Here is a 56,093-nt window from a genome sequence, read left to right on the forward strand (position 1 = left end):
CCTCGCTCGACCCGCTCGCCCGGCACGACTTCATGGCGGTGCTGCTGACCGCCGTGGCCGAGGACGGGCTGTCGGTGATGTTCTCCTCGCACGCCGTCCACGAGCTCCAGCAGAGCTGCGACTACCTGGTGGTGCTCGGCGGCGGCCGGGTCCAGGTGGCGGGGGAGGTGGACGACCTGCTGGGCGGCCACCGGATGCTCACCGGCCCGACCGCCGAGGCGGACGGGGTCGCCGGGCGGCTGCCGGTGGTCCGCGACCGCCGGGCCGGCGCCCAGTCCCACCTGCTGGTCCGCACCGGCGGCGTGGACGCCCCGCTCTCCGACGGCTGGCGCCAACAGCGCGTCGGCCTGGAGGAGTTGGTGCTCGCCTACCTGCGCGAGCCGACCGCCTCCGCCCTCCCCGGCCCGCGCGGGGCCGTTTCACCGAACGAGAAGGTACTGCTGCCGTGAGCTCCCTGACCCTCGCGCCGCCCCGCTCCGCCGTCCTGCGCGCGGCCGGGCTGCGCCACCGGCCCGCGCTGCGGACCCTGCTGGGTGTCCTCGCCGGGCTGGCCGTCGTGCTGGCCGTCACCGGCTACTTCCTCCACACGGGGCTCGACCGCTCCGGTGCGGGCGGCTGCGACATGGCGCTGCGGTCCTGCAACGAGCGCTGGAAGGAGTTCCTGCGTGAGTACGGCGCCGAGTTGACGGTCGGCGGGAACGTGGCCTACTTCCTGGGTGGCGCCCTCGGCGCGTTCGTGGGTGCTCCGCTGCTGGCCAGGGAGTTCGAGCACGGCACGGTGCGCTTCGCGTGGACCCAGGGAGCCGGTCGCACCCGCTGGACGGTCGGCGGGCTGGTCGTCGTCGGCGGTGTGCTGGCCGTCGCGACGGCCCTGGTGGCGGCGGTGCTGCACTGGTGGATCGCGCCGCTGACGGCGGAGGCGGGCCGGTTCGCGCCGCTGGCGTTCGCCAGCGCCCCGCTCGCGATGGTCGGCCGGGTGCTGCTGGTCTTCGCGTTGTCAGCGCTCGCGGGCGCGGTGCTGCGGCGGACGGTGGCGGCGGTGGGGATCGGGGTCGGCGCCTCGGTCGTGACCGTGCTGGTCGCCGAGTCCCTGCGGTTCGACTACCGCGCCCCGCTCCAGGACACCGTCCACACGCTCGCGCAGACCTCGCTCGACCACCGCTGGGAAGGCGGCCTCTGGGTCACCGACCCGGCGGGGAACCGCCTCGGCCTCGGCCGGCTCTACGACCTGGGCGGCGACTACTTCGGCGCCCAGAAGCTGCTGAGCGAGGGCGGCTACGCGCTGCACGAGACCTACCAGCCGGACGGCCGCTACTGGCTGTTCCAGTCCGTCGAGTTCGGCTGGATGACCCTGCTCGGCGCGGTGCTCTGCGCGGTGGCGGTCTGGTGGGTGCGGCGCCGCGCGGTCTGACCTGCGGGTCCGTGGATCGCTTGAAGAGTTTCCGTCAAAACCCTTGCGGGAGCGCGGCCGGACGGCTTTCCTACTTCTCGTTAGGAAAGTTTCCTAACCCCACGAGGAATCGGAGCGTCCCATGCGCCCTCAGCCCCGTCGTGCCCTCCGCATAGCCCTCGCCGCCGCCCTGGTGGCCGCGCCCCTCACCGTCGCGGCCACCTCGGCGGCCCAGGCCGCCCCGGCCGCGAGCGCGACCGTCCAGCTCAAGGGGGTCGGGCTGGACGACCCGCACAAGAAGGACATCGCGATGCAACTGGTGTCCAGCGCGGAGAACTCGTCGCTGGACTGGAAGGCCCAGTACAAGTACATCGAGGACATCAAGGACGGGCGGGGCTACACCGCCGGCATCATCGGCTTCTGCTCCGGCACGGGCGACATGCTGGACCTGGTCCAGCACTACACCGACCTCAAGCCCGGCAACGTCCTGGCGAAGTACCTGCCCGCGCTGAAGAAGGTCAACGGCACCGACTCGCACGCCGGCCTCGGCTCCGCGTTCGAGCGCGACTGGGCCGCCGCCGCCAAGGACACCGTCTTCCAGCAGGCCCAGAACGACGAGCGCGACCGGGTGTACTTCAACCCCGCCGTCAAGCAGGCCAAGGCCGACGGCCTGCGCGGGCTCGGCCAGTTCGCCTACTACGACGCCATCGTCATGCACGGCCCGGGCAACAGCTCGGACAGCTTCGGCGGCATCCGCGCCGCCGCCATGAAGAAGGCCAAGACCCCCGCCCAGGGCGGCGACGAGGCCACCTACCTCAAGGCCTTCCTGGACGCCCGCAAGGTCGTCATGAAGAAGGAGGAGGCCCACTCCGACACCAGCCGGGTCGACACCGAGCAGCTGGTCTTCCTCAACGCCAAGAACTTCGACCTCAACCCGCCGCTGAAGTGGAAGGTCTACGGCGACAGCTACGCCATCAACAGCTGACGCGACGCCCAACAACCGACGCAGCGTCAAAAAGCGGGCCCGGCAGCCGGATCACGGCCGCCGGGCCCCGCTTCGCGGCACCCAGAGGAGTCAGGCGCTCGCGGTGTAGTCGTAGAAGCCGCGGCCGGACTTGCGGCCGAGCAGGCCCGCGTCGACCATCCGGGAGAGCAGCGGGGGAGCGGCGTACAGCGGCTCCTTGTACTCGTCGTACATCGACTCGGCGATCGAGACGATGGTGTCCAGGCCGATCAGGTCGCACAGCCGCAGCGGGCCCATCGGGTGGGCGCAGCCGGCCTCCATGCCCTTGTCGATGTCGGAGGCGGTGGCCACGCCCGACTCGAACATCCGCACCGCGGACAGCAGGTACGGCACCAGCAGCGCGTTGACCACGAAGCCGGCCCGGTCGCGGGCGCGGATCGGCTCCTTGCCGAGCACCTGGGAGGCGAAGGCCTCGACCCGCTCGGTGGTGGTCGCCGAGGTGGTCAGGGTCGGGATGACCTCGACCAGCTTCTGCACCGGCGCCGGGTTGAAGAAGTGCAGGCCGATGACCTGCTCCGGGCGGGAGGTGGCCGCGGCCAGCTTCACGATCGGGATCGACGAGGTGTTGGAGGCGAGGATCGCGTCGCGGCGCTCGATGACCTGGTCCAGGGTCTGGAAGATCTTGACCTTGATGTCCTCGCGCTCGGCGACAGCCTCGACCACCAGGTCGCGGTCGGCGAAGTCGGACAGGTCGACGGTGAAGGACAGCCGGGACATCGCCTCGTCCCGCAGCTCGGGGGTCAGCTTGCCGCGCTTGACCGCCGTGTCCAGGGAGTTGGTCAGCCGGGTGCGGCCGAACTCCAGTGCCTCACCGCTGGCCTCCGACACCAGGACATCCAGCCCGGCCCGGGCGAAGACCTCGGCGATGCCCGACCCCATCAGGCCACAGCCGACTACTCCGACGCGCGCGATGTCACTCACTCAGTTGCCCTTCGGTGGTGCTGGGGGTCGCCCAGCGACAGGTGGCCCAGCGAGCTGCTGGTCAGCGGGTCGGTGTACCGGAATGGGTGCACCGGTCACCGCCCCGACGACGTTACTACTCCGTACCGGCCAGTAGGTCACCCCCTCCCCGGAGGAGTGCCACCGCGGGCGATTCCCCCGAACGGGTGAGGCGGCGGTTCCGGCCCGTGCGCCCGGGGCCACCGCCGCCCGGCGGCCGACAGAATGCCGCAGGTGGGGGCCGGGGACGGACCAGCGCACAGGCCGGGGGCGGGAAGGGAGCACACACGGTGTCGACGGGATCGCTCGCAGGACAGGTCGCCCTGGTCACCGGCGCCGGCCGGGGCATCGGCCGGGAGATCGCCATCGGCCTGGCCGCCGAGGGAATGGCCGTCGGCCTGGTCGGCCGCACCCACGAGACGCTGGCCGACACCCTCAAGGAGTGCGTCAAACACGGCTCCCGCGGCGTCGCCGTCACCGCCGACGTCACCCGCCCCGGATCGGTGCGCGAGGCCGTCCGGCTCGTCGAACGCGACCTCGGCCCGATCGACCTGCTGGTCAACAACGCCGGCCAGGTCGACCGCGCCGAGGTGCCGATCTGGGAGACCGACGCCAACCAGTGGTGGCAGGTGATCGAGACCAACCTGCGCGGCCCCTACAACCTGCTGCGCTGCGTACTGCCCGGCATGGTCGCCCGACGGCACGGCCGGGTGGTCAACCTCAACTCCGGCTTCGCCCTGCGCCCGGACGGCAACTACACCGCGTACGCCACGTCCAAGGGCGCGCTGCTCCAGCTCTCCGACAACATGGCGGACTCGCTCGCCCGGCACGACGTCGTCGTCCTCGACATCAGTCCGGGCGCGGTCGCCACCGACATGACCGCCGGGATGCCGATGTTCCGGTCCACGACGAGCTGGGGCTCCATCCCGTACATGGTCGCCGTCACCGTGGACGCCGCCCGCGGCCGCTTCGACGCGCTGCATGGGCGGTTCATCCACGCCGGGCGGGACGACCTGGCGGAGCTGGTCGACCGGGCCGAGGCGATCCGCGCCTCGGACGCCCGCACGCTGCGGCTGCGCCCGTACAAGGACGACGACCCGATGGTCTGACCGGGCCCGCGGGGTGCGGGCCTCGCTGGGTGCGGTGCGATCCGGCGCGGTGCGATCCGGTGCGGTGGGGGGCTCAGGCGCAGAGCTGGCTGGCGGTGACCGGCTTGAGCCCGGCCTTGGCGAGGCCGTCCAGGATGGCCGGCAGCGCGTCCACCGTGCACTGGTGGCCCATGTGCAGCGCCACCACCGAGCCGCCGCGCACCGAGTTCAGCACCCGGCGCTGAAGTTCGGCGGCCGAGGGGTCGTTGTAGTCGCGCGGGTCGACGTCGAAGGACAGCACGTGCTCGTAGCCGACGGCCTTGGCCTGCTCGCGCACCATCGGGGTGGCGTACTGCGCGGCGGAGGGCCGGAACCAGCGGCCGATCGAGCCGGTGAGCTTCTGCAGCCGGTCGGCGCACTGGGCGATCTCGGCGCGCGCCTGGTCGGGCGTCATGGCGGAGATGTTGAGGTGGTTCTGGGTGTGGTTGCCCAGCTCGTGGCCGCCGTCCAGGATCCGCCGGGCCATCTGCGGCTGCTGGTCGAGCCAGCTGCCGACGACCATCACGGTCAGCTTGGCGCCGCGCTGCTCGGCGATCTCCAGCAGCGCGGTGGCGAGCTTCGGGTCCCCGCTGCCGTGGACGGTGAGCGCCACGTTCTTGCCGGTGCGCGGCCCGTACACGACCTCGACCGGGGTGCCGGGCGCGAGCGGCGGCAGCGGAGGCGGGGTCGGCGGGGCGGAGGCCTGGGCGGCGGCCGGGGTCGACTCGGTGGCGGGCTGGGGCTCCGCCGCGGCGGTCGGCGCGGGGGAGGCCGGGCCCTCGCTGCCGTTCCAGGCCGGGTCGGTGTTGTGCTGCGGGTCGACGGTGCCGGGGTGCGCGGCCAGCGCCCCGGGGTCGGCCCGGCGGGGTGCGCCGGTGCCGCAGGCGGTGACGAGGCCACCGGCGGCGGTGAGGGCGGCCAGCTGGGCGGCGGTGCGCAGTACGGTGCGGCGGTCGGCAGTCATCGGCAGCCAGCATAGAGAGGGCGGCACCGGCGGGCGATCCGGTATGACCGGGTCCGGACCGTCCTTGACGTGCACACACTCTGTCTACGGGTGTTGCGTAAACCTGAACTCCCGCTGTTTCCACGGTGTGTCGTTGGATACGATCACCGCGCACCGCCTGTTGACGGGCGGTCGCACAATTCCGGCATGGCGCATTGGGGGCGGAACAGGATGCACAAGGACACCGCGGCGACCGGCGGGGCGGCCGACACCGACTGGCACTGGGCCAGAGCGGACCACTGGCAGCCGCCGAGCGAGCTGGACACCGGCATCCCGCACACGGCCCGGATGTACGACTACTACCTGGGCGGCAAGGACAACTTCGAGGCCGACCGCAAGGCCGCCCAGGCCGCGATAGCCGCCTATCCGGCGCTGCCGCTGCTGGCCCGCACCAACCGGCAGTTCCTCGGCCGTGCCGTGGCGTTCGCGGCCGGCCGGGGCATCCGCCAGTTCGTCGACATCGGTACCGGCATCCCGGCCGTCGGCTCCACCAACGAGGTCGCCCAGCGGGTCGCCCCGGACGCCCGCGTGGTGTACGTGGACAACGACCCGATCGTCGCCACCCACGCCCGCGCCCTGCTGGCGAGCCACCCCGCCGGGCACACCTCGGTGATCGAGGCCGACCTGCGCGACCCGGCCGCGATCCTCGCCCACCCCGGGCTGGCCGCCTCCGTCGACCTCTCCCAGCCCGTCGCGCTGATGCTGGTCGCCGTCCTGCACTTCATCCGCGACGAGGACGGCGCGCAGCAGATCGTCCGCACCCTGCGCGACGCGCTCGCCCCCGGCAGCGCGCTGATCCTCTCGCACGGCAGCCCGGACTTCGCCTCCCGGGAGAGTGCCGCCGAGGGCACCCGGATCTACCGGAGCGCCAGCGCCCCGCTCGTCCTGCGCCCCCGGGCCGGGGTCGAACCCTTCTTCGGCGACTTCGAGTTCGTCGGCCCCGGGCTCGTGCAGCTCCCGCTCTGGCGCCCCACCGCCGGCCACGTCCCCACCATCGAACTGCCCGAGGGCTGGCAGGACGTGTCCGCGTACGCGGGCGTCGCGTTCAAGAAGTAGTCCGCGCTCGCGATCGGACGTGACCCAGCCCCGTCCCGGCGCTCCCTCCTGCGCCGGGACCGGGCCACCGCAGCCTACGCACCGCCACTGACAACCCCTCACCGCCCCGGATGGCCTGCGCCGTGACCACCGCCCTGCCACCCCTCCCCGCCGCCGTCGCCGACGCCCGCGGCGGCTCGCCGTTAGGCCGAGCACCCCGTACGAACAGGGAGAACCGGGCGAAATTGACGCGACAGGGTGTGCGGGGCGGTGCTAGCTTCCGCGGCATGGAAGCCCTGAGTGAGAACGAGATCCGCGCGTCCTTCGTCAACTGTTCCAAGGGCGAGGCCCGTCGGCTCAACCTGCCCCGGGGCCTGGCCGAACTGCCGTGGGAGAACCTGGACTTCCTGGGCTGGCGGGACCAGGGCGCGCCCGACCGCGCCTACCTGGTGGCCCCGCACGGCGGCGAGCTGGTCGGTGTGACGCTGCGGGTGCCGACGGTCCGGCGCAGCCTGACCAAGACCAACGTCTGCTCGCTGTGCATCACCGCGCACGCCGGCAGCGGCGTCGCGCTGCTCGCCGGCCGGCGGGCCGGCGCGGCCGGGCGCGAGGGCAACACGGTCGGGACGTACATCTGCGCCGACCTCGCCTGCTCGCTCTACGTGCGCGGGCTGAAGAAGTCCGCCCTGGTCACCCGGCCCGAGGAGTCGCTGTCGCTGGAGGACCAGGTCGCCCGGACGATGAGCAACCTCGACGCCTTCCTCGCCAGGGTGCTCACCGACACCGCCGCGTAGCCCGCCGTGTAGCCCGCCTGGTGAAGCGTCGCGCAGCCGGCCGCGTTGAGCGCCGCGTAAGGGCTCTCACTGCCCGCGCAGCTGGTCCAGTTCGCGGCGCTCCCGCTTGGTCGGGCGCCCGGCCCCGCGGTCCCGCTCCCCGGCCGCCGCGACGAACTCGCGCGGCGGCCGCGGCGGGCTGTTGTCGACCAGGCACTCCGCCGCCACCTCGGCGCCGACCCGCTTGCGGATCAGCTTGCGCACCTCGACGACCCGCTCGTGGTTCTCCTCGCGGACCCGGACCTCGTCCCCGGGCTTCAGCGCCTGGGCCGGCTTGGCCCGCTCACCGTTCACCCGGACGTGCCCGGCCCGGCAGGCGGCCGCCGCCAGCGCCCGCGTCTTGACCAGCCGGACCGACCAGATCCAGCTGTCCACCCGCACGCTTCCCTCGTGTTCAGCCATCCTCGGAGCCTACCCAAGCGATCCGGTCCGGTCGGGGGCTACCAGCGGCCGGGGGCTTACGCGGCGGTCGGGGCCTACGCGGCGGTCGGCGCTTCCTGCACCGCCCAGCCGTTGCCGTCCGGGTCGTTGAAGAACACGAAGTTGTTCCAGGCCTCGCCGTGCCCGTTCACCCGGGCTCCCGCCACGAAGTGCTGGACCGGGCTGACCGGTACGCCCCGCGCCGCCAGTTCGGCGTGGGCCTTCTCGATGTCGGCCACCACCAGTTGGAGGCCCTTGACCGAGCCGGGCGGCGAGTCGATCACCCCCTGGCCCACCACGATGGAGCACGGCGAGCCCGGGGGAGTCAGCTGGACCACCCGGACCCCGTCCCGCAGGCGGGTGTCGTGGTCCACCGTGAAGCCGGCCTGCTCCTCGTAGAAGAGCTTCGCGCGGTCCACGTCGGACACCGGGACCACTACGACTTCGAGCTTCCAGTCCATCGCCCTCACCCCTCTCGGTCGGGCTCTTCCAGTATCCGTCCGGCGGCGTTCTTCCAAAACAGTTCCCCGGTGTCCGTCCGATAGCCTGAGAACACGATGAATCCCCAGACCACGCCCGCCGCGACCCCGTTCTCCACCCCGTGGGGCACCTTCGACCTCACCCGCTTCCCTGCGGACCCGCGCGAGCGGCTCCGGGCCTGGGACGCCGCCGACGAGTACCTGCTGCGCCACCTCGCGGGCGAGGCGGACAGCGCGTCCGGCGCCGCGACCGAGCTGGCCGGCCGCCGGATCGCCGTCCTCGGCGACCGCTGGGGCGCGCTGACCACCGCGCTCGCCGAGCACCGGCCGGTCCAGATCTCCGACTCCCACCTCGGCCGGCAGGCCACCCTGGCCAACCTGGCCCGGGCCGGCGCCGCCGTCGACCAGGACCGGCTGCTCACCACCCGGGACACCCCGCCGGAGCGGATCGACGTGCTGCTGGTGCGCGTCCCCAAGAGCCTGGCCCTGCTGGAGGACCAGCTGCACCGGCTCGCCCCCGCGATCCACGCCGGCACCGTGGTGATCGGCGCCGGCATGGTCACCGAGATCCACACCTCCACCCTCCAGCTCTTCGAGCGGATCCTCGGCCCGACCCGCACCTCGCTCGCCGTCCGCAAGGCCCGGCTGATCTTCTGCACCCCCGACCCGGCGCTCGACCCCGGCCCCAACCCGTGGCCGCACCGCTACGCGCTGCCGTCGGACATCGGCCCCGCGTCCGGCCGTACGGTGGTCAACCACGCCGGCACCTTCTGTGCCGAGCGGCTCGACATCGGCACCCGTTTCCTCCTCGCCCACCTGCCGACCCCCGCCCCGGGCGCCCGGGTGGTGGACCTCGGCTGCGGCAACGGCGTGGTCGGGACGGCCGCCGCGCTGGCCGGGCCCGGCGCGGAGCTGGTCTTCGTGGACGAGTCGCACCAGGCGGTGGCCTCCGCCGAGGAGACCTTCCGTACCAACCTGGGCCCGGACGCCCCGGCCGAGTTCCGCGCCGCCGACGCGCTCGCGGCGGACGTGGTCGCCCCCGGCTCGGTGGACCTGGTGCTCAACAACCCGCCGTTCCACTCCCACCAGGCCACCACCGACGCCACCGCGTGGCGGATGTTCACCGGCGCCAAGCGGGCGCTGCGGCCGGGCGGTGAACTCTGGGTGGTCGGCAACCGTCACCTCGGCTACCACGTCAAGCTGCGCCGTCTCTTCGGCAACTGCCAACTCGTGGCGGGCAACCCCAAGTTCGTGGTGCTGCGCGCCGTCAAGCGCTGACCGGCGGCTGACCGGGGACTCACCGGCCCGCGGCCGCCCCGTCGGGCCCCGGCACATACTCCTTGCATGGATTTTCCCCCGCGCGTATATTCATGCCACGACTAAGGAGGAACGCCATGGCATTGCGAGTCGCCGTCGCCGGAGCGAGCGGGTACGCGGGTGGCGAGGTGCTGCGCCTGCTGCTCGGCCACCCGGAGGTGGAGATCGGGGCGCTGACCGGCGGCTCGAACGCGGGCACCAGGCTGGGCGCGCTGCAGCCGCACCTGATCCCGCTCGCCGACCGCGTCCTCGAGCCCACCACCCCCGAGGTGCTGGCCGACCACGACGTGGTGTTCCTGGCGCTGCCGCACGGCCAGTCCGCCGCCGTCGCCGAGGCCCTCGGCCAGAACGTGCTGGTGGTCGACTGCGGCGCCGACTTCCGGCTCAAGGCCGCCGCCGACTGGGAGCAGTTCTACGGCTCCGCGCACGCCGGCACCTGGCCCTACGGCCTGCCCGAACTCCCCGGCCACCGCGCCGCGTTGAAGGGCAGCAACCGGATCGCCGTGCCCGGCTGCTACCCGACGGCCGTCTCGCTCGCGCTGTTCCCCGCGTACGCGGCCGGACTCGCCGAGCCGGAGGCCGTGGTGGTCGCCGCCTCCGGTACCTCCGGCGCGGGCAAGGCCGCCAAGCCGCACCTGCTGGGCAGCGAGGTGATGGGCAGCGTCAGCCCGTACGGCGTCGGCGGCGTCCACCGGCACACCCCCGAGATGATGCAGAACCTCAGCCCGCTCGCCGGCGAGCCGGTCACCGTCTCCTTCACCCCCACCCTCGTCCCGATGCCGCGCGGCATCCTCGCCACCTGCTCGGCGAAGGCCAAGCCGGGTGTGACCGCCCGGAGCCTGCGCGCCGCCTACACCGAGGCGTTCGCGGACGAGGCCTTCGTCCACCTGCTGCCCGAGGGGCAGTGGCCGCAGACCAGCAGCGTCTACGGCGCCAACACCGCCCTGGTCCAGGTCGCCCTGGACGCCGCTGCCGGGCGGATCATCGCGATCAGCGCGATCGACAACCTGGTCAAGGGCACCGCGGGCGGCGCGGTGCAGAGCATGAACATCGCCCTCGGCCTGCCCGAGGAGCTGGGCCTTCCCGTGAACGGAGTCGCACCGTGAGCATCGGCAACAACGTGAGTACCGGCAACAACGCCAGCCCCGGCGCCAACCCGGGCCCCGGCACCAACGTGGGCGTGACGGCCGCCAAGGGCTTCCGCGCCGCCGGGGTGACCGCCGGCATCAAGGCCTCCGGCACCCCGGACCTCGCCCTGGTGGTCAACGACGGCCCCTCGCTCGCCGCGGCCGGCGTCTTCACCGCGAACCGGGTCAAGGCCGCGCCGGTGCTCTGGTCCGAGCAGGTCCTCAAGGGTGGCCAGGTCTCCGCCGTCGTCCTCAACTCCGGTGGTGCCAACGCCTGCACCGGCCCGCTCGGCTTCCAGGACACCCATGCCACCGCGGAGAAGGTCGCGGAGGAGCTGAAGCTCAACGCGGGCGAGGTCGCGGTCGCCTCCACCGGCCTGATCGGTGTCCGGCTGCCGATGGACATCCTGCTGCCCGGGGTCGCCCTGGCGGCCGGGGCGCTCAGCGAGACCGGCGGGGAGGCCGCCGCGATCGCCATCAAGACCACCGACACCGTGCACAAGACCGCCCAGGTCACCAGCCCGGCCGGCTGGACGGTCGGCGGCATGGCCAAGGGCGCGGGCATGCTCGCCCCGAGCCTCGCCACCATGCTGGTGGTGCTCACCACCGACGCCGCCGTCGACAGCGCCGCCCTGGACGCGGCCCTGCGCGGCGCCACCCGCTCCACCTTCGACCGGATCGACTCCGACGGCTGCATGTCGACCAACGACACCGTGCTGCTGCTCGCCTCCGGCGCCACCGGCATCACCCCGGACCAGGCCGAGTTCGCCGAGGCTGTCCGCACGGTCAGCGGCGATCTGGCCCGCCAGCTGATCGGCGACGCCGAGGGCGCGAGCAAGGACATCCGGATCGACGTCACCGGCGCCGCCACCGAGGACGAGGCGGTCGAGGTCGCCCGGACGATCAGCCGCAACAACCTGCTCAAGTGCGCCATCCACGGGGAGGACCCCAACTGGGGCCGGGTGCTGGCCGCGATCGGCACCACCTCCGCCGCCTTCGACCCGAACCGGCTGGACGTCGCCATCAACGGCGTCTGGGTCTGCAAGGACGGCGGCGTGGGCGAGGACCGCGACCTGGTGGACATGAAGGGCCGCGAGGTCGTCATCACCGCGGACCTCAACGCCGGCACCGCGGGTGCCTCGGTGTGGACCAACGACCTCACGGCCGACTACGTCCACGAGAACAGCGCCTACTCCACCTGATCCGCGACATCCGTTCCGACGAGGGAAACCCGTGCAGATCGCACCCAAGGGCGAACAGGCCCGCAACAACACCGCGTTGCCCAAGGCCATGACCCTGATCGAGGCGCTGCCATGGCTGGAGCGCTTCCACGGCAAGACCGTCGTGATCAAGTTCGGCGGCAACGCCATGGTGGACGACGAGCTCAAGGCGGCGTTCGCCCAGGACGTCGTGTTCCTCCGCTACGCCGGGCTGCACCCCGTCGTGGTGCACGGCGGTGGCCCGCAGATCAGCGCCCAGTTGGACAAGCTCGGCCTGGAGTCCAGCTTCACCAACGGTCTGCGGGTCACCACCCCGGAGACCATGGACGTGGTCCGGATGGTGCTGGCCGGCCAGGTGCAGCGCGAGCTGGTCGGCCTGCTCAACGGGCACGGCCCGTTCGCCGTCGGCATGACCGGCGAGGACGCGCACACCATGACGGCGGTGAAGCGCTACGCGGTGGTGGACGGCGAGCAGGTGGACATCGGCCTGGTCGGCGACATCGTCAACATCGAGGCCGGCGCGGTGAAGGCGCTGATCGCCGACGGCCGGATCCCGGTCATCTCCTCGATCGCGCGCGGCACCGACGGCCACGTCTACAACATCAACGCCGACACCGCCGCCGCCGCCCTCGCGGTCGCGCTCGGCGCCGAGATGCTCGTCGTCCTCACCGACGTCGAGGGCCTCTACAAGGACTGGCCGAACTCCGACGACGTGATCAGCCAGCTCAACGCGAGCGAGCTGGAGGAGCTGCTGCCCGACCTGGCCAGCGGCATGCTCCCCAAGATGGAGGGCTGCCTGCGCGCCGTCCGCTCCGGCGTGGGCACCGCCCGCGTCCTGGACGGCCGGGTGCCGCACAGCCTGCTGCTGGAGATCTTCACCGACGAGGGCATCGGCACGATGGTCGTGCCGGACGACGAGCCGACCGTGACCGGGGGACTGGCATGACGCACAACGAGCAGCTCACCGAGCGGTGGCAGCACACCTTCACCGACAACTACGGCACCCCCCGGATCCCGCTGGTGCGCGGCGCGGGCAGCAAGCTCTGGGACGCCGACGGCAAGGAGTACACCGACCTGCTCGGCGGCATCGCCGTCAACGCCCTCGGCACCGCCCACCCGGCCGTCGTCGAGGCGGTCGGCCGGCAGATCGCCACCCTCGGCCACGTCTCCAACCTCTTCATGGCCGAGCCCACCATCGCCCTCGCCGAGCGGCTGCTGCAGCTGGACGGCCGGGCGGGCGGCCGGGTGTTCTTCTGCAACTCCGGCGCCGAGGCCAACGAGGCGGCGTTCAAGATCAGCCGGCGGACCGGCCGCACCCACCTGGTCGCCCTCCAGGGCGCCTTCCACGGCCGGACCATGGGCGCCCTCGCGCTCACCGGCCAGCCCGCCAAGCAGGACCCGTTCCGCCCGCTGCCCGGCGACGTCACCCACGTCCCGTTCGGCGACGTCGAGGCGCTGCGCGCGGCCGTCACCACCGACACCGCCGCGGTCTTCCTGGAGCCGATCCAGGGCGAGAACGGCGCGATCCCGCTGCCGGACGGCTACCTCAGGGCGGCCCGCGAGATCACCCGGGCCACCGGCACCCTGCTCGTGCTGGACGAGATCCAGACCGGCGTCGGCCGCACCGGCCACTGGTACGCCCACCAGGCCTTCGAGGGCGTCGAGCCGGACGTCGTCACCCTGGCCAAGGCGCTCGGCGGCGGCCTGCCGATGGGCGCCACCCTCGCCTTCGGGGAGGCCGCCGAGCTGCTCACCCCGGGCCAGCACGGCACCACCTTCGGCGGCAACCCGGTGGCCGCCGCGGCCGGGCTCGCGGTGCTGGACACCATCGAGTCCGAGGGCCTGCTGGAGCACGTCCGCAAGCTCGGCGAGCGGCTGCGGCACGGTGTCGAGGCGATCGGCGACCCGCTGGTCTCGCACGTGCGGGGGGCCGGTCTGCTGCTCGGCATCGTGCTCACCGCGCCGGTCTCGGCCCGGGTCCAGGCCGTCGCGCAGGAGGCCGGCTACCTGGTCAACGCGGCCGTCGCGGACGCCGTCCGACTCGCCCCGCCGCTGGTGCTGACCGAGCAGGAGGCGGACGCCTTCCTCGCGGCCCTGCCGGGCATCCTCCGGACGGTGCGCGAGAACGCCCCGGCCGATGCGAGTTGACCGTCGTCCGGGAGAATAATCACATGACCGCTTCCCACTCCGGCCCCTCCGCCACCGGCCCGACGCCGCAGGTCCCGCAGACCCGCACCGCGCGCCACCGGCGGATCGTGGACCTGCTCACCCGCCAGCCCGTGCGTTCGCAGAGCCAGCTCGCCAAGCTGCTCGCCGACGACGGACTCGTGGTCACCCAGGCCACCCTCTCCCGGGACCTGGACGAGCTGGGCGCGGTCAAGATCCGCAACCGGGACGGCGCGCTGATCTACGCCGTCCCGGCCGAGGGCGGCGACCGCACGCCGCGCGCGCCGATGGGGGAGTCGGCCAGCGAGGGCCGGATGGCCCGGCTGGCCGGTGAGCTGATGGTCTCCGCGACGGCCTCCGGCAACCTGGTCGTGCTGCGCACCCCGCCGGGCGCCGCCCAGTTCCTCGCCTCGGCGATCGACCAGGCGGAGGTGTTCGAGATCATCGGCACCATCGCCGGCGACGACACCGTCCTGCTGATCAGCCGCGACCCGGCCGGCGGCCAGGCGCTCGCCGACCACCTCATGCAACTCGCCCAGGCGAAGGCGCAGTAGCGCCCGGACTCCGGCAACCCGGGCGTGACCCCGGCACAGCCCGCCGCAACTCCCGGCGCGACCCCGGCCCGACGGATCCCGTCCGGCCGGGTTTCTGCGTTTCAGGGGTTTTGTGTTTCATACGCTGTCGTGCATACTTATGCCATCCGCTGCACATGTCTGAAGGAGCCAACGCGATGACCGCCCAGCAGTCCTCCGACGTCCGCCTCTGGGGCGCGCGCTTCGCCGACGGCCCGTCCGAGGCGCTGGCCAAGCTGTCCGCCTCGGTCCACTTCGACTGGCGCCTCGCGCCGTACGACATCGCCGGCTCCAAGGCCCACGCCCGGGTCCTGTACAAGGCCGGGCTGCTCTCCGACGACGAGCTGGCCGCCATGCTGGACGGCCTCGACCGGCTGCTCGCCGACGTCGAGGCGGGCACCTTCACGGGCACCGTCGCCGACGAGGACGTCCACACCGCCCTGGAGCGCGGCCTGCTGGAGCGCCTCGGCGCCGAGCTCGGCGGCAAGCTGCGGGCCGGGCGCTCGCGCAACGACCAGATCGCCACCCTGTTCCGGATGTACCTGCGGGACCACGCGAAGACCATCGGCGGCCTGCTGCTCGACCTCCAGCAGGCCCTCGTCGGCCTCGCCGAGGCGCACCCGGACACCGCCATGCCGGGCCGCACCCACCTCCAGCACGCCCAGCCCGTGCTCTTCGCCCACCACGTCCTCGCGCACGTGCAGGCCCTCGGCCGGGACGCCGAGCGGCTGCGCCAGTGGGACACCCGCACCGCCGTCTCGCCGTACGGCTCCGGGGCGCTGGCCGGCTCCTCGCTCGGCCTCGACCCGCAGGCCGTCGCCGCCGACCTCGGCTTCGAGGGCGGCTCGGTCGGCAACTCCATCGACGGCACGGCCTCGCGCGACTTCGTCGCCGAGTTCGCCTTCGTGACCGCGATGATCGGGATCAACCTCTCCCGGATCGCGGAGGAGGTGATCATCTGGAACACCAAGGAGTTCGGCTTCATCACGCTGCACGACGCCTTCTCCACCGGCTCCTCGATCATGCCGCAGAAGAAGAACCCGGACATCGCCGAGCTCGCCCGGGGCAAGTCCGGCCGCCTGATCGGCAACCTGACCGGCCTGCTGGCCACCCTCAAGGCACTGCCGCTGGCCTACAACCGGGACCTGCAGGAGGACAAGGAGCCGGTCTTCGACTCCTGCGACACGCTGGAGGTGCTGCTGCCCGCGTTCACCGGGATGATGGCCACCCTCACCGTGCACCGGGAGCGGCTGGAGGAGCTCGCCCCGGCCGGCTTCTCGCTCGCCACCGACATCGCCGAGTGGCTGGTCAAGCAGGGCGTGCCGTTCCGGGTCGCGCACGAGGTGGCCGGCGCCTGTGTCAAGGCCTGCGAGGCCCAGGGCATCGAGCTGTCCGACCTGTCGGACGAGCAGTTCGCCGCGATCTCCGAGCACCTGACGCCGGAGGTGCGCTCGGTGCTCAGCGTGCACGGCGCCATCGCGTCCCGGAACGGGCGCGGCGGCACCGCCCCCTCGGCGGTCGCGGTCCAGCTCGCCGAGGTGAAGGCGGACCTGGCGCGGCAGCAGGAGTGGGTCCAGGGCTGACCGGAGGTCGGCAGGCAGGGGGCGCGGCGGTCCGACCGGCGCGCCCCTCCGGCGTCCGCGCCACGGCCCGGGCGTAACCGGTCCGGCCGCCGGGCGTCATGCACGGTGTGTGCGCCACCCTTCCCGTCGTCCCCTCCGCCGAGGACGTCTACCTCGCCGAACGCCGCCGCCGCGTGGTCCGCGAGACCGTCGCCGCCCTGCCCGGCCGCTGCCCGCAGCTGATCGCCGCCCTCGCCGAGGACCCGCCGCCCACCTACCGCGAACTCTCCGAGCGCCTCGGCATGCCCCGCGGCTCCATCGGCCCCACCCGCTCCCGCTGCCTCGCCTGCCTGCGCACGCTGCTCCACGCGGAGCGGTACCCGTGAGGCGCGGGGGTGACGTCGTGCGCGTCCGTCCGTACTCCCCGGCTCGCGTTCTCCGCCGTGCGCCCCGCTCCACCACCCCCTCCCCGACCGGGGTGACCCTGCTCACGTCTGTCCCCCCGAAGGTTGAGGGAAGCTGACACCCGGGTAGAGCGCTGGCGAACGCAGCTCTTGACGGTGACGCGATCACTCGGATACTGAGCGTGAGCGCGCCACCCTCTGCGCGCCGGGCACGACGACTGGGGAGGCCCCTCCACATGGGCATGAGCGTGATCATCTCGGCCGCGGCGGTCGAGGACGCGGAGCAGATCCTCAAGCTCCAGTACCTCGGCTACCAGTCCGAGGCCGAGCTGTACGGCGACTGGGCGATCGAGCCCCTGACGCAGAGTCTGGAGAGCCTGCGCGCCGAACTGGCCGAGCAGCACTTCCTGGTCGCCCGGCTGGGCGACGAGGTGGTCGGCACCGTCCGCGGCCGCGTCGAGGCCGACGGCGTCGGCCGGATAGGGCGTCTGGTCGTCCATCCGCGGATGCAGCGCCACGGCCTCGGCGGCCGCCTGCTGGACGCGCTGGAGCGCCGGCTCGCCGAGGAGGGCCCGGTTTCCGCCTACCGCCTGTTCACCGGCCACCGCAGCCTCGGCAACCTGCGGCTGTACGCCCGCCAGGGCTACCGGCAGACCCGGGTCGAGCAGGTCAACGCCCGGCTGAGCTTCGTCCACCTGGAGAAGCCCGCCGCCGCGGAGCTGGCCGCGACGGCCTGAGCCCGACGGCCGCACCCCACACCTTGCCCCGCCGCTTGGCGCCGCCACCATCCGGACGATCCGGTGGCGGCGCCGAGTCGTATCACCGCTGGTCACAGCGTTAGATGTCCGCATTGCGGACAGCGCCGTCAAACAATTGGGCGTACCTCGAACCATCTGTTTTACTGGCTCACATGACTGCGACGACGAACTGGACCCCCACCGGCACGCTGCCGGCAGGTGAGCGTGCCATGTGCCGTCGAATGTGTCACTGCTGAGGGCCATCGCCCCCGGCACCCCTCCGCGGGTGCCTTCTCCTCGCGCCCCGAAGCGAGACTCCGGCGCCGCTCCCGCCTGTCCGAGCGCGCCCATCCTCCCGGACCCCTCCCTTCGCCATGCCCGCCCACGTGCGGGCGCCGGTGACTCCTAAGGGCCACGCCGTCGCGCGGCCCGGCCGCCCAGCGGCCACGATCAAGGGGTGGCAGGTCCGGATCCCCCCGGCGAAGCGCCGTAAGAAGCCGTCGACCGCAACCCGGTCGGGCGGTCGACCCACGCCGCCCGCCCCCGACCCCCCGGAAGCTGCTGTGATCACCACCACGGACCTCACGAAGGTCTACCGCTCCCGAGGCCGCGAGGTGACCGCCCTCGCCGGCGTCGACCTGCACGTCCGCCCGGGCGAGGTCTACGGCGTCGTCGGCACCAGCGGTGCCGGCAAGTCCACCCTCATCCGCTGCGTGAACATGCTGGAGCGCCCGACCTCCGGCACCGTCACCGTGGACGGGGTCGAACTCACCGCGCTGTCCGGCGGCGAGAACCGCGCCGGACGGGACCTGCGCGAGGCGCGCCGCCGGATCGGCATGGTCTTCCAGCACTTCAACCTGCTCTCCTCGCGGACGGTGCAGCAGAACGTCGAACTCCCGCTGGAGATCGTCGGCCTGGACCGCACCCAGCGCCGTCGCAAGGCCGCCGAACTGCTCGACCTGGTCGGCCTCGGCGACAAGGCCCGCAGCTACCCCAACCAGCTCTCCGGCGGCCAGAAGCAGCGCGTCGGCATCGCCCGCGCCCTGGCCGGCGACCCCAAGGTGCTGCTCTCCGACGAGGCCACCTCGGCGCTCGACCCGGAGACCACCCGCTCGATCCTCAAGCTGCTGCGCGACCTCAACCAGCAGCTGGGCCTCACCGTCCTGCTGATCACCCACGAGATGGACGTCATCAAGTCCGTCTGCGACTCCGCCGCCCTGATGCGCGGCGGCAAGGTGGTCGAGTCCGGCGAGCTCACCGACCTGCTGGCCGAGCCCGGCTCCGAGCTGGCCCGCGAGCTGTTCCCGCTCAGCGAGTTCGGCACCGGCCACCCCGGCTCCACCGTGCTGGAGATCACCTTCCAGGGCGACACCCCGGCGCAGCCGTTCGTCTCCCAGCTGGCCCGCACCTACCAGATCGACATCAACATCCTCGGCGCCGCCGTGGAGACCGTCGCCGGCCGGATGGTCGGGCGCATGCGGGTCGAGCTGCCCGGCAACCACCAGGACAACGTGGTGCCGATCGGCTACCTGCGCGAGCAGGGCCTGCAGGTGGCCCTCCTCGGCTCGGACGGCATCGGCGCGGCGAACGGAGCGGTGGCATGACCTGGGACCAGATGCAGGAGCTGATGTGGCCCGCCACCCAGGAGACCTTCCAGATGGTCGGGGTCGCGACCGTCTGCACCGTCCTTCTCGGGCTGCCCCTCGGTGTCCTGCTGGTGCTCACCTCCAAGGGCGGAGCGCTGCAGAACCAGTCGGTGAACAAGGTGCTCGGCGCGGTCGTGAACCTCGCGCGCTCGATGCCGTTCATCATCCTGATGATCGCGCTGATCTCCTTCACCCGATGGCTGACCGGCAACTCCCTCGGCTGGCAGGCGGCCACCGTGCCGCTGACCGTCGGAGCGATCCCGTTCTTCGCCCGGCTGGTCGAGACCTCCGTCCGCGAGGTGGACCGGGGCCTGATCGAGGCCGTCCAGGCGATGGGCGGCAGCACCTGGACGCTCGTCCGCAAGACGCTGGTGCCCGAGGCCCTTCCCGGCATCGTCGCCTCGATCACCACCACCGTCATCGCGTTGATCGGCTACTCCGCGATGGCCGGCACGGTCGGCGGCGGCGGCCTCGGCGACCTCGCCTACCGCTACGGCTACCTGCGCTTCGAGACCGCCTTCATGTGGATCATCGTGGCCGAGATCGCGATCATCGTCACGATCATCCAGCTGGCCGGTGACTACGCCGTGCGCCGCCTGGCGAACCGGGGCCGCGGCGGCGGACGCACCCGCCTGCTCCGCCCGCGTGCCGCCACCACCGCCGACGAGGACCTCGTCGCCTCCTAGACCTCCCTCGTCCGACCTCCGGACGCGGCTCCCCGCATCACGCAGAAAGGCACTTTTCGTGCGCAACGTTCTGAAGTTCACCAGCGTCCTCGCCACCGCCGGCCTCGCCCTGTCGCTGGCCGCCTGCAGCAGCTCGGGCTCGTCCTCCTCGGACCCGAACGCGCCGCTCAAGGTCGTCGCCAGCCCCACCCCGCACGGGCAGATCCTCAAGTTCGTCAAGGACAACCTCGCGGACAAGGCCGGCCTCAAGCTCGACATCAAGGAGGTCACCGACTACGTGACCCCCAACACGGCGGTGCAGGACGGTTCGGCCGACGTCAACTACTTCCAGCACGTCCCGTACCTGGAGGACTTCAACAAGAAGAACGGCACCGACATCGTCTCCGTCGAGGCGGTGCACCTGGAGCCGCTGGGCGTCTACTCCAAGAAGGTCAAGGCGATCGCCGACCTGTCGGACGGCGCCACCATCGGCCTGCCGAACGACGCCACCAACGAGGGCCGCGCGCTCAAGCTGCTCGCCGACAACAAGCTGATCACCCTCAAGGACGGCGCCGGCACCGCCGCCACCCCGGCGGACATCACGGGCAACCCGAAGCACTTCAAGTGGAAGGAGCTGGAGGCGGCCCAGCTGCCCCGCTCCATCGCCGACCTCGACGCCGCCGTCATCAACGGCAACTACGCCCTCGACTCCGGCCTGAAGCCGGCCACCGACGCGCTGGTGCTGGAGAAGGCCGACGGCAACCCGTACGCCAACATCCTCGCCGTCAAGAAGGGCAAGGAGAACGACCCGCGGGTCAAGAAGCTCGCCGAGCTGCTGCACTCCGACGAGGTCAAGAAGTACATCAACGACACCTTCCAGGGCTCGGTCATCCCGGCCTTCTGATCCGTCGTACCGCCGTACGCCGCACCGCCCGACCGGGCCCCCGCCGCACCTCGGCGGGGGCCCGGTCGGGCAGTATGCACCAGGGACGCCCCGGGCGACGGTGTTCTGACGTACCGTCGTGCGCGCGGCGCACCACGTGGTACCCGGAGTGCGACGGAGGCGTACGGTGTTGTGTTCACGACCCGGCGAGGAGAGACGGCATGGCAGCGAGCTTCCCCGAGACCGCCATCAGCACCGAACGGCTGCTGCTGCGACCCCTTGCGGATGACGACGCCCCCGGCCTGGCCGCGATGATGGCCGACGACCTCGTCCTGGCCTGGACGGACCTCCCGCACCCCTTCAGCGAGGCGTACGCGACCGAGCTCGCCCGCACCCTCGCCCCCGCCCACCGGGCCGCCGGGCGCGGCATCGTCCTCGCCGTCACCGAACACCTGACCCAGCGCCTGGTCGGCCTGGTCGAGCTGCGCAACACCGACTGGCGGCTGCGCAGCACCGAGATCTCGTACGTCACCGCCGCCTGGGCGCGCGGCGAGGGCTACGCCCCGGAGGCCGTCCTCGGCGTCGCCCAGTGGCTGTTCGAGGACCGCGGCTTCCTGCGTCTGGAGATGCGCACCGCCGCCGGGAACACCGCCGCCCAGCAGGTCACCCAGAAGATCGGTGGTATCAGCGAGGGCGTGCTGCGCAGCGCCTGGATAGTGCGGGGCGAGTCCGGCGAGGTGGTCGAGGAGAGCCGCAGCGACCTCATCCTGTGGAGCCTGCTCCCCGAGGACCTGGAATCGCCCGAGCTGCACCGGGACGGCTGGCACGGCGACCACCGCTACGTGCTGCGCGACTGAACCGGCGCGGGACTGAACCCGCGGGTCCGGACCCGCGGGACTGAAGCCGCGCGACCGGATCCGCACGACACTTCCGTCGGCCACCCGCTCGTCACGGACATGTGTACGGGATGTCGGCCCCTGGGGGATCACACCCGGTAGCCTCTGACCGGCGCCGTGGACGGCGCAGCGAGTGGCGCACCGAGTCGAGGGAGAACGGCCGCAGATGGCTGACCGGATCACGGTCATCGGGTGGGACGGCACGCCGCTGACCGAGGCCGCCGGTGCGGCCCTCGCCGCGGCGACCCTGGTGGCCGGAGCCCCCTACCAACTGAGCGCCCTCCCGGTGCCGGAGGCCGCCGAGCGGATCGCCCTCGGCGACATCCGGCAGGCCGCCCGTCGGATCGCCGAGCACCGCGGCGCCGCCGTCGTGGTCGCCGAGGGCGACCCGGGCTTCTTCGGCGTGGTGCGCACCCTGCGCCGTCCCGAGTACGGCCTCGAACTCGAGGTGCTGCCCGCCGTCTCCTCCGTCGCCACCGCGTTCGCCCGGGCCGGCATGCCCTGGGAGGACGCCCAGGTCGTCAGCGCCCACGGCGGCCGGCTGCGCCGCGCGGCCAACATCTGCCGGGCCCACCCCAAGGTGGCGGTGCTCACCGCCCCGGGTGCCGGGCCCGCCGAACTCGCCCTGATGCTGCGCGGGGTGCACCGGACCTTCGTGGTCTGCGAGGCTCTCGGCACGCCGGAGGAGGACGTCACCGTCCTCACCTCCGACCGGATCGCCGACCACGTGTGGCGGGACCCCAACGTGGTGCTGGTGATCGGCGGCGGCGCCCGGACCGGCGCGGTGGACCAGGCGGCCGGCTGGCTGGCCGGGCGCCCGATCGGCTACCCCGGCGCGGAGCGCGGCTGGGCGCTCCCCGGTGACGCCTACGCGGGCGCCGGGCGCACGGGTGGTGAGACGGGCGCGTCGGACGCGCTTCCCGCGCACGTACGCGCCCTGGTGCTGGCCCGTCTGGGTGCACGTCCCGGGGACCTGGTCTGGTCGGTCGGCGCGGGCAGCGGCGCCCTCGCGGTGGAGGCGGCCCGGTTCGGCGCCGCCGTGGTCGCGGTCGAGGCCTCCCGCTCGGCCTGCGCCCGGCTGACCGTCAACGCCCGCCGGTACGGCGTCGAGGTGGAGGCCGTCCACGGGAGCGGCCCCGAGGTGCTGGGCGGCCTGCCGGAGCCGGACGCGGCGGTGGTGGAGTCCGGCGGACCGGATGTGGTGCGGGCGGTGCTGGCCCGCAAGCCGGAGCGGTTCGTCGCGCTGGCCCGGACCTTCGCCGAGGCGGAGGAGGTCCGCCGGGCGATCGGCGAGGCCGGCTACCGGGCGGACGGCGCGCTGCTCCAGTCGACCCCGCTGCGGTCCGCGGGGGAAGGCGGCGGGCTGGAGCTGGGGGCGGGCGCAACCGGCGCGCTGGTGCTCTGGGGTGAGCAGATCGTGTGAAGGCCTCGGGCGCGCGCCGGGGCCGTACGGTGGCGCGGGCGGTGGCACGGACATGGCGCGCGCGCCGCCCGGACGGTGATCCAGGTCGCATCCGGACACCGATTCGAGAGGTGACCGCGCCGGGCCGGTAGTGTGACGTCCTGGGCGGCTGCAGTGGTCGGCGACCCACCCGATTCGGTCGGTTTGTCACCTTTTTGACGTGGTGCAACCCGCTTCCGCTCGGAGTGTGGGCAATTCGACGAGCCTCGTGCCGGACCTGGAGAATGCCGTAGGGTCCGGTGCGGTCGTGCCGGTTGCTCCGGGTTGTCGTTGTTTCAGACGACGCGCCGCTCCGTGTGGGCGGTGCGCAGGGCCGGGGTGCCGCAGCGCGCCGGAAGGACTTGGGCCGCAGCGCCACGGCGCGGCGGCCGCGTGTGGTTGAGGGGCGGGTCGGTGCAGGCCCGGCCCGTGCGGATGGGCGCTGCGATCGGTGATCGTGTCGCCAAGGGCGCGGCAGCGGCCTGGAAGGAGCTTGACAATGACCGATGGCGGCCACGTCCCGGGCGAGGGAATGCCGGAGCACCTGAACGCCGGGCCGGACCCGCTCGGCGGACCGGAGGGCGTCGCGGGCGTTGCACCTCTGCAGGGCGTCGCGACGGACGGCGGAATGATCCCGAACCCGGCGACCCCGGTCGGCGGCATGCCCGGTGGGATGCCTGGCGGCATGCCTCCGGGTGCGGGCGTCATCCCGCCGCAGGCCCAGCACGGCTACGCCGCCCCCGGCGTGCCGTCGCCCGGTCTCCCCGGCGAGGGGTGGGCCGTCGACCAGGGCGCCCCGCGCCCGGCCTTCCACTTCCTCGACCAGCCCGACACGCCGGACGGCCTGGACGACGAGGACGACGTCCTGCTGATGCCCGGCCCGCAGGGCTCCTGGGGCGAGCCGATGGCGTCCGTCCCCGCCGAGCAGATGCCACTCGCACCGCAGCACGACGGCACCCCGGTCGAGCCGTCCTGGCCGCCGGTGGACCCGCCGGTGCTCGGCGCCGAGCACGTCCAGCAGCAGCCCGTCCAGCTGCAGCAGCACGCGCAGCAGCAGATGACGCAGGCTCAGCAGCCGCGCCGCCCGCTGCACGCCGGCCCGCCGATCCCGGACCCGTCGCTGATGACCGGCCAGGTCCCGGTCCGCTCGCTGGCCGACCGCGGCCCGTCGCAGGGCGGCACGCCCGCGCACGGCATCCCGGTCGTCGGCCGGCCGCCGATGGCCGAGGCCACCGCCCCGGCTCCGGCCGTCGCGCCGCAGGCCGTTCCGACGGCGCCGGTGCCGCCGGTCGTTCCGCTGGTCCCGGGTACTCCGGTGGCGGACGGTCAGCAGGTGCCGCTCGCCCAGGCCGTGCAGCAGGCGGTACAGGTGCCGCTGGCTTCGCCGCCGGTCGACGCCGTGTTCGCCGTCGAGACGGTCGGGGCGATCGAGGTGATCGAGGTCGTCGAGACGCCGGAGGCCACTCCGGCCGTCCAGGGTGACCAGGCCCTCCAGGATGCCCAGGCCGCGCAGGCCATGACGGCGCCCGAGGTTGCCGCGGAGGCCGTGGCCGTCGCGCCGCAGGCCGTCGTGGTCGAGCAGGTCGCCGAGCAGGCCCCGGCCGAGGCTTCTGCCGCGCCTGTGGCCGTGGCCGTCGCGCCCGTCGTCGTCGACGGTGCCGGCGAATCCGTCGCAGCCGAATCCGTCGCAGTGGAGTCCGTCGTTGTCGACGGTGCCGCCGAGCACGCCGAGGCCGCCGCTCAGGCCGGTCCGCCGCGCCGGATCTCCGCCTTCCTCGCCGCGCCCACCCCGCACGGCCTGCCCAAGGTCGAGGCGACCGGGCAGGCCCCGGCGGCCGAGGAGGCGGCGCCGCAGCAGCCCGCGCCCATAGCGGCCGCCGACGCCCCGCAGGCCGTCGAGGGCGGCGAGCCCGTCCAGGCCGCAGCCGCTGCCGAGCCGACCGAGCCCGTCCCGGCCGCCGAGGCTGTCGAGGCCGCTGCGGTCGCGCCGGAGACGGTCGCCGCGCCGGTCGCCGAGACCGCCGCGGGCACCGGTGAGATGCCGTCCGGTCAGGCCGTCAACGAGCCCGCCGCCGAGCCCGAGCAGCCGCAGCAGGCTGCGCCGGCCGAGACCCCGGCGGAGGCTCCTGCCGAGCCGGTCGCCGAGCAGGCCCAGGCCCCGGCCGAGGCGCCCGCCGACGCCGTCACCGAGCTGGTGGTCGAGCCCGCAGCCGAGCCCGCCGTCGCGGCCGAGGCCGTGCAGCCCGCCGAAGCCGTCGCCCAGGAGGCGGAGCAGCAGCCCGCCGCCGAGGTCGCCGAGGCGGTCGTCGCGCCCGCCGAGAGCGGTGCCGAGGCTACTGCCGAGGTCCCTGCCGAGAACGCCGGTGAGAGCGGTACCCAGAGTGGTGCCGAGGCCGTCGCCGAGCAGGTGCCCGCCGTCCCGGAGGCCGAGACCCCGGCGGAGGCCGCCGCCGAGCCGGTCGGTGAGCAGGGCCAGGCCCCGGCCGAGGCTCCCGCCGCTGCCGAGGCCGACGCCGTCGCCGTCGCCGTCGCTGCCGAGGCTGCCGCCGCCGAGGCCGCCGGGCAGGCCCCCGAGTCGCCCGTCGTCGAGGAGCCGCAGGCCGAGCAGCCCGCCGACCAGCAGGCCACCGCCGACCGGCAGGCCGCCGAGGAGACCGTCACCGAGGTGTCCGCCGCCGACCCGCAGGCCGCCGAGGAGCAGCCGCTGGAGGAGCAGCAGCCCGAGGAGCCCGCCGAGCCGCGCGGCCCGGCCGCCCCCGGCTACGACGAGGCCGGCCGCGAGGCTGTCCACCAGGTGCTCCGCGAGCGCCGCGACATCCGCAAGGGCTTCCGCCCGGACCCGATCCCGCACGAGGTGCTGATCCGCGTCCTGGAGGCCGCCCACACCGCGCCCAGCGTCGGCTACTCGCAGCCCTGGGACTTCGTGGTGATCCGCTCGGGCAAGACCCGCAAGCGGATGCACGCCCTGGCCGAGCGCCAGCGCGAGGCGTACGCGGACTCGCTGCCCAAGGGCCGGGCCAAGCAGTTCAAGGAAATCAAGATCGAGGCCATCCTCGACACCCCGGTCAACATCGTGGTGACCGCCGACCGCACCCGCGGCGGCCGGCACACCCTGGGCCGGCACACCCAGCCGCAGATGGCCCCGTACTCGGCCGCCCTGGCCGTCGAGAACCTCTGGCTGGCCGCCCGCGCCGAGGGCCTGGGCGTCGGCTGGGTGAGTTTCTTCGACGACGAGGAGCTGGTCCGCGAGCTCGGCCTGCCGGAGCACCTGGAGGTCGTCGCCTACCTGTGTGTCGGTTACGTCGACTCCTTCCCGGACGAGCCCGAGCTGGAGCAGCAGGGCTGGGCCAAGAAGCGCCCGCTGTCCTGGGTCGTCCACGAGGAGCAGTACGGCAACCGCGCGCTGCCCGGTGAGGAGCCGCAGAGCCTGCTCGCCGACACCCTGCGCGGCATCCGCCCGCTGGACGCCAAGGCGCTCGGCGAGGCCTGGGACCGGCAGAAGCGGATGACGAAGCCGGCCGGCTCGCTCGGCATGCTGGAGATCATCTCCGCCCAGCTGTGCGGCCTGTCCCGCAAGTGCCCGCCGCCGCTCCCGGAGCCCGCCTGCGTGGCGATCTTCGCCGCGGACCACGGCGTGCACGCCCAGGGCGTCAGCCCCTGGCCGCAGGAGGTGACCGCCCAGATGGTCGGCAACTTCCTGGCCGGGGGAGCGGTGATCAACTCCTTCGCCAAGCAGATCGGCACCGAGGTCTGCGTGGTCGACGTCGGTGTGGCCGCCGAGCTGCCGGACGCCGTCCAGCAGGGCCGGGCCACCGGTCTGCTGCCGCGCAAGGTCCGCCCCGGCACGGCCGACATGACCCAGGGCCCGGCGATGACCCGCGAGGAGGTTCTCAAGGCCATCGAGGTCGGCATCGAGACCGCCCGCGACCTGGTCGCGGCGGGCAACAAGGCACTGGTCACCGGCGACATGGGCATCGCCAACACCACCGCCTCGGCCGCGCTGATCTCGGTGTTCACCGGTCTCGACCCGGCCGAGGTGACCGGTCGCGGCACCGGCATCGACGACGAGACCCACGCCCGCAAGATCGAGGTCATCCGCGCCGCGCTGGCCCTGCACCAGCCCGACCCGAGCGACCCGGTCGGCGTCCTCGCCGCCGTCGGCGGCCTGGAGCACGCGGCCATCGCCGGTTTCCTGCTGGGCGCCGCCTCGCTGCGCACCCCGGTGGTGCTGGACGGTGTCATCGCCGGTTCGGCCGCACTGGCCGCCAAGGCGATCGCCCCCGAGGTGCTGGCCGCCTGCATCGCCGGCCACCGCTCCGCCGAGCCCGGCCACCAGGCCGCGCTGGCGAAGCTCGGTCTGCGTCCGCTGATCGACCTGGACCTGCGGCTCGGCGAGGGCACCGGTGCCCTGCTGGCCCTGCCGCTGGTGCAGAGCGCGGCACGGGCGATGCACGATGTAGCCACCTTCGATTCCGCCGGGGTCACCGAGAAGGCCTGACGCACACCTCGCACCGCTCCGCGGACCGGCCCGAGGGCGCCGGCCCGCGGAGCGGCGTCTCGCCGTACCGTCCCCCACCCTCACCCCGATCAGGAGCACCGTCGATGACCGCGCCCACCCCGCACCCGAGCACCGAGGGCCGTACCCCCTACCCGGTCGGCCTGCTGCTGGCAGGCCGCCGTGTCGTCGTGGTCGGCGGCGGACAGGTCGCCCAGCGGCGGCTGCCCGCCCTGATCGCCGCCGGGGCCGAGCTGCACCTGATATCCCCGGCCACCACCCCGGCCGTCCAGGCGATGGCCGACGCCGGCGAGCTCACCTGGCACGCCCGTCCGTACCAGGACGGCGACCTGGCCGACGCCTGGTACGCCTTGGTCGCCACCGACGACCCGGCCGTCAACGCGGCGGTCAGTGCCGAGGCCGAGCGCGGGCGGGTGTTCTGCTCCCGCAGCGACGACGCCTCCGCCGCCACCGCCTGGACCCCGGCCAGCGGCCGCGACGCGGGCGCCACCGTCGCCGTCCTCACCGGCGACCCGCGCCACTCCGCCGCCCTGCGCGACGCCATCGTGGACGGCTTGCGGGACGGCTCGCTGGCCGCCCGCCAGTACCGCTCGCACGGTGCCGGCGTCGCCCTGGTCGGCGGCGGCCCCGGAGACCCGGACCTGATCACCGTGCGCGGCCGCCGCCTGCTCGCCGACGCCGACGTGGTGGTCGCCGACCGCCTCGCCCCGCGCGAGCTGCTCGCCGAGCTGCCCGAGCACGTCGAGGTGATCGACGCCTCCAAGATCCCGTACGGCCGGTTCATGGCCCAGGAGGCGATCAACCGCACGCTGATCGAGCACGCCAAGGCCGGCAAGTTCGTGGTCCGGCTCAAGGGCGGCGACCCGTACGTCTTCGGGCGCGGCGGCGAGGAGCTGCTGGCCTGCGCCGAGGCGGGTCTTCCGGTCACCGTCGTGCCCGGGATCTCCAGCTCGATCAGCGTCCCGGCCTCGGCCGGCGTCCCGGTCACCCACCGGGGCATGACGCACGAGTTCACGGTGATCTCCGGCCACGTCGGGCCGGACGACGAGCGCTCCCTGACCAACTGGGAGGCCGCCGCGAAGATGAGCGGCACCCTGGTGCTGCTGATGGCCGTGGACAAGATCGGCGCGATCGCCGCCCGACTGGTCGAGTACGGCCGCCCGGCGACCACGCCGGTTGCGATCGTCCAGGAGGGCACCACCGCCGCCCAGCGCCGGGTGGACGCCACCCTGGGCACTGTCGCCGCGGTGGTCGAGGCCGAGGGCGTCAAGCCTCCGGCGGTCATCGTCATCGGGGACGTCGTCAACGTCCTGGCCGCCGCCTTCCGGCCGTAGGCCTTCCCGGAGCGGACCCTTCCAGAGTGGGCCCTCCCGGACTGGACCCTCCCGGAGTGGGAAGTCGGCCCGGCCGACTTCCTACTCCAGCGGTTGCTCCGCCCAGATGACCTTCCCGGTCGCCGTGTAGCGCGTCCCCCAGCGGTCCGCGAACTGCGCGACCAGGAACAGCCCGCGCCCGCCCTCGTCCTCGGTCGCCGCGTACCGCAGGTGCGGCGAGGTGCTGCTGCCGTCCGACACCTCGCAGATCAGCGCCCGGTCCCGCAGCAGCCGCACCCGGATCGGCCCGGAGCCGTACCGGATCGCGTTGGTCACCAGCTCGCTCAGGATCAGCTCGGTGACGAACGCGGCCTCGTCCAGCCCCCAGGCCTCCAGCCGCCGCGCCACCTCTGCCCGGACGGCACCCACCGCCGCCGGGTCGGACGGCACCTCCCACTCCGCCACCTGGTCCGGCGCCAGCACCCTGGTCTGCGCCACCAGCAGCGCGATGTCGTCCTGCGGGTGCGTTGGCAGCATCGCCCCGAGCACGTCCGCGCAGGTCTGCTCGGGCGTGCGCGGCGGGCCGGTCAGCGCCGTCCGCAGCAGCTCCAGCCCTTCGTCGATGTCCCGGTCGCGGTCCTCCACCAGCCCGTCCGTGTAGAGCACCAGCCGACTGCCCTCGGCCAGGTCCAGCTCGGCGGTCTCGAACGGCAGCACCGCCAGCCCGAGCGGCGGCCCGGTCGGCAGCTCCGGGAACACCACCCGGCCCTGCGGGTCCACCACGGCCGGCGGCGGGTGCCCGGCGGTGGCCAGCGTGCAGCGCCGCGACACCGGGTCGTAGATCGCGTACAAGCAGGTCGCCCCGGTCAGCCCGGCGTTCTCGCCGCTCGCCGCCTCGTCCTGGTCGATCCGGTTCACCAGCTCGTCCAGGTGCCCCAGCAGCTCGTCCGGCGGCAGGTCCAGGGTCGAGAAGTTGTGGATCGCGGTGCGCAGCCGGCCCATCGTCGCCGCCGCGTGCAGCCCGTGCCCCACCACGTCCCCGACCACCAGGGCCACCCGCGCGCCCGGCAGCGGGATCACGTCGAACCAGTCCCCGCCCACCCCGGCCTGGGCCGGCAGGTAGCGGTGCGCCACGTCCAGCGCGTTCTGGGCCGGCAGCCGGCGCGGCAGCAGGCTGTGCTGCAGCGTCACCGCCATCGCGTGCTCCCGGGTGTAGCGGCGGGCGTTGTCGATGCACACCGCCGCGTGCGACACCAGCTCCTCGGCCAGCGCCAGGTCGTCCGTCTCGAACGGCTCCTCCCGTTGCGCCCGCCAGAACCGGGCCACCCCCAGCAGCACCCCGCGCGCCCGCAGCGGCACCCGCACCAGGGAGTGCACCCCGTACTCCAGCACCTGCGCCGACCGCTCCGGGTCCTGATCGCGCCACCGCCGGGCCTCCGCCAGGTTCGGCTCCAGGCCCGGCTTTCCGCTGTGCAGCGCCCCGGCCAGCGGGGTCGCGGGCACCACGTCCAGCACCGTGCCGACCGGGTAGAACGGCGCGTCGTCCCGCACGCCCGTCACCGCCGCCCGCCGCATCCGCCCCAGCGAGGAACCCGGGGGCGGCTCCTCGCCCACCAGCACCTGCTCCGCGACGTCCACCGTCACGAAGTCCGCGAACCGGGGCACGGCGACCTGCGCCAGCTCCTCCGCCGTCCGCGTCACGTCCAGCGTGCTGCCCACCGTCACCCCGGCGTCGTACAGCAGCCGCAGCCGCCGCTGCGCGCGCTCGGCCCGGCCGGACAGCGCCAGCAGCTCAGTGGAGTCACGCAGCGTGGCGACGCAGCCGGGCGGGCCGCCGGGGGCCTGGTCGGTCAGCCGGACGTTCACCGCCAGCAGCCGCTCCCCGGCCAGCACCACCTCGTCGGTCACCTGGCGGTTGGCGGTCAGCAGCTCCAGTGGCGCCTGTTCGAGGCCCAGCCCGGCCACCGGACGGCCTTCGGCGTCCGGCGGCAGGTCCAGCAGCCGCCGAGCCTCGTCGTTGCAGAGCAGCAGCCGGCCGTCCCCGCCGACGATCATGACGCCCTCGCGCACCGCATGCAGGACGGCCGCGTGGTGCTCGTACATCCGGGTCATCTCGATCGGGCCCAGCCCGCGCGTCTGCCGCCGCAGCCGACGGCTGATCAGCGCCGTTCCGAGCGTGGCCAGCCCGATCGCGCCGGCCGCCGCGCCCAGCACCACCGGCAGCTGACGCTCGCTCGCCGTGCTGACGTTCGCCAGCGTGACGCCCGCCGAGACCAGCCCGACCACCTGGCCGTCCGGTGCGTACACCGGGACCACCGCCTGCACCAGCGGGCCGAGCGTGCCCGTGATGTGCTCGGTCACCACCTGGCCGTGCAGCGCGGGCTGGTAGTTGCCGACGAACGGTTGGCCGATCCGGGCCGGGTTCGGGTGGGTGTAGCGGATGCCCTGGTTGCTCAGGACGACGATGAAGTCCACGCCCGAGGCGATCCGCGCGGACTGCGCCTTCGGCTGGAGGATCGCGGTCGGGTCGGGGGAGCGGAGGGCGGCCACCATGCCCGGCGAGTTGGCGAAGGTCTGGGCGACCGCCACCGACCGGTTGCGGGCCTCGTTGTCGGCGTCCTTGTGCGACTGCACCACCAGTGCCACCACGGCGGCCGCCACCAGCAGCAGGACGATCAGGATCTGCAGCGCGAACACCTGCCCGGCCACCGACCGGTGCCACACCGGCCACGCCCGCTTCGCGCGCGGCAGCTGTGGCCGACCGTGTGGGCGCCCACCGGAGGAGCCGGCGGAGCCAGTGGCGCCAGAGGCCGACGGAGCCCAGGATCGGCCCGGATAACGGGCCATACGGTCATATTTGCACTCCGACTAGCCGGGGACCACCCCGTCCCCTCGGCCGTTTGGCCTTCCCCGTCCCGGCTTGGCAAGATCACAGGGTGTCCGAACCCAGCACCATCACCGATCCGGCCGACCCCCGCCTCGCCGACTACACCGGCCTCACCGACGTCGAACTGCGCCGCCGCCGCGAACCCGCCGAGGGCCTGTTCATCGCCGAGGGGGAGAAGGTCATCCGCCGCGCCCTCGCCGCCGGCTACCGGATGCGGTCGATGCTGCTCACCGCCAAGTGGCTGGACGTGATGGCCGACGTCATCGCCGAGGCCGACGCCCCGGTCCACGTGGTCGAGCCCGCGCTCGCCGAAGCCGTCACCGGCTACCACGTCCACCGCGGCGCGCTCGCCTCGATGGAGCGCAAGCCCCTCCCGGACGCCGCCGACCTGCTCGCCGGGGCCCGCCGGGTCGCCGTCCTGGAGGGCCTGGTCGACCACACCAACCTCGGCGCCATCTTCCGCAGCGCCGCCGCCCTCGGCATGGACGCGGTCCTGCTCTCGCCGGACTGCGCCGACCCGCTCTACCGGCGCGCCGTCAAGGTCTCGATGGGTGCCGTCTTCGCGGTCCCGTACGCCCGCCTGGACCCCTGGCCCGCCGCCCTCGACACGGTCCGCGCGGCCGGCTTCACCCTCCTCGCCCTCACCCCCGCGGACAACGCCGTCGACCTCGCCGGCCTCACCCCGCACCGCCTCCCCAAGGCCGCTCTCCTGCTCGGCGCCGAGGGCGACGGCCTCACCCCCCGCGCCATCGCCGCCGCCGACCACCCCGTCCGCATCCCGATGGCGCACGGCATCGACTCGCTCAACGTGGGCGCCGCCGCAGCCGTGGCCTTCTACGCCGTCACCACCCCCTGACGTCCCCGGGCCCGCCGCCTCGCCCGCTCCTGGGACCGTCACGGCTGGACCCGTCACCGCGTCATCAGAAGTCGGCGAGCCCGGCTTCTGGTGCCGGCCCTCCGTGGATGCCGGGCCCCTTGCCCCTTCTCCACGCCGGAGCCAGGCCTTGCGCCAGGAGTCGGCGGGCCCGACGTCCCGCGCGGACGCCCAGCCGAATCGTGTCGGGTCAGCCCTTCGGGGCCGTGGGCGGGGCCGGGGCGGCGGCGGGGGCGGGGGCGGCGGCGGGGGGCGGAGTGGGGCCGCCGGGGGCGCCGGGCCAGGACTCGTCGAGGGTGCCGTCGGCGCGGACGGTGTAGCGGGTGGAGGTGACGGCGCCGGTGGCGGCGACGCGCTCCTCGCGGACGACCGTGCTGCCGTCCAGTCGCCAGGCGGCCGTCGCCTGCGGGTCCGCCGCCGAGGTGCGGGAGGTGGTGGCGACAGGCGTGTCCCCGGCGAAGGTGTAGAGCTGGACGAGGTCGACCGGCGCCGAGCCCTCCGCCCGCCGCAGGACCACGACCGCGGCCGGCAGGCCCTTGTACCGGGCCGGCAGCACCGCGCTCAGGGCGACCTGCGGCCCGGCCCCGGCCGAGTGCCCGTCCTTCAGCGCGATGGCCGGTCCGCCCGCGCCGTCGGGGTAGCTGCGGTTCGGCCAGTCGACCGCCGGCACCGGCGCCTGCGGGGCAGCCAGGGAGCTGTCCGCCGCGCCGCCGCGCGCCGCTGCCGGGAGGGGCGTGGCCGAGGGCTGCGGGGCGACGTCCACGGACGTCCCCGGCACCGCCAGTTGGCCGCCGCCGCTGCCACCACTGGCACCGCCGCCGCTCACACTCGCGACCACCCCGGTGGGCGGCCTCAGACCCTGGTTGCCCCGGTCCTCGCATCCCTGCGCCGCCGCGATGGCCAGCGCCACCCCGATGGTCACGGTGACGAAGACCACGAGCCGCTGCCGCAGCAGCCGCTGCCGTGCCGTGCCGGGCCGCCCGCCGGGGGCGGGGGTGTGCTGGCGGTCCCGGGGGCCGGGCCGGTCCGGGGGCGGAGTGTGCGGACGGTCGGGACGCCGGCGCAGCGGACGGGTCACGGGTGTCGGCTCGGGCCGGGGGAGCGGCGCGGCCGCCCCGTGCGGGCGGCGCCCCGCCGTTCCGGAAACCGGCGCACCGGCACGGCCCGCGGCCGCCCGGGCCCGCGCAGCGGCGGGCGGCTCGGGCGAGCGTCCGGGCGCCGGAACGCCCGGCCGGGCACCGTCGTGCGGGGCGGGTGCGGCCGCCGCCCGTCCCGGCCGGGCCGCGCGCGCACCGCCGCCGGAGGCCCCGGCCGCCGTGGCGCGCGCCGCCAGTTCGCTGAGCCGCTCGTGCAGCGCGGCCGCGCCGGGCCGTTCGGCGGGTTCCTTGGCCAGGCAGGCCCGGATCAGTGGAGCGAGCTGGGGCGGCACCGTGGACAGGTCGGGTTCCTCGTGGACGACCCGGTACAGCATCACCTCGGACGACGCCCCCGACCCGAACGGGGTGTCCCCGGTGAGCGCGTACGCGAGGGTGGCCCCGAAGGCGAAGACGTCGGTGGCGGGCGTGACGGCGACCCCGCGTACCTGCTCGGGGGCGAGGAAGCCGGGGGAGCCGACCGCCGTGCCGACGTGGGTGAGCGTGCTGGCGCCGCGCGACCACGCGATGCCGAAGTCGATGATCCGCGGGCCACGCGGTGAGAGCAGGATGTTGGAGGGTTTGAGGTCGCGGTGGACCACCCCGGCCTCGTGCACCTTGACCAGCCCGTCGGCGAGCGCGGCCCCGATCCGGGCCGCCTCGGGCCAGCTCATCGGCCCCTCGTCGCCGACCTGCTTGTACAGCGAGGGCCCGGGCACGTAGGCGGTGGCCAGCCAGGGCCGGTCGGCCTCGATGTCCGAGCCGACCACGCGGGCGGTGCAGCCGCCCCGGATCCGGGAGGCGGCGGCGATCTCGCGGGCGAAGCGGGTGCGGAACTCCTGGTCCTCGGCGAGTTCGGCGCGGATCAGCTTGAGCGCGACGCGCTGCCCGCGGCGGTCGGACCCGAGGTAGACCACACCCATGCCGCCGGCGCCCAGTCGCCGGTGCAGGCGGTACGGCCCGACGATGCGGGGGTCCTCACGCCTCAGCCGCATCATCGCCATGTTCCGTTCTCCGTCAGCCTGTGGGTGAGGCCCCGTCGGTTGGGCCATCGTCAGTTCCTGCCTGGCACAGCTTACGGACTGCCCGCTGCGGTGTGCTGATACGCAACACCTGAAGCCGCCGTGCGATTGTCTGATCTTGCGTTGACCTGCAGGTCACAGGGGTGCCGGATCGCCTCTCGGGGTTGGCCCTCAGGGTTCCCTCGGGGGTCGGATCAGCCTTCCCTCCCCCTGCGGTAGTAGGCCTCAAGTCCGGGCGTCATCCTCCGGGACGTCCGAGGAACAGTACGACGGCATGACGTCCGCAGGGCCCCCTGACCAATAGCGTTGTGCCCAGCGGTGGACGGGGAGCTCGTCCCCCGAGGTAAGCCGTCCACCGCGCCAACTCGACCGGATCAGGAGTCAGGGCATGGCACCGCAGCTCACGGGAACCCCCCGCCGCCGTCGGCCGGCCTCCGTCCAGTCCCGGTCCACCACGGAGCAGCCCACCCGGCACCCCGCGGTGGCGTTGGCCATGGCCCTGCCGTGCGCCGTGCTCCTGGTCCTGCTCTTCGGTGGATGGGACCAGATGGCGAACCAGGCCCAGGCAGTCGCCGATCTGATCGGCCGCTGAGGTCTCAGGCGCCACCTGAGAAAGGACGCCGCCCCCTGCGGGCGGCCACAGAACGGGCACCGGTCCCCTGGGGACGGGGAGCGGTGCCGCCGGGGAGGGCCGCGGCCGCGCTGACACGCGGACGGGCGTGAGCGGTGCGCAGAGCGCCCCGGCAGGCGGAGACGCCGCGTACGGACGTCGGTGAGGGCGTCCGTACGCGGCTCTTCTCCTTCATGACGACCGGTTCATGACGACCGGCCGATCCTCACCACGACCGGTGCATGCAAAAGGCCGGGGCCGCAACCCTTACGGATTGCGACCCCGGCCGTTACTGTGCGCGATACTGGGATTGAACCAGTGACCCCTACCGTGTCAAGGTAGTGCTCTCCCGCTGAGCTAATCGCGCCTGGTGTGGCGGTCCTGCAGCAGACCCCGAAGGGCCCGACGTGCGCGATACTGGGATTGAACCAGTGACCCCTACCGTGTCAAGGTAGTGCTCTCCCGCTGAGCTAATCGCGCGGGGAGGTCTCCCGGTGGAACCGGGTGAACCTCTTGGAGGTGGAGACGGGATTTGAACCCGTGTACACGGCTTTGCAGGCCGTTGCCTCGCCTCTCGGCCACTCCACCAGGCAACACACGAAGAACGATCTTACACTGTTCTCCATCGAGCGGACGACGAGATTCGAACTCGCGACCCTCACCTTGGCAAGGTGATGCTCTACCAACTGAGCCACGTCCGCCTGTCTCCCGGGATCTTCACCGTTTTTCTCGGCTGCGCTCCCTGGCGACGTGTTGAACTCTAGCGGATTCCTGGGCCAGCTAAAAATCCGTTCCCGCAGCGTGCCGAGGGGATGCCCCCCGCGTGCCGTTCCGTCAGCCCTCACGGGCGGCCACGGCCGCTACCTGCGGCGCTCCCGGACGATCATCCGCACGCCACCCGACGCACACCTGCGCGACGCCCGAGGCCGCTCGTCCGCGGGCCCGTCTCCGGACCCGCACCAGGGGCCGGAGGCCACCTCCAGGCTCACGCCCCGGCTCGCGCGCCGTCGCACGGCGGCTCACCAGGGCCGGGCCCGTGCCCCCGACCTACACTTCAGGCACCGCCGCCCAGCACACCGCGCAGGAGAACCGTGTCCGGCCACCCCGACCCCAGCACCCCGCTCGCCCGCTTCGGCGGCCGCCTGGCCACCGGACTGCGCGACGTCACCTCGGACCCGGCCGCCCTCGACTCCTCCGGCTACTGGGCCGTCGCCTACGACTTCGAGGGCCGACTGACCTGCGCCCGCTTCGACGAGGTCCGCCCCGCCCCCGCCCCGCCCTCCGGCGCCGGCTGGCGCGGCCCGGACGCCGGCAGCTGGCACAGCTCCCTGGACCGCACCGCCTACACCGCGGGCGTACGCCGCATCCGCGAGCACATAGCGGCCGGCGAGGTCTACCAGGCCAACCTCTGCCGGGTGCTGTCCGCGCCGCTGCCCGACCCGGACCTCAGCGACATCGACGCCCTCACCGGCCTCCTCGCCCACGGCAACCCCGCCCCCTACGCCGGCACCATCCGACTGCCCGGGCACGGCGTCGAGATCGCCACCGCCTCACCCGAGCTCTACCTGCGCCGCACCGGCCGCACCGTCTCCTCCGGCCCGATCAAGGGCACCGGCCGCACCGAGGACGACCTCCTCGACAAGGACCACGCCGAGAACGTGATGATCGTGGACCTGGTCCGCAACGACCTCGGCCGCGTCTGCGACACCGGCAGCGTCACCGTCCCCGACCTCTGCGCCGTCGAGAAGCACCCCGGCCTGGTCCACCTGGTCTCCACCGTCGAGGGCACCCTGCGCGAGGACGTCGGCTGGCCCGGACTCCTCACCGCCACCTTCCCGCCCGGCTCCGTCACCGGCGCCCCCAAATCCAGCGCGCTGCGGATCATCGACGCCCTGGAGACCGCCCCGCGCGGCCCCTACTGCGGCGGCGTCGGCTGGGTCGACGCCGACCGCGGCGAGGGCGAACTCGCCGTCGGCATCCGCACCTTCTGGCTCGACCGGACCGACCCCGGCACGCCCGTCCTGCGCTTCGGCACCGGCGCCGGCATCACCTGGGGCTCCGACCCCGACCGCGAGTGGGCGGAAACCGAACTGAAGGCCGCCCGACTGGTCGCGATAGCGTCGGGCCGCGAACCCGACCAGACCGGGGAATGAGCCGCACCGCTCACCGCGCCCACCGCTGAGGAGCAGACCTCGATGCACAACCGCACCACGAGCTGGGTCAACGGCACCCTCGTCGACTCCGCCGACGCCGCCGTCTCGGTCCTCGACCACGGCCTCACCACCGGCGACGGCGTCTTCGAGACCATGAAGACCGTCGACGGCAAGGCCTTCGCGGTCACCCGCCACCTCGACCGGCTCACCCGCTCCGCCCGCGGCCTCGGCCTGCCCGACCCCGACCACGACCTGGTCCGCGAGGCCTGCGCCCAGGTCCTCGCCGCCAACCCCGCGCCGCTCGGCCGCCTGCGCGTGACCTACACCGGCGGGCAGGCCCCGCTCGGCTCGGAGCGCGGCACCACCGGCCCCACCCTCGTCGTCGCCCTCGGCGCCATCAACCGCCGCCCCGACGAGACCGCCGTCGCCGTCGTCCCCTGGCGCCGCAACGAGCACAGCGCCGTCGCCGGCCTCAAGACCACCTCGTACGCCGAGAACGTCGTCGCCCTGGCCGCCGCCCATCGCGCCGGCGCCTCCGAGGCCCTGTTCGCCAACACCGCCGGCCGACTCTGCGAGGGCACCGGCTCCAACGTCTTCGTGGTCATCGGCGGCCGCCTGCTCAGCCCGGCCCTCGCCTCCGGCTGCCTGGCCGGCATCACCCGGCGGCTCGTCATCGACTGGTGCGGCGCCGAGGAGGCCGACCTCCCGCTCGACGCCCTCCAGGACGCCGAGGAGGTCTTCCTGACCTCCACCACCCGCGACGTCCAGGCCGTCACCCGCGTCGACGACCGCGAACTGCCCGGCATCGGCCCCGTGACCGCCAAGGCCATGGCCGTCTTCACCGAGCGCAGCGGCGACGACCTCGACCCGTGATGCCCGTCTCCGGGAGACGGAACCGGCCGCGTGGACGGCCTCGTGGATAACCTCCCGAGCAAGGGGAAGGGACCACCACATGACCACCACGCTGCGCCCCGAGGGCCCGGAGACACCCACCGCGGCCGGTGGCCGCACCAGACGCTGGCGGATCCTGTCGAACGGCCACCCGGTCGGCACACTGCGCACCACCTCCACCCCGTACGGCGGCCAACTCTGGGGTGATATATCGGAGTTGGAAGTCACCGAAGGGCGCGGCCGGGGCCGCGGCACGTTCGGCGCGCTGGCCGCGGAGGAGGTGCTGCGCCACTGGGGCTGCGTCCGGGTGGACGCCAGGATCCCCGAATCGGCGCCGATCGCCCGCGCCCTCGCCGCCACCCTCGGCTACACCGAGCGGATGCGGACCCTGAACAAGCGCCTGACCGACGCCCCCGCCCTGCCCGCCGGACTGACCGCGCGCCCGATCGACCCCGCGGCACTTCAGGCCTGGCTCGACGGGGGCGCGGAGCGCTTCGCCCACTCGCTCGTGGCCTCCGGCCTCACCGAGGAGCAGGCGCGCGCCAAGTCGGGCGGCGATCGGCGGAACCTGCTCCCGCAGGGCGCCGAGACCCCCGGCGCCGTCCTGAGCAGTCTGTACGACGCCGCCGGCGGGCCGGAGCCGTGCGGCTCGATCTGGGTGGCCCTCCACCTGCGCGACCTGCCGGACGGCGAACCGCTCGCCTGGGTGATGGTGGTGGAGGTGTTCCCGGCCCACCGGGGCCGCGGACACGGCCGCGCCCTGATGCTGTTCGCCGAGCGGGAGTGCCTCGCCGCCGGCGTGCGCAACCTCGGCCTCAACGTCTTCGCCGACAACGAGATCGCCATCCGGCTCTACGACTCGCTCGGCTACTCGGCCACCGAGCGCCTCTACGGCAAGGCGCTCTGACGTGCCGTCAGGAAGCCCTCGACGCCTCGATGACGGCCGTGATCCGCTCCCGCAGACCGTCCTGGCTCTGCCCGCCGTCCAGGCGCTCGCCGCCGATCACGTACGTCGGCGTGCCCGTGACCCCGATCGCCTTCCCCTCGGCCTGGTCGGAGTCGACGGTCAGCATGTGCCGGCCGTCGATCAGCGCGGTGTCGACCTCCTCGACGTCCACCCCGACCTCGCGGGCGACGTCCAGCAGCACCTGCTGCCCCCGCGCGTCCAGCTCCTCGACCCGGGCCAGCAGCGCCTCCACGAACGGCCAGCCGAGCCCCTGGGCGAACGCCTCCTCGGCCGCCTCCGCGGCGGCGTAGGCGTGCTTGTGCTTCTCCAACGGGAAGTGCCGCAGCTCCACGGGCAGCGCGTCGCCGTACTGCGCGCGGAGCGCCCGGACGTCGTCCAGCGCGGTACGGCAGTCCGGGCACTGCAGGTCGCACCAGAACTCAAGGCGGGGGAGGGAACCATCGATCATTCCCCCAGTGTTCCACTAGTGGGCGCCCGCTCCGGCCGGTGGTGCGCCCGAGGGCGGACCGACAGGGAGGCACCGATGACCAGGACGACCGGACGCGAAGGGGTGGCCCCGTGCTGAGCGCGGCGATCAGCTTCATCCTCACCGCGGGCGGGGTGGCCGTCGCGGGCCTGCGGGCCTACAAGCGGCGCTTCCTGTCGGCGACCCGCTGGTTCGCGGTCGCCCTGCTGCCCGCCGGGCTCTACCTGACCGGGCTGTTCCCGCTGGCGAGCACGATCGGCCGGGCGTTCGCCGACTGGGCGGCGAACCTGGTCTTCGACCCCCGGGTGTGGGCCGGCATCGTGCTGCTCGGGGTCTCCGCCGTCCTGCTGGTCACCACCCGCAGGGTGGGCCGCCGCAGCGCCGTCGAGGCCTCGCCGGAGCGCCCCGCGGCCGCCGGACCGGCGCCCGAGCGCCCGGCGGTGGCACCGGCGCCCAAGGCGGCGAAGAAGCAGGGTGGCGGCAAGCGCGACGACGGCCTCGGCGACTTCGACGACATCGAGGAGATCCTCCGCAAGCGCGGGATCTGACCGCCGCATCCGACCGCCGATCCGAGGGCGGGATCCCGAACGCGGGATCCCGCTCAGGCGGAGGGGACGGCCTCGGCCGAGCGCTGGCGAGCCCGGTACGCGGCGACGTGCAGCCGGTTGCCGCAGGTGCGGCTGTCGCAGTAGCGCCGGGAGCGGTTCCGGGAGAGGTCCACGAAGACCCGCGCGCAGTCCGGCGCCTCGCACCGGCGCAGCCGCTCCCGCTCGCCCGCCATGAGGATGAAGGCCAGCGCCATGCCCAGCTCGGCCGCCAGGTGGTCGCCGAGCGCGGCGTGCGGCGCGAAGTAGTGGATGTGCCAGTCGTGGTCGTCATGGTTGGTCAGCCGGGGCGTCGTCCCGGCGGCCGCGACGATCGCGTTGACCAGCTCGGCGGCCTCTGCGGTGGATTCCGTCCCGAACACCTCGCGCAGCCGGGTGCGCAGCTCGTGCACCCGGCGCAGGTCGCCCTCCGTCAGCGAGTCGATCTCGCTGATCTCCTGGCGGACCACGAAGGCGTCGAGCGCGGCGACGTCCGGCAGCCGCTCGGCGCCGCACACCTCGGGTGCGGTGTTGAGCAGCTCCACGAGGATGCTCAGCGCGCACTCGGTGTCATGGGTGATCAGCACGTTGGGGGCTCCTCGCGCAGGGGGACTCCGATACCCCGCGTCCACGGTTACCCCCAGACCATACCGGGCCTTGTGCCAGAAGGGCGGCGCGTCCTTTCGAATGCGTGTACGGATCCCGTCAGAGCATCCGAAACCGGGCGCCGTCCCGCCGCTGCGCCCCCGGATCGGCGTACGGAGACCGCGGCTGGGCGCGACCCCGGACAGACGTCGGCGCCCGGCACCGAGGCCGGCCACCCGTTCGGATGGCCGGCTCCGGTGCCGGGCGCCTGCGGTGCTGTGGGCCCGCTCCGGTGGGAGCGGGCCATCCGCCGGCCCCGAGACCGCGTCGTGCGCGGCTCAGTCCGCTGCCGTGCCCCCGAGTAGGACGGCTGCGATGACGGCAGGGGGTGCTGCTCCGCCGTCGGCGGGGCGTGACCGCCTCCGGTCGGGGTCAGCTTTCGGCGAGGATGTGGGACAGCTCCCGGTCGAGGTCGAAGTGGCGGTGTTCGGTGCCGGGCGGCACCGCGGCGTCCGTCCGCTTGAGGAACGACTCAAGCGCCCGGGCAGGGGCCTCCAGCAGGGCTTCTCCTTCCGGAGAGCTCAGCGCGATGCAGACCACCCCTTGCCCGTGACTGCGCGACGGCCACACCCGGACGTCGCCGGTACCGGTGGGTCGATGCAGCCCCTCCGCGAGGAGATCTCGGGCGAACACCCACTCCACGGTCTCGTCGGCGCCCGTGTGGAACGTCGCGTGCACGGCGTAGGGGTCGGCAGTGTCGTAGCGCAGGCCCGCGGGGACGGGCAGTGAGGACTCGCTGGACACGATGAGGCGCAGGTGCAGCTCGCAGCTGACCGTGGTGTTCATAAGCGCCATGGCCTTTCGCTCAGTGTGCGCTCGGGGAATCGCACGTCGGCGAACGGACCATCCCACCCCCAAGACCGATGTAAACCCCTCTGTCCCGATTCGGGCGCGAGTCGTACCCCTTACGGCGCATTGCGGAATCGTCGCGGAGCGGCCGGGCCGGGCATTACCGAGCCACTTCTTGGTTAGTTTCCTGGCATGACTGTGCGAAACGACAAGACGGGCGGGAACACGAGAACGGGTGAAGCCGTCACGCCGGATGACACGGCGGTCGGCGGCTCCCGGGCGGTCGGCTCCCGGGCTCCGGCCTTCGTGCGCCGTTCCCGCGCTCTGCACCGGGCCTGGCAGGTGGCGGTCTTCCTGGTCGGCCTCGCCGTGGTCGGGCTCGGCGTGGTGATGCTGCCGCTGCCCGGCCCCGGCTGGGTGGTGATCTTCCTGGGCATGGGGATCTGGGCCACCGAGTTCGTCTGGGCCCGGCTGGCCCTGCGCTGGACCCGCCACAAGGTCGCCGAGGCCGCCCGGCGGGCCCTGGACCCGCGGGTGCGCCGCCGCAACCTGACGGTCACCGCGATCGGGCTGGCCGCCGTCGTCGCGGTGGGGGCCTGGTACCTCGCCCGCTACGGCCTGGTCGTCCCCTGGCGGCTGGACGAGAGCTGAGCGGCCCGGGCCCGGGCCGGCGACCAGGGAGGGTGTTCGGACCACCCTCCGGGATGCGGTAATGTTTTCCCTGCACCCGGGCGATTAGCTCAGCGGGAGAGCACTTCGTTCACACCGAAGGGGTCACTGGTTCGATCCCAGTATCGCCCACCGGAATGCATTGTGATATGTGAGGCCCGGCCGATTATCGGCTGGGCCTTACATGTATTTCCGGAATCCGCCTGAAGGGCCGTCGGTAATCGGCTGAAGCACAGTCACCTTCCGCGTGGAGCGCGAGTTCTGTGGATGTGTCGGCGGTACCCCGGAACGGGCGAGTTGTACGACACCCCCCGAATGGTGCTACAGTTCTTCTCGTTGCCCGGGCGATTAGCTCAGCGGGAGAGCACTTCGTTCACACCGAAGGGGTCACTGGTTCGATCCCAGTATCGCCCACCGGACAGCACGCAGGCCCTGACCAGGAAACCGGTCAGGGCCTGCGGCGCGTTCCGGGCCCGAGCTTCCGGGGCCGCCCGCTACGCCGCCGCCTCGCAGCCGTGCTCCGGTTCCAACCGGCGCCCGCAGCCGCACCGGGCCGGCCGCAGCGGCCACGAGAGGTCCACCCGCTCCGCCACCCCCGAGCGGTCGAACCAGCTCTGCAGCCCGCGTGCCTGCGCCGCGTGCCAGACCCCCTGTCGCAGGTGCAGCTCAGCCGCCGTCAGCCCGCCGAGCGCCGCCGGGTAGCGGGCGCCTATTCGCCGGGTCAGCGCCAGCGCCGCCGTCGCGTCCGCCCCCGCGTCGTGCGCCCCGGCCAGCTCCACGCCGTAGTGGGCACACAGGTCGGTCAGGGTCCGGCGGCCCTTGCGGTAGCGGTCCACGTGCTTGTCCAGCACCCGCGGATCCAGCACCTGCAGCCCGGCCGCCGCCAGGCCGCCGACCAGCGTCAGCCCGTGATGGCGGCGCAACTCCCGGTCCAGCAGCGTCAGGTCGTAGGGCGCGTTCATCACCACCACCGGGTGCCCGGCCCGGGCCTCGGCCGCCAGTGCGCGGGTGACCTCCGCCACCACCGAGCGGGCCGGCCGGCCGTGCAACCGGACGTGCTCGTCGGTGATGCCGTGCACCGCGCGGGCGCCGTCCGGGATCGGAACGCCCGGATCGGCGAGCCAGGTGGTGGTCCGCACCGGTGCGCCCGGGGCGAGTTGGACGACCAGGGCGGCGGAGACGATCCGATCGTGCTCCACGTCCACGCCGGTGGTCTCGGTGTCGAAGGAGGCGAGTGGGCCGGTGTACCAGTGCTGCTGCATGACTGCCCCTCAGGCAAGCGTTCCGCGCCCGCTTGATACCCGGTTCTGACGGCCCTTCAACCCGTTTGGCCCAGGCCGGACCGGGGATCCTGCCCATGACCGTCCCGTTCGAATCGACTGTCCCGTTCGAATCCGGACGGGCCCGGAGCCGGGGGAGGCCACGGGCGATGGCACTGACACAGCCGCAGCCCGAAGAAGCGGCGGCCGTCCTGCGCGGGAACCTCGCGGTCACCGCCTGCATGGAGACGCTGCAGGTCGGCTATCTGCACGCGGTCGCCGCCGCGGCCGGCTGCTCGCTCTCCCAGCCGTTCCCGGACAACGGCATCGACTGGCAGGTCAACCACGGGTCCCGGGCGCACGAGGTGGACGACGAGGTCACCATCAAGATCCAGCTCAAGGCCACCCAGCAGATCGCGCCCGACCCGGCCGGGCGGTTCTTCAGCTTCACGCTGGACAACGACCACCTGCGCAAACTCGCCCGGGCCCGGGTCGCCGTGCCCCGGATCCTGGTCGTGATGCTGCTGCCGAGCCGGGTCGACCACTGGCTGCGGGCCCGCCCGGACGCCCTGGAGCTGCGGCACTGCTGCTACTGGGTCAACCTGGCCGGCCACCCGGTCACCGGACAGCGGCGCACCAACGTCCGGGTGCCCACCGACAAGGTCTTCGACGACCGCGCGCTCTGCGACATCATGGCCCGGGTCGGCGCGGGCGGCAGCCCGTGACCGCCCGGCCCCGGCAGCGAGGAGCCGACCCCATGACACCGCCGTACGGACCGGGTGAGCCGGCCCAGGCCCTGCCCGACCCGGCCACCGTCGACCCCGCGGTGCTGGCCACCCTGCTCGCCCGGCACGGCTGGGTCCGCCGCGGCGGACCGGCCGCCCGCTACGGCCGCTGGACCCCGCCCGACGACGAACCCGGCACCAGCCTCCTCGTCCCCACCGGAGACGGCTTCGACGACGCCGTCGAACTCCTCGCCGACGCCGTCACCGCGCTCTCCCGGTCCCGCACCCCCTCGGCCCGATCGATCCTGCTCGCCCTCGCCGTCCCCGGCGACGAACTGCGCTGGCGCCGCGAACCGCCCGGCTCCGCCGAGGCCACCCCCTGGGACGACGCCGAGCGGCTCCGGCAGGCGGCACGCGGGATGCTCGCCGCCGGAGCCAAGGCCGCCCGGACCAGGGCCGCCTACTTCGGAGCCCGGCTGGACGGCCCCGCCGGGGACTTCCTGGACCGCGTCCTGGTGGTCGAACAAGGCACCGCCCTCACCGCCCACACCCCCGCCCCCGAAGGCCGCGCCGCCGTCACCACCCTCGTCCGCGCCCTGGAGGCGCTGCGCGACGCGGTCGACTACCGCCGGGTCAGCGGCGGGCCCGAGGCCTTCGAGAACGCCGTCCAGGCCGGGGTCAGCCGGGAACTCGTCCAATCCGTCGAGGAACTCGTACGCGGCGCGACCGCGGCCCGGCTCACCGTCGCCTGGTCGCCCGCCGCCGGCACCCCGGGCGGCTTCGGGGACCGCCGGGTCGTCCTCGACTTCTCACCCGGCGACCTGCCCGCCCTGGCCGAGGCCGCCGAACTGCTGGAACGGATCGAGCCCGCCGTCGCCGTCACCGTGGTCGGCGTGGTCACCCGGCTCAAGCGCGCCGACCCGGCCGGCCCGGGCTCGGTACGGCTGCGCGTCCTCGGCGGCGCCGAGGTCCGCGAACTCAAGCTCCGACTGCCCGACCCCGACTACCGGCTCGCCGCCGAGGCCCACCTCGCCGGGCTGCCGGTCCGGATCTCCGGCCGGCTCGAGCGGCACGGCGGCTTCCGCCGGCTGACCCGCCCGCACGGACTGGAACTGTGCGGCTGGGAGGAAGAGGACCGCGAGCGGCTGCTGAAGTCGCTCGGAGAGGGGACGGAGGAAGGGGGAGAAGGGACGTAGGTGGACGGCGGGGGCGGCGCTCTCGGTACCATCGTCACGCGCAGCGCAGTGTTGCGTCCTCTGAAATCCAGCACGTCAGGAGAGACCGGTGACGGACGTCCGGGTAATCATCAACCGCGAACCCGATCGGGAAGAGCGCGTGGTGACCACGGGCACTACGGCCGCCGAGCTCTTCGCCGACGACCGCTCGATCATCGCCGCCCGCGTCGGCGGCCAGCTCAAGGACCTCGCCTACGTCCTCCAGGACGGCGACGAGGCCGAGCCGGTCGCGATCGGCAGCAAGGACGGCCTCGACATCCTGCGCCACTCCACCGCGCACGTCATGGCCCAGGCCGTGCAGCAGCTCTACCCCGAGGCCAAGCTCGGCATCGGCCCGCCGGTCAAGGACGGCTTCTACTACGACTTCGACGTCGAGAAGCCCTTCCACCCCGATGACCTCAAGGCCATCGAGAAGCGCATGCAGGAGATCATCAAGCGCGGGCAGAAGTTCTCCCGCCGCGTGGTCACCGACGAGTCCGCCCGCGAGGAGCTGGCCGCCGAGCCGTACAAGCTCGAGCTGATCGGCCTCAAGGGCTCCGCCGCCACCGCCGGCGAGGGCGCCGACGTCGAGGTCGGCGCCGGCGAACTCACCATCTACGACAACCTGGACGCCAAGAGCGGCGAGCAGTGCTGGGGCGACCTCTGCCGCGGCCCGCACCTGCCCAGCACCCGGCACATCCCGGCGTTCAAGCTGATGCGCAACGCGGCCGCCTACTGGCGCGGCAGCGAGCGCAACCCGATGCTCCAGCGCATCTACGGCACCGCCTGGCCGACCAAGGACGAGCTCAAGGCCCACCTGGACTTCCTCGTCGAGGCCGAGAAGCGCGACCACCGCAAGCTCGGCAACGAGCTCGACCTCTTCTCCATCCCCGAGGAGATCGGCTCCGGCCTCGCCGTCTTCCACCCCAAGGGCGGCATCATCCGCCGCGCGATGGAGGACTACTCGCGCAAGCGGCACGAGGAAGAGGGCTACGAGTTCGTCTACACCCCGCACGCCACCAAGGGGAAGCTCTTCGAGAAGAGCGGCCACCTCGACTGGTACGCGGACGGTATGTACCCGCCCATGCAGCTCGACGAGGGCGTGGACTACTACCTCAAGCCGATGAACTGCCCGATGCACAACCTGATCTTCGACGCGCGCGGCCGCTCGTACCGTGAACTGCCGCTGCGCCTCTTCGAGTTCGGGACGGTGTACCGGTACGAGAAGTCGGGTGTGGTGCACGGTCTGACCCGCGCCCGCGGCTTCACGCAGGACGACGCCCACATCTACTGCACCCGCGAGCAGATGGCGGAGGAGCTCGACTCCACGCTGACCTTCGTGCTCAACCTCCTCCGTGACTACGGTCTGACCGACTTCTACCTGGAGCTGTCGACCAAGGACCCGGTCAAGTACGTCGGTTCGGACGAGACCTGGGAGGAGGCCACCCGCGTCCTGGCGGCCGTGGCCGAGAAGCAGGGCCTGCCGCTGGTGCCGGACCCGGGTGGCGCGGCCTTCTACGGCCCGAAGATCTCGGTGCAGGCCAAGGACGCCATCGGTCGTACCTGGCAGATGTCGACCATCCAGCTGGACTTCAACCTGCCCGAGCGCTTCGACCTCGAGTACACCGCGGCGGACGGCTCGCGTCAGCGGCCGGTCATGATCCACCGCGCGCTGTTCGGCAGCATCGAGCGGTTCTTCGCGGTGCTGCTGGAGCACTACGCCGGCGCCATGCCGCCGTGGCTGGCCCCGGTCACCGTGACCGGCATCCCGATCACCGACGAGCATGTGCCGTACCTGCTGGAGGTCGCGGCCGAGCTCAAGAAGCACGGGATCCGGGTCGAGGTGGACACCTCGGACGACCGCATGCAGAAGAAGATCAGGAACGCCCAGAAGACCAAGGTGCCGTTCATGCTGATCGCCGGCAACGACGACGTCGAGGCGGGCGCGGTGTCGTTCCGCTACCGCAACGGCGAGCAGAAGAACGGCGTGCCGGTGGCGGACGCCGTCGCCGAGATCGTGGACGCGGTGAAGAACCGCATCCAGGTGTGATCCGGTAGCAGTACCGTCACGCGCGGGGCAGGCTCTGAAACGAGTCTGCCCCGCGCGGCTTTGCAAGCACCGTCGGGCGAATATGCTGATCAGCATGACGACTGAGCCGGAACTGCAGCGGGGCGTCGGGGAGCCGGACGGCTTCCGCCGCCTGTGGACCCCCCATCGGATGGCGTACATCCAGGGTGAGAACAAGCCCACCGGCCCGGCTCCGGACGACGGTTGTCCGTTCTGCTCGATCCCGTCGCTGAACGACGAGGACGGGCTGGTCGTCGCCCGGGGGAACGCCGTGTTCGCGGTGCTGAACCTGTACCCGTACAACGGCGGGCACCTGATGGTGGTCCCGTACCGGCACGTGGCCGACTACACGGACCTGGACGAGGCGGAGACGGCCGAGCTGGCGGACTTCACCAAGAAGGCGATGACCGCGCTGCGGGCGGCCTCCGGGGCGCACGGGTTCAACATCGGGATGAACCAGGGTGCGGCGGCCGGTGCCGGGATCGCGGCGCACCTGCACCAGCACGTGGTGCCGCGCTGGGGCGGGGACACGAACTTCATGCCGGTGGTCGGCCACACCAAGGTGCTGCCGCAGTTGCTGGCGGACACCCGCAAGATGCTGGCCGAGGTCTGGCCGCAGGGCTGACCCGGAGCGGACGCGAGAAGGGGCCCGACACCGAGGCGATCGGTGGCGGGCCCCTTCGTCGTGCGCGGCCGGCTCAGCCGGCGTTGAACGTGTCGACGTCGTACGGCCGGGGGCTCTGCGCCTCGGACTTGATGATCGAGGTGCGGTTCTTGAAGAACCGGTCGGCGTCGAGGTCGTGCTCCCGCAGGAACTCCAGGGTGGCGCTGTGGACCGCGTTGAGCACCGGGACGGAGGCGTTCATCGCGTTGTCGACCATGGAGCGGTTGTCCCAGGCGCGGCCGACCCAGACGTGCCGCAGGCCGAAGGGTTCGGGCAGGCCGAGCCCGCCGCCGAGCCAGCCGAGCAGGCCGGGCATCCGGTAGAAGGGGGCGCGGACGGCCTGGCGGACGACCTCGTCGTTGTCGATCAGGGGGAGCTTGATGGTGCGCTCCTCCCAGAACTTCACGGTCTTGGCGACCGTCTTCTCCTTGTCCTTGGGCTTGTCGAAGAAGACGCCCTTGACGGGGCCGAGCGCGTAGCCGGCCACCGCGATGGTCAGGACGTCGGCGAGCAGGGTCACCGTGATGGTGAAGGTGAGGACCAGCTTGCCGTCGTGGGTGATGAACTGGGTGGCGAGGTAGTGCCGGGGGCCGCCGGAGAAGGTCTGCTTGTCGGCGATGGTCTGCACGGCGAAGTCGCGCATCCGGTCGCCGTCCATGTCGGCGTTGCCGGGGCGGCTGATCTCGTCGGCGCCCTCGCCGATGTCGAAGACCACCCACTGCTTGATGGTGACGTTGGGCATGCCGCTGTTGGCGACGTGGCTGATGCCGAGGCCCTTGAGGTGGGAGGAGATCCGGCGGACCAGGTCCCAGGGGTGGAAGGCGCGGAAGTCGACGTGGCCCTCGGCGGGGTGGAGGGTGTCGGCGAGGCGCCACTCGCCCCAGCGTCGGCCGGCGCCGAGGATGCCCTTGGGGCCGGCGTAGTGGTGGACGTTGGTCTCCTGCTCGGCGTCCAGGCGGCCGAGCTTGTCGCGCAGGTCGGTGGCCTTCTTGTCGAGGTCGTCGCGGGGGACGGCCTTGGCGACGGTGGCGGCGACGGCGGAGCCCTCGACCAGGGACTGCCAGCGGCCGCGCAGGTCCTTGGCGAAGCGCTCGACGATCTGGCGGGCGAGGTACCAACCGATGACCGGGGCCAGCATCGTGACGCGCAGGTAGATGCCGAGGAGGCCGGCGGCCTGCGGGCGCAGCACGAGGAAGACGGCGAGGGCGGCGGCCAGGGCGAGGGTGATGCCGCCGTAGGCGGCGGCGTTCTTCGGGTTGTCCCGTTTGAGCCAGGCGCGCACCTGGAAGGCGGCGAGCCAGAGCAGGGTGCCGGGGAGGAAGAGTCCGCCGGTGATCAGGGTGACGGTGGTGAGCTGCCGGTCACGGGTGGTGCGCAGTTCCTCGGCGGCCAGGCAGTGTTCGACGACCTGGCGGGTGTCGACACCGAAGGACGGGACGATGGGTTTGCGGTCGCCGCCGAGGGCGCGGGAGACCAGCGCCTTGCTGAAGGCCTCGCCGACGTTGGGGCGGAAGAGGGCGAAGCGGCCCTTCTTCTCCTTGGCGTCGGTGACGGCCGCGACGAAGCCGCCGATCTCGCCGTCGCGGTAGGCGGCCGAGGAGAGCGCCTGGGTGACGGCGGTCTGCGGGCCGGCGTCGGTCCGGGGTATCTGCGCACCCGGGGTCATGTCGAGTGTGGTCACGGTGGCGTCCCCTCCTCCCCTTGTCAGCGGCAGGTTACCGTGCCGTGGCACCCCGGCGCGGATGATCGTCTGAAGTACCGTCACGATCCGGCCGTACCGGTCCTGAGAGGCATGATGCCCAGGTTCGGGCAGGTCGATACCCGGCGGAGCGGGCCGGGGTGGGGCGGAGGAGGATGGTGGGAGAAGCGAGGAAAGGGGAGCCGCTGTGAAGGATCCGGTGCTGGTCTTCGATGGGGACTGCGCGTTCTGTTCGTCCTGCGTGCGGTGGGCGGAGCGTTACCTGCGGCAGACACTGGCCTCGGGGGGCTGGGAGGCGGTGGCGTTCCAGTTCGCGGACCTCGGGGCGTGGGACGAACACGCGGGCGGCCGGGGCGAGGTGTCGGCCGAGCGGGCGGAGCGCGAGGTGTTGTGGGTGACGCCGACCGGGCGGGTGTACGGGGGCGCGCAGGCGGTTGCGCGGTTGCTGATGCGCTCCGGTGGGGTGTGGGCGTACCTGGGCGCGGTGTTGACGGCGCCGCCGGTGCGGCCGGTGGCGGCTCTGGCGTACCGGTGGGTGGCGCGTAACCGGCACCGGATGCCGGGGGGTACGGCGGCGTGCGCGCTGCCGAACCGCAAGGCCGTCCAGCCGTAGGTCCGTCCGGCCGTCGGTCCTCCCGGCCGTGAGCCCGGTCGGCCGTAAGTCCGCCCGGTGGTAGGGCTGTTCAGCCGGTGTGGCGCTCGGCGAGGGCGGTCGGCATGGGTTCGTGGCGCAGGTAGGCGCGGGTGAACTCGGCGGTGCCGTGGGTGAGGGAGCGCAGGTCGACCGGGTAGCGGACGAGTTCGAGTTCGGGGACCTCGGCGCGCAGCAGGGTGAGGCCGGATCCGCCGGTCTCGGTGCCGAGGACCCGGCCGCGGCGGGCGGAGAGGTCGCCGAGGACGGCGCCGAGGTAGTCGTCGGGCAGCAGGATGCTGACGGCGGCGACGGGTTCGAGCAGGCGGATGACGGCGTGCTCGGCGGCGTCGCGCAGGGCGAGGGCGGCGGCGTTCTGGAAGGCCGCGTCGGAGGAGTCGACGGAGTGGGCCTTGCCGTCGGTGAGGGTGACCCGGACGTCGATGAGCGGGTATCCGGTGGAGACGCCCTTGGCGAGCTGGGCGCGGACGCCCTTCTCGACGGAGGGGATGAAGTGCTTGGGGACGGCGCCGCCGACGACGTGTTCCTGGAACTCGAAGCCGGAGCCGGCCGGGAGGGGTTCGACTTCGAGGTCGCAGATGGCGTACTGGCCGTGGCCGCCGGACTGCTTGACGAGGCGGCCGTGGCCGGCGGCGGCGGTGCCGAAGGTCTCGCGCAGGGCGACCTTGGGTTCGACGGTGTCGACGTGGACGTTGTGGCGGCTGCGCAGGCGGTCGAGGACGACTTCGGCGTGGGCCTCGCCGGTGCACCAGAGGACGAGCTGGTGGGTGTCCGGGTTCTGTTCGAGGCGTAGGGCAGGGTCCTCGGCGGTGAGGCGGTTGAGGGCCTGGGAGAGCTTGTCGTCGTCGGCCTTGCTGTGGGCTTCGACGGCGATCGGGAGCAGGGGTTCGGGGAGGGTCCAGCCGTCGAGTTCGACGGGGTGGCCGGGGTCGTGGACGGTGTCGCCGGCGCGGGCGGTGGTGAGTTTGGCGGCGCAGACGAGGTCTCCGGCGACGGCGTGCGGGACGGGGCGCTGGAGTTTGCCGAACGGGCTGGTGAGGGCGGTGACGCGTTCGTCGCCGTTCTGGTCGGCGGTGTGGGCGGGGCCGACGAGATGGATCTTGGTGTCGGGGCGCAGGGTGCCGGCGTACACGCGCAGCAGGCTGATCCGGCCGACGTAGGCGTCGCCGGTGACGCGGACGACCTGGGCGGCGAGCGGGGCGTCGGGGTCGCAGGCGGGGCCGGGGCGGGTGCGTTCGGTGGGGTCGGGGAAGGTGTGCGCGATGAGGTCGAGGAGTTCGGCGGCGCCGAGGCCGTTCTCGCTGGTGGGGACGGCGGGGTGGAGGGTGCAGTCGAGGACTTCGCGGCGCAGGCCGGCTTCGAGGGCGTCGGCGTCGAGGGTGTCGCCGGCGAGGTAGCGCTCCATCAGGGTGTCGTCCTGGCCGGAGATGGCCTCGACGAGGCTGTCGTGGGCGGGGCCGGTGTCGGGGAGCGGGGTGGCGTCGCCGTAGGTGTCGCCGGTGAGCAGGTCGACGCTGCCGTCGGGCCGGCCGTCGTGGAGGACGGGCAGGAAGAGCGGGCGGAGGGTGTCCGGGCCCAGGTCGAAGGCGTCGTGGCAGGCGGTGAGGATGTCGTCGAAGCCGGTGCGGGCGACGTCGAGTTTGGCGACGGCGATGGCGCGGGGGATGCCCTCGGCGGCGCATTCGCGCCACAGGGCGCGGGTGGGGGCGGTGACCGGGTCGGTGGCGGAGACGACGAAGACGGCGGCGTCGGCGGCGTGCAGGGCGGCGCGCAGGTCGGCGGTGAAGTCGGGGTGGCCGGGCGGGTCGATCAGGTTGATCTTGACGCCCTTCCACTCGAGCGGCAGCACGGAGAGCTGGACGGAGCGCTGCTGCTGGTGCTCGATGTCCTCGTGGTCGGAGACGGTGGTGCCGTCGGTGACGCGGCCGGCCCGGCCGGTGGCTCCGGCGGCGTGGGCGAGGGATTCGGCGAGGGTGGTCTTGCCCACACCGCTGGGGCCGATGAGGACGACGTTACGCAGGTCCCGGGGGCCGGTGACGGCGGGTGCCTGGCCGGCTCGTACCGTGCTGCGGTCGGGCATCGGGGTCTCCTCCCGTGGCGCCGAGGCTGTCCATCGCAGTCTAGGGTCGGGTGTCGCGGTGGCGCGTGTCGTACGGCCGGTCGGTGACCGTACGTGTGCGTGCGGTCGCGGGCGCGTCGTTCGGCGGTGCGTGCGGCGGAGCGTGTCGTCGGCGTGGCTACGATGGGTGCGCCGGACGGGCTGATTCGTTCGGCCGTCTGCCGCGTGTGTTGCGCCAGGCGGGTATCTGGGAGATCGGAGCGGCTGGGAAGGCCATGCTCAACAAATACGCGCGTGCCTTCTTCACACGTGTTCTGACCCCGTTCGCCGCGTTCCTGATCCGGCTGGGCGTGAGCCCGGACGCCGTGACGCTGGTCGGTACCGCCGGTTCGGTGGCCGGTGCGCTGGTGTTCTTCCCGCGTGGGGAGTTCTTCTGGGGCACCATCACGATCACGCTGTTCATCTTCTCGGACCTGGTGGACGGGAACATGGCCCGTCAGCTGGGCCGGACCAGCAAGTGGGGGGCGTTCCTGGACTCCACGCTGGACCGGGTCGCGGACGCGGCGATCTTCGGCGGCCTGGCGATGTGGTACGCGGGCAAGGGGGACGACAACCTGCTGTGCGCGGTGGCGATCTTCTGCCTGGCGAGCGGTCTGGTGGTGTCGTACACCAAGGCGCGGGCGGAGAGCCAGGGCCTGCCGTGTGACGTGTCGGGGCTGGTGGAGCGGGCCGAGCGGCTGGTGGCCAGCCTGGTGGCGGCCGGGGTCGCGGGTCTGCACACGTTCGGCGTGCCGTACGTGGAGTGGCTGCTGCCGGTGGCGTTGTGGCTGGTGGCGGTGGGCAGCCTGGTGACGGTGTTCCAGCGGATGCTGACCGTGCGCCGGGAGGCGTTCGAGGCCGACCGAGCGGCGGCCGGGAGCTGATGGGGGGCGTCCTGAGGTGACCGACCGATTGGTGTACTGGGCGTACGCGCTGGGGTGGGGGCTGCTGAAGCACCTGCCGGAGTCGTGGGCGCGGGGGCTGTTCGACCGGCTGGCGGACTACGCGTGGCGCAAGCGCGGCAAGCGGGTGCGGCAGCTGGAGGCGAACCTGCGCCGGGTCCGTCCGGGGCTGGACGAGGCCGCGCTGCGGTCGTTGTCGCGGGCCGGGATGCGCTCGTACCTGCGGTACTGGATGGAGTCGTTCCGGCTGCCGGTGTGGAGCCGGGAGCGGGTGGCGCGGGACGTCCAGGTGGAGGGCTTCGAGCACCTGCGGGCGCCGCTGGAGGCCGGTCGGGGCGCGGTGATAACGCTGCCGCACATGGGCAACTGGGACCTGGCGGGCGCCTGGGTGGCGCAGCAGGGCTATCCGTTCACCACGGTCGCGGAGCGGTTGAAGCCGGAGCGGCTGTTCGACCGGTTCGTGGCGTTCCGGGAGGGCCTGGGCATGGAGGTCCTGGCGTTGACCGGCGGTTCGGTGAACGTGATCGGCACGCTGGCGCGGCGGCTGCGCGAGGGCCGGCTGGTGTGCCTGGTGGGGGACCGGGACCTGTCGGAGGCGGGCATCGAGGTGTCGTTCTTCGGTGAGGCGACCCGGATGCCGGCCGGTCCGGCGGCGCTGTGCCGGCGGACCGGGGCGGCGCTGCTGCCGGTGACGCTCTGGTACGACGGCCCGGTGCTGCGGGCGCGGATCCACCCCGAGGTGGCGGTGCCCGAGGAGGGCGACCGCAAGGAGGGGACGCGGGCGATGACCCAGGCGATGGCGGCCGTGTGGGAGCAGGGCGTCCGCGAGCACCCGCAGGACTGGCACATGCTGCAGAAGTTCTGGCTGGCCGACCTTGCGGTCCGTGAGACGGTGAAGGAGCCCTCCGCGGTGCGCGCGGAGGCGGCCCCCGAGCCCGCGGCCGAGGCCTCCGGGTCCTGAGTCCGGCCCGTACGACTGTCCGAAGGAGCTTGAGGAATCCGTGAAGATCGGCATCGTCTGCCCGTACGACTGGGACGTCCCCGGTGGGGTGCAGTTCCACATCCGGGACCTGGCCGAGCACCTGATCGGCCTGGGGCACGAAGTGTCGGTGCTGGCGCCGGCCGAGGACGACGAGGCGCTGCCGCCGTACGTGGTCTCGGCCGGGCGGGCGGTGGCGGTGCCGTACAACGGGTCGGTGGCGCGGCTGAGTTTCGGGATCCTGTCGGCGGCACGGGTGCGGCGGTGGCTGCACGACGGGCGTTTCGACATCCTGCACGTGCACGAGCCGGCCTCGCCGAGCCTGTCGATGCTGGCGGCCTGGTCGGCGACCGGGCCGATGGTGGGGACGTTCCACACCTCCAACCCGCGCTCGCGGGCGATGATCGCGGCCTCGCCGATCCTGCAGCCGGGCCTGGAGAAGATGCGGGCCCGGATCGCGGTGTCGGAGTACGCCCGGCGGACCCTGGTGGAGCACCTGGGCGGGGACGCGGTGGTGATCCCGAACGGCGTGGACGTGGGCTTCTTCGCGGACGCAGAGCCGGACGAGCGCTGGATGGGCCACGCGGCGAAGGGGGAGCCGGGCACGATCGGCTTCATCGGCCGGATCAACGAGCCGCGCAAGGGCCTGCCGACGCTGCTGGCGGCGCTGCCGGGGATCCTGGCGCAGCGGCCGGGGGTGCGGCTGCTGGTGGCGGGTAAGGGCGACGAGGAGGAGGCCGTGGCGGGCCTGGCGCCGGAGGTGCGTCGGCAGGTGGAGTTCCTCGGCATGGTGAGCGACGCGGAGAAGGCCCGGCTGCTGCGCAGCGTGGACCTGTACGTGGCGCCGAACACCGGTGGCGAGAGCTTCGGGATCATCCTGGTCGAGGCGATGTCGGCGGGTGCCCCGGTGCTGGCGAGCGACCTGGACGCGTTCAAGCAGGTGCTGGACGGCGGGGACGCCGGCGAGCTGTTCCCGGTGGAGAACGCGGAGGCGCTGGCCCGTACGGCGCTGCGGCTGCTGGGCGATCCGGCGCGGCTGGAGGAGCTGCGGGTGGCGGCGTCGCGGCATGTGCGGCGGTTCGACTGGTCGACCGTGGGCGCGGACATCCTGTCGGTGTACGAGACGGTGACGGCGGGGGCCGCGGCGGTGGTCGAGGAGGACGAGCGCAGCGGGCGGCGCGGCCGGTTCGGGCTGGCCAGGGACTGATCCGGGGCCGCGGCGGGGGCGTGGTCGGCCCCGGTGTGGGTGGGGTTAGGGTCGGGCGACCGTATCGCTTCACTGCATGGGGGAAACCGATGCCGCACATCTCCGTCGACTATTCGGCCGGCCTGGCCGGCGGCTTCGACCGCCGGGCGCTGGGCCTGGCGATCAACCGGCTCGCCGAGGAGACGATCGACGCGAAGCCGGAGTCCTGCAAGACGCTGTTC

At 73.2% G+C, this 56,093-nt stretch carries 49 protein-coding genes, 6 tRNA genes and 1 pseudogene (2 of these 56 only partly in view); 40 read left to right on the forward strand and 16 right to left on the reverse strand.

Annotated elements, in window-relative coordinates:
• From ACZ51D_RS09980 to ACZ51D_RS09990, 3 genes are all read left to right on the forward strand, one after another.
• Positions 1 to 449 carry the end of an ATP-binding cassette domain-containing protein gene (locus tag ACZ51D_RS09980; RefSeq protein ID WP_465661807.1) on the forward strand. It extends 478 nt beyond the left edge of the window, so the window shows 449 of its 927 coding nt (coding positions 479-927); its start codon lies beyond the left edge, outside the window; its stop codon occupies positions 447 to 449.
• Positions 446 to 1,411, forward strand: a complete 966-nt coding sequence (locus ACZ51D_RS09985; RefSeq protein WP_465661809.1) for a hypothetical protein — start codon at positions 446 to 448, stop codon at positions 1,409 to 1,411. The genes ACZ51D_RS09980 and ACZ51D_RS09985 overlap by 4 nt, the downstream gene beginning before the upstream one ends.
• 121 nt (positions 1,412 to 1,532) lie before the next feature.
• Complete coding sequence (locus ACZ51D_RS09990; protein WP_360498377.1) at positions 1,533 to 2,375, forward strand: chitosanase; 843 nt, start codon at positions 1,533 to 1,535, stop codon at positions 2,373 to 2,375.
• A gap of 90 nt (positions 2,376 to 2,465) precedes the next feature.
• On the opposite strand, the gene ACZ51D_RS09995 is transcribed toward ACZ51D_RS09990, so the two are convergent.
• Positions 2,466 to 3,335 (reverse strand): 3-hydroxybutyryl-CoA dehydrogenase, encoded by an 870-nt coding sequence (locus ACZ51D_RS09995; RefSeq protein ID WP_360498379.1) that lies wholly within the window; start codon positions 3,333 to 3,335, stop codon positions 2,466 to 2,468.
• A gap of 308 nt (positions 3,336 to 3,643) precedes the next feature.
• On the opposite strand from ACZ51D_RS09995, the gene ACZ51D_RS10000 reads away from it, so the two are divergent.
• Positions 3,644 to 4,462, forward strand: a complete 819-nt coding sequence (locus ACZ51D_RS10000; RefSeq protein WP_465616981.1) for an SDR family NAD(P)-dependent oxidoreductase — start codon at positions 3,644 to 3,646, stop codon at positions 4,460 to 4,462.
• Between the two features lie 73 nt (positions 4,463 to 4,535).
• Here the strand turns inward: ACZ51D_RS10000 and ACZ51D_RS10005 are convergent, their stop codons facing one another.
• Entirely contained in the window at positions 4,536 to 5,444 is a 909-nt protein-coding gene (locus ACZ51D_RS10005; protein ID WP_465616983.1) for a polysaccharide deacetylase family protein, read from the reverse strand.
• A gap of 210 nt (positions 5,445 to 5,654) precedes the next feature.
• Here ACZ51D_RS10005 and ACZ51D_RS10010 point away from each other — a divergent pair, with 210 nt between their 5' ends.
• Positions 5,655 to 6,539 carry an SAM-dependent methyltransferase gene (locus ACZ51D_RS10010; RefSeq protein WP_465661811.1) on the forward strand — a complete coding sequence of 295 codons (885 nt, stop codon included), beginning with the start codon at positions 5,655 to 5,657 and terminating at the stop codon, positions 6,537 to 6,539.
• Positions 6,540 to 6,805: 266 nt separating this feature from the next.
• Complete coding sequence (locus ACZ51D_RS10015; protein ID WP_465661813.1) at positions 6,806 to 7,312, forward strand: FBP domain-containing protein; 507 nt, start codon at positions 6,806 to 6,808, stop codon at positions 7,310 to 7,312.
• Between the two features lie 66 nt (positions 7,313 to 7,378).
• On the opposite strand, the gene ACZ51D_RS10020 is transcribed toward ACZ51D_RS10015, so the two are convergent.
• Positions 7,379 to 7,753, reverse strand: a complete 375-nt coding sequence (locus ACZ51D_RS10020; protein ID WP_360498389.1) for an RNA-binding S4 domain-containing protein — start codon at positions 7,751 to 7,753, stop codon at positions 7,379 to 7,381.
• A 74-nt stretch (positions 7,754 to 7,827) separates the two neighbouring features.
• Entirely contained in the window at positions 7,828 to 8,232 is a 405-nt protein-coding gene (locus ACZ51D_RS10025; protein WP_360498391.1) for a VOC family protein, read from the reverse strand.
• Positions 8,233 to 8,328: 96 nt separating this feature from the next.
• On the opposite strand from ACZ51D_RS10025, the gene ACZ51D_RS10030 reads away from it, so the two are divergent.
• The 16 genes from ACZ51D_RS10030 to cobA all read left to right on the forward strand — a co-directional run bounded on the left by ACZ51D_RS10030 (position 8,329) and on the right by cobA (position 28,736).
• A complete protein-coding gene (locus ACZ51D_RS10030; RefSeq protein WP_465661815.1) occupies positions 8,329 to 9,528 on the forward strand; it encodes a methyltransferase in 1,200 nt (399 codons plus the stop codon).
• Between the two features lie 116 nt (positions 9,529 to 9,644).
• Positions 9,645 to 10,673: an N-acetyl-gamma-glutamyl-phosphate reductase gene (gene argC, locus ACZ51D_RS10035; RefSeq protein WP_465616991.1), complete on the forward strand. Its 1,029-nt coding sequence runs from the start codon at positions 9,645 to 9,647 to the stop codon at positions 10,671 to 10,673.
• A gap of 68 nt (positions 10,674 to 10,741) precedes the next feature.
• The gene (gene argJ, locus ACZ51D_RS10040) at positions 10,742 to 11,896 is read left to right on the forward strand and encodes a bifunctional glutamate N-acetyltransferase/amino-acid acetyltransferase ArgJ (protein ID WP_465662026.1); all 1,155 of its coding nucleotides are present in this window, start codon (positions 10,742 to 10,744) and stop codon (positions 11,894 to 11,896) included.
• An 88-nt stretch (positions 11,897 to 11,984) separates the two neighbouring features.
• Entirely contained in the window at positions 11,985 to 12,860 is an 876-nt protein-coding gene (gene argB, locus ACZ51D_RS10045) for an acetylglutamate kinase (RefSeq protein WP_360498539.1), read from the forward strand.
• Positions 12,857 to 14,062: an acetylornithine transaminase gene (locus tag ACZ51D_RS10050; protein WP_465616993.1), complete on the forward strand. Its 1,206-nt coding sequence runs from the start codon at positions 12,857 to 12,859 to the stop codon at positions 14,060 to 14,062. Before argB ends, ACZ51D_RS10050 begins: the two co-directional genes overlap by 4 nt.
• A 23-nt stretch (positions 14,063 to 14,085) precedes the next feature.
• Entirely contained in the window at positions 14,086 to 14,634 is a 549-nt protein-coding gene (locus ACZ51D_RS10055) for an arginine repressor (protein ID WP_360343103.1), read from the forward strand.
• Between the two features lie 176 nt (positions 14,635 to 14,810).
• Complete coding sequence (gene argH / locus ACZ51D_RS10060; RefSeq protein WP_465661817.1) at positions 14,811 to 16,235, forward strand: argininosuccinate lyase; 1,425 nt, start codon at positions 14,811 to 14,813, stop codon at positions 16,233 to 16,235.
• A gap of 107 nt (positions 16,236 to 16,342) precedes the next feature.
• Positions 16,343 to 16,600 (forward strand): hypothetical protein, encoded by a 258-nt coding sequence (locus tag ACZ51D_RS10065; protein WP_465616997.1) that lies wholly within the window; start codon positions 16,343 to 16,345, stop codon positions 16,598 to 16,600.
• Positions 16,601 to 16,854: 254 nt separating this feature from the next.
• Positions 16,855 to 17,355, forward strand: coding sequence for a GNAT family N-acetyltransferase (locus ACZ51D_RS10070; protein ID WP_465616999.1), 501 nt, complete (start codon positions 16,855 to 16,857; stop codon positions 17,353 to 17,355).
• A 563-nt stretch (positions 17,356 to 17,918) separates the two neighbouring features.
• Positions 17,919 to 18,959, forward strand: coding sequence for a methionine ABC transporter ATP-binding protein (locus tag ACZ51D_RS10075; RefSeq protein ID WP_465617001.1), 1,041 nt, complete (start codon positions 17,919 to 17,921; stop codon positions 18,957 to 18,959).
• A complete protein-coding gene (locus ACZ51D_RS10080; protein ID WP_465661819.1) occupies positions 18,956 to 19,687 on the forward strand; it encodes a methionine ABC transporter permease in 732 nt (243 codons plus the stop codon). Before ACZ51D_RS10075 ends, ACZ51D_RS10080 begins: the two co-directional genes overlap by 4 nt.
• Positions 19,688 to 19,745: 58 nt before the next feature.
• Positions 19,746 to 20,570 (forward strand): MetQ/NlpA family ABC transporter substrate-binding protein, encoded by an 825-nt coding sequence (locus tag ACZ51D_RS10085; RefSeq protein WP_465617005.1) that lies wholly within the window; start codon positions 19,746 to 19,748, stop codon positions 20,568 to 20,570.
• Positions 20,571 to 20,770: 200 nt separating this feature from the next.
• Complete coding sequence (locus tag ACZ51D_RS10090; protein ID WP_465661821.1) at positions 20,771 to 21,406, forward strand: GNAT family N-acetyltransferase; 636 nt, start codon at positions 20,771 to 20,773, stop codon at positions 21,404 to 21,406.
• A gap of 205 nt (positions 21,407 to 21,611) precedes the next feature.
• Positions 21,612 to 22,868, forward strand: coding sequence for a precorrin-6y C5,15-methyltransferase (decarboxylating) subunit CbiE (cbiE, locus tag ACZ51D_RS10095; protein WP_465617009.1), 1,257 nt, complete (start codon positions 21,612 to 21,614; stop codon positions 22,866 to 22,868).
• Between the two features lie 517 nt (positions 22,869 to 23,385).
• The gene (gene cobT, locus ACZ51D_RS10100) at positions 23,386 to 27,384 is read left to right on the forward strand and encodes a nicotinate-nucleotide--dimethylbenzimidazole phosphoribosyltransferase (protein ID WP_465661823.1); all 3,999 of its coding nucleotides are present in this window, start codon (positions 23,386 to 23,388) and stop codon (positions 27,382 to 27,384) included.
• Between the two features lie 104 nt (positions 27,385 to 27,488).
• Positions 27,489 to 28,736 (forward strand): uroporphyrinogen-III C-methyltransferase, encoded by a 1,248-nt coding sequence (cobA, locus tag ACZ51D_RS10105; RefSeq protein WP_360498417.1) that lies wholly within the window; start codon positions 27,489 to 27,491, stop codon positions 28,734 to 28,736.
• 81 nt (positions 28,737 to 28,817) lie between these two features.
• Here the strand turns inward: cobA and ACZ51D_RS10110 are convergent, their stop codons facing one another.
• Positions 28,818 to 31,562 carry a SpoIIE family protein phosphatase gene (locus ACZ51D_RS10110; protein WP_465617014.1) on the reverse strand — a complete coding sequence of 915 codons (2,745 nt, stop codon included), beginning with the start codon at positions 31,560 to 31,562 and terminating at the stop codon, positions 28,818 to 28,820.
• Positions 31,563 to 31,651: 89 nt separating this feature from the next.
• Between ACZ51D_RS10110 and ACZ51D_RS10115 the strand changes: the two genes are divergently transcribed.
• Entirely contained in the window at positions 31,652 to 32,458 is an 807-nt protein-coding gene (locus tag ACZ51D_RS10115; protein WP_465617016.1) for a TrmH family RNA methyltransferase, read from the forward strand.
• An 892-nt stretch (positions 32,459 to 33,350) separates the two neighbouring features.
• Here ACZ51D_RS10115 and ACZ51D_RS10120 read toward each other — a convergent pair.
• Positions 33,351 to 34,613, reverse strand: a pseudogene (locus tag ACZ51D_RS10120) (serine/threonine-protein kinase); the annotation flags it as partial.
• Positions 34,614 to 35,019: 406 nt separating this feature from the next.
• Between ACZ51D_RS10120 and ACZ51D_RS10125 the strand changes: the two are divergent.
• Entirely contained in the window at positions 35,020 to 35,223 is a 204-nt protein-coding gene (locus ACZ51D_RS10125; protein ID WP_360498423.1) for a hypothetical protein, read from the forward strand.
• Between the two features lie 313 nt (positions 35,224 to 35,536).
• Here the strand turns inward: ACZ51D_RS10125 and ACZ51D_RS10130 are convergent.
• The 4 genes from ACZ51D_RS10130 to ACZ51D_RS10145 form a co-directional block, all read right to left on the reverse strand.
• Positions 35,537 to 35,608: transfer RNA gene (locus ACZ51D_RS10130), tRNA-Val, on the reverse strand.
• A gap of 41 nt (positions 35,609 to 35,649) precedes the next feature.
• A tRNA-Val gene (locus ACZ51D_RS10135) sits at positions 35,650 to 35,721 on the reverse strand.
• 34 nt (positions 35,722 to 35,755) lie between these two features.
• Positions 35,756 to 35,829, reverse strand: a tRNA-Cys gene (locus ACZ51D_RS10140).
• Between the two features lie 40 nt (positions 35,830 to 35,869).
• A tRNA-Gly gene (locus ACZ51D_RS10145) sits at positions 35,870 to 35,942 on the reverse strand.
• A gap of 390 nt (positions 35,943 to 36,332) precedes the next feature.
• Here ACZ51D_RS10145 and ACZ51D_RS10150 point away from each other — a divergent pair.
• From ACZ51D_RS10150 to ACZ51D_RS10160, 3 genes are all read left to right on the forward strand, one after another.
• Positions 36,333 to 37,394, forward strand: a complete 1,062-nt coding sequence (locus ACZ51D_RS10150; protein ID WP_465617018.1) for a chorismate-binding protein — start codon at positions 36,333 to 36,335, stop codon at positions 37,392 to 37,394.
• Positions 37,395 to 37,436: 42 nt separating this feature from the next.
• Positions 37,437 to 38,267 (forward strand): aminotransferase class IV, encoded by an 831-nt coding sequence (locus tag ACZ51D_RS10155; RefSeq protein ID WP_465661825.1) that lies wholly within the window; start codon positions 37,437 to 37,439, stop codon positions 38,265 to 38,267.
• A 79-nt stretch (positions 38,268 to 38,346) separates the two neighbouring features.
• A complete protein-coding gene (locus ACZ51D_RS10160) occupies positions 38,347 to 39,192 on the forward strand; it encodes a GNAT family N-acetyltransferase (protein ID WP_465661827.1) in 846 nt (281 codons plus the stop codon).
• 7 nt (positions 39,193 to 39,199) lie between these two features.
• On the opposite strand, the gene ACZ51D_RS10165 is transcribed toward ACZ51D_RS10160, so the two are convergent.
• Positions 39,200 to 39,700, reverse strand: coding sequence for a DsbA family protein (locus tag ACZ51D_RS10165; RefSeq protein ID WP_360498431.1), 501 nt, complete (start codon positions 39,698 to 39,700; stop codon positions 39,200 to 39,202).
• Positions 39,701 to 39,810: 110 nt separating this feature from the next.
• Here ACZ51D_RS10165 and ACZ51D_RS10170 point away from each other — a divergent pair, with 110 nt between their 5' ends.
• Positions 39,811 to 40,266 carry a hypothetical protein gene (locus tag ACZ51D_RS10170; RefSeq protein ID WP_465661829.1) on the forward strand — a complete coding sequence of 152 codons (456 nt, stop codon included), beginning with the start codon at positions 39,811 to 39,813 and terminating at the stop codon, positions 40,264 to 40,266.
• A gap of 53 nt (positions 40,267 to 40,319) precedes the next feature.
• Here ACZ51D_RS10170 and ACZ51D_RS10175 read toward each other — a convergent pair whose 3' ends face one another.
• Positions 40,320 to 40,889 (reverse strand): CGNR zinc finger domain-containing protein, encoded by a 570-nt coding sequence (locus tag ACZ51D_RS10175; protein ID WP_465617024.1) that lies wholly within the window; start codon positions 40,887 to 40,889, stop codon positions 40,320 to 40,322.
• Between the two features lie 430 nt (positions 40,890 to 41,319).
• Complete coding sequence (locus ACZ51D_RS10180) at positions 41,320 to 41,733, reverse strand: SsgA family sporulation/cell division regulator (RefSeq protein ID WP_030056266.1); 414 nt, start codon at positions 41,731 to 41,733, stop codon at positions 41,320 to 41,322.
• Positions 41,734 to 41,928: 195 nt separating this feature from the next.
• Here ACZ51D_RS10180 and ACZ51D_RS10185 point away from each other — a divergent pair, with 195 nt between their 5' ends.
• The 3 genes from ACZ51D_RS10185 (at position 41,929) to ACZ51D_RS10195 (ending at position 42,819) form a co-directional block, all read left to right on the forward strand.
• Positions 41,929 to 42,387: a TIGR02611 family protein gene (locus ACZ51D_RS10185; protein WP_465617026.1), complete on the forward strand. Its 459-nt coding sequence runs from the start codon at positions 41,929 to 41,931 to the stop codon at positions 42,385 to 42,387.
• Between the two features lie 78 nt (positions 42,388 to 42,465).
• Positions 42,466 to 42,537, forward strand: a tRNA-Val gene (locus ACZ51D_RS10190).
• Between the two features lie 210 nt (positions 42,538 to 42,747).
• A tRNA-Val gene (locus ACZ51D_RS10195) sits at positions 42,748 to 42,819 on the forward strand.
• 80 nt (positions 42,820 to 42,899) lie between these two features.
• Here the strand turns inward: ACZ51D_RS10195 and ACZ51D_RS10200 are convergent.
• On the reverse strand, positions 42,900 to 43,667 hold the full coding sequence (locus ACZ51D_RS10200; protein WP_360498439.1) for an exonuclease domain-containing protein: 768 nt from the start codon (positions 43,665 to 43,667) through the stop codon (positions 42,900 to 42,902).
• A 167-nt stretch (positions 43,668 to 43,834) separates the two neighbouring features.
• Between ACZ51D_RS10200 and ACZ51D_RS10205 the strand changes: the two genes are divergently transcribed.
• The 4 genes from ACZ51D_RS10205 (at position 43,835) to ACZ51D_RS10220 (ending at position 48,296) form a co-directional block, all read left to right on the forward strand.
• Positions 43,835 to 44,389 (forward strand): DUF4365 domain-containing protein, encoded by a 555-nt coding sequence (locus ACZ51D_RS10205; RefSeq protein ID WP_465617030.1) that lies wholly within the window; start codon positions 43,835 to 43,837, stop codon positions 44,387 to 44,389.
• A 32-nt stretch (positions 44,390 to 44,421) separates the two neighbouring features.
• Positions 44,422 to 45,585 carry a hypothetical protein gene (locus tag ACZ51D_RS10210; RefSeq protein WP_465617032.1) on the forward strand — a complete coding sequence of 388 codons (1,164 nt, stop codon included), beginning with the start codon at positions 44,422 to 44,424 and terminating at the stop codon, positions 45,583 to 45,585.
• Positions 45,586 to 45,673: 88 nt separating this feature from the next.
• Positions 45,674 to 47,653, forward strand: a complete 1,980-nt coding sequence (thrS, locus tag ACZ51D_RS10215) for a threonine--tRNA ligase (RefSeq protein ID WP_360498445.1) — start codon at positions 45,674 to 45,676, stop codon at positions 47,651 to 47,653.
• An 82-nt stretch (positions 47,654 to 47,735) separates the two neighbouring features.
• Complete coding sequence (locus tag ACZ51D_RS10220; RefSeq protein WP_465617036.1) at positions 47,736 to 48,296, forward strand: HIT family protein; 561 nt, start codon at positions 47,736 to 47,738, stop codon at positions 48,294 to 48,296.
• A 73-nt stretch (positions 48,297 to 48,369) separates the two neighbouring features.
• On the opposite strand, the gene ACZ51D_RS10225 is transcribed toward ACZ51D_RS10220, so the two are convergent.
• Positions 48,370 to 50,016, reverse strand: a complete 1,647-nt coding sequence (locus tag ACZ51D_RS10225) for a hypothetical protein (RefSeq protein WP_465661831.1) — start codon at positions 50,014 to 50,016, stop codon at positions 48,370 to 48,372.
• A 205-nt stretch (positions 50,017 to 50,221) separates the two neighbouring features.
• On the opposite strand from ACZ51D_RS10225, the gene ACZ51D_RS10230 reads away from it, so the two are divergent.
• Positions 50,222 to 50,647: a thiol-disulfide oxidoreductase DCC family protein gene (locus ACZ51D_RS10230; RefSeq protein WP_465617040.1), complete on the forward strand. Its 426-nt coding sequence runs from the start codon at positions 50,222 to 50,224 to the stop codon at positions 50,645 to 50,647.
• Positions 50,648 to 50,717: 70 nt separating this feature from the next.
• Here the strand turns inward: ACZ51D_RS10230 and ACZ51D_RS10235 are convergent, their stop codons facing one another.
• Positions 50,718 to 52,766 (reverse strand): elongation factor G-like protein EF-G2, encoded by a 2,049-nt coding sequence (locus tag ACZ51D_RS10235; RefSeq protein WP_465617042.1) that lies wholly within the window; start codon positions 52,764 to 52,766, stop codon positions 50,718 to 50,720.
• A 254-nt stretch (positions 52,767 to 53,020) separates the two neighbouring features.
• Here ACZ51D_RS10235 and pgsA point away from each other — a divergent pair, with 254 nt between their 5' ends.
• The 4 genes from pgsA to ACZ51D_RS10255 form a co-directional block, all read left to right on the forward strand.
• A complete protein-coding gene (gene pgsA / locus ACZ51D_RS10240) occupies positions 53,021 to 53,668 on the forward strand; it encodes a phosphatidylinositol phosphate synthase (protein ID WP_360498541.1) in 648 nt (215 codons plus the stop codon).
• A 16-nt stretch (positions 53,669 to 53,684) separates the two neighbouring features.
• Complete coding sequence (locus ACZ51D_RS10245; RefSeq protein WP_465617045.1) at positions 53,685 to 54,647, forward strand: phosphatidylinositol mannoside acyltransferase; 963 nt, start codon at positions 53,685 to 53,687, stop codon at positions 54,645 to 54,647.
• A gap of 40 nt (positions 54,648 to 54,687) precedes the next feature.
• Positions 54,688 to 55,872 (forward strand): glycosyltransferase family 4 protein, encoded by a 1,185-nt coding sequence (locus ACZ51D_RS10250; protein WP_465617047.1) that lies wholly within the window; start codon positions 54,688 to 54,690, stop codon positions 55,870 to 55,872.
• Positions 55,873 to 55,961: 89 nt separating this feature from the next.
• Positions 55,962 to 56,093 carry the 5' end (the start) of a 5-carboxymethyl-2-hydroxymuconate Delta-isomerase gene (locus tag ACZ51D_RS10255; RefSeq protein WP_360498459.1) on the forward strand. The gene runs 237 nt beyond the window's last position, so 132 of the gene's 369 nt are visible here — the first part of the coding sequence; it begins with the start codon at positions 55,962 to 55,964; the stop codon falls past the right edge of the window.

Source organism: Kitasatospora sp. NPDC033851 (assembly GCF_055576085.1).

Excerpts from the sequence above, each read along its gene's own strand:
- ACZ51D_RS09990 (WP_360498377.1), top strand. The coding sequence starts at position 1,533 with ATGCGCCCTCAGCCCCGTCGTGCCCTCCGCATAGCCCTCGCCGCCGCC.
- ACZ51D_RS10005 (WP_465616983.1), bottom strand. The coding sequence starts at position 5,444 with ATGACTGCCGACCGCCGCACCGTACTGCGCACCGCCGCCCAGCTGGCC.
- ACZ51D_RS10010 (WP_465661811.1), top strand. The coding sequence starts at position 5,655 with ATGCACAAGGACACCGCGGCGACCGGCGGGGCGGCCGACACCGACTGG.
- ACZ51D_RS10015 (WP_465661813.1), top strand. The coding sequence starts at position 6,806 with ATGGAAGCCCTGAGTGAGAACGAGATCCGCGCGTCCTTCGTCAACTGT.
- ACZ51D_RS10020 (WP_360498389.1), bottom strand. The coding sequence starts at position 7,753 with ATGGCTGAACACGAGGGAAGCGTGCGGGTGGACAGCTGGATCTGGTCG.
- ACZ51D_RS10025 (WP_360498391.1), bottom strand. The coding sequence starts at position 8,232 with ATGGACTGGAAGCTCGAAGTCGTAGTGGTCCCGGTGTCCGACGTGGAC.
- ACZ51D_RS10030 (WP_465661815.1), top strand. The coding sequence starts at position 8,329 with ATGAATCCCCAGACCACGCCCGCCGCGACCCCGTTCTCCACCCCGTGG.
- argC (WP_465616991.1), top strand. The coding sequence starts at position 9,645 with ATGGCATTGCGAGTCGCCGTCGCCGGAGCGAGCGGGTACGCGGGTGGC.
- argB (WP_360498539.1), top strand. The coding sequence starts at position 11,985 with ATGACCCTGATCGAGGCGCTGCCATGGCTGGAGCGCTTCCACGGCAAG.
- ACZ51D_RS10050 (WP_465616993.1), top strand. The coding sequence starts at position 12,857 with ATGACGCACAACGAGCAGCTCACCGAGCGGTGGCAGCACACCTTCACC.
- ACZ51D_RS10055 (WP_360343103.1), top strand. The coding sequence starts at position 14,086 with ATGACCGCTTCCCACTCCGGCCCCTCCGCCACCGGCCCGACGCCGCAG.
- argH (WP_465661817.1), top strand. The coding sequence starts at position 14,811 with ATGACCGCCCAGCAGTCCTCCGACGTCCGCCTCTGGGGCGCGCGCTTC.
- ACZ51D_RS10070 (WP_465616999.1), top strand. The coding sequence starts at position 16,855 with ATGGGCATGAGCGTGATCATCTCGGCCGCGGCGGTCGAGGACGCGGAG.
- ACZ51D_RS10080 (WP_465661819.1), top strand. The coding sequence starts at position 18,956 with ATGACCTGGGACCAGATGCAGGAGCTGATGTGGCCCGCCACCCAGGAG.
- ACZ51D_RS10090 (WP_465661821.1), top strand. The coding sequence starts at position 20,771 with ATGGCAGCGAGCTTCCCCGAGACCGCCATCAGCACCGAACGGCTGCTG.
- cbiE (WP_465617009.1), top strand. The coding sequence starts at position 21,612 with ATGGCTGACCGGATCACGGTCATCGGGTGGGACGGCACGCCGCTGACC.
- cobT (WP_465661823.1), top strand. The coding sequence starts at position 23,386 with ATGACCGATGGCGGCCACGTCCCGGGCGAGGGAATGCCGGAGCACCTG.
- cobA (WP_360498417.1), top strand. The coding sequence starts at position 27,489 with ATGACCGCGCCCACCCCGCACCCGAGCACCGAGGGCCGTACCCCCTAC.
- ACZ51D_RS10110 (WP_465617014.1), bottom strand. The coding sequence starts at position 31,562 with ATGGCCCGTTATCCGGGCCGATCCTGGGCTCCGTCGGCCTCTGGCGCC.
- ACZ51D_RS10125 (WP_360498423.1), top strand. The coding sequence starts at position 35,020 with ATGGCACCGCAGCTCACGGGAACCCCCCGCCGCCGTCGGCCGGCCTCC.
- ACZ51D_RS10155 (WP_465661825.1), top strand. The coding sequence starts at position 37,437 with ATGCACAACCGCACCACGAGCTGGGTCAACGGCACCCTCGTCGACTCC.
- ACZ51D_RS10160 (WP_465661827.1), top strand. The coding sequence starts at position 38,347 with ATGACCACCACGCTGCGCCCCGAGGGCCCGGAGACACCCACCGCGGCC.
- ACZ51D_RS10165 (WP_360498431.1), bottom strand. The coding sequence starts at position 39,700 with ATGATCGATGGTTCCCTCCCCCGCCTTGAGTTCTGGTGCGACCTGCAG.
- ACZ51D_RS10180 (WP_030056266.1), bottom strand. The coding sequence starts at position 41,733 with ATGAACACCACGGTCAGCTGCGAGCTGCACCTGCGCCTCATCGTGTCC.
- ACZ51D_RS10185 (WP_465617026.1), top strand. The coding sequence starts at position 41,929 with ATGACTGTGCGAAACGACAAGACGGGCGGGAACACGAGAACGGGTGAA.
- ACZ51D_RS10200 (WP_360498439.1), bottom strand. The coding sequence starts at position 43,667 with ATGCAGCAGCACTGGTACACCGGCCCACTCGCCTCCTTCGACACCGAG.
- ACZ51D_RS10205 (WP_465617030.1), top strand. The coding sequence starts at position 43,835 with ATGGCACTGACACAGCCGCAGCCCGAAGAAGCGGCGGCCGTCCTGCGC.
- ACZ51D_RS10210 (WP_465617032.1), top strand. The coding sequence starts at position 44,422 with ATGACACCGCCGTACGGACCGGGTGAGCCGGCCCAGGCCCTGCCCGAC.
- ACZ51D_RS10220 (WP_465617036.1), top strand. The coding sequence starts at position 47,736 with ATGCTGATCAGCATGACGACTGAGCCGGAACTGCAGCGGGGCGTCGGG.
- ACZ51D_RS10235 (WP_465617042.1), bottom strand. The coding sequence starts at position 52,766 with ATGCCCGACCGCAGCACGGTACGAGCCGGCCAGGCACCCGCCGTCACC.
- pgsA (WP_360498541.1), top strand. The coding sequence starts at position 53,021 with ATGCTCAACAAATACGCGCGTGCCTTCTTCACACGTGTTCTGACCCCG.